General features: G+C 72.8%; 53 protein-coding genes and 3 pseudogenes (1 of these 56 running past the window's edge). 21 read left to right on the top strand and 35 right to left on the bottom strand.

The genetic code is table 11. The features are described 5' to 3' along the window. The 4 genes and pseudogenes from ORI94_RS10630 to ORI94_RS10615 all read right to left on the bottom strand — a co-directional run. Nucleotides 1-1,221 carry the 5' portion of an alpha/beta hydrolase gene (locus ORI94_RS10630; protein ID WP_266074205.1) on the bottom strand. The gene continues 357 nt to the left of window position 1, outside the view, so the window shows 1,221 of its 1,578 coding nt (coding positions 1-1,221); it begins with the start codon at nt 1,219-1,221; its stop codon lies beyond the left edge, outside the window. Between the two features lie 313 nt (nt 1,222-1,534). Beyond that, nucleotides 1,535-2,010, bottom strand: a pseudogene (locus ORI94_RS10625) (nucleoside deaminase); the annotation flags it as partial. 253 nt (nt 2,011-2,263) lie between these two features. Next, nucleotides 2,264-2,527 (bottom strand): GlsB/YeaQ/YmgE family stress response membrane protein, encoded by a 264-nt coding sequence (locus ORI94_RS10620; RefSeq protein ID WP_266074204.1) that lies wholly within the window; start codon nt 2,525-2,527, stop codon nt 2,264-2,266. Nucleotides 2,528-2,778: 251 nt separating this feature from the next. Beyond that, nucleotides 2,779-3,219 (bottom strand): SPW repeat protein, encoded by a 441-nt coding sequence (locus ORI94_RS10615; protein WP_266074203.1) that lies wholly within the window; start codon nt 3,217-3,219, stop codon nt 2,779-2,781. A 370-nt stretch (nt 3,220-3,589) separates the two neighbouring features. On the opposite strand from ORI94_RS10615, the gene ORI94_RS10610 reads away from it, so the two are divergent. Both ORI94_RS10610 and ORI94_RS10605 read left to right on the top strand, forming a co-directional pair. Further along, nucleotides 3,590-4,498 (top strand): glycoside hydrolase family 19 protein, encoded by a 909-nt coding sequence (locus tag ORI94_RS10610; protein WP_266074202.1) that lies wholly within the window; start codon nt 3,590-3,592, stop codon nt 4,496-4,498. A gap of 129 nt (nt 4,499-4,627) precedes the next feature. Continuing rightward, nucleotides 4,628-6,007: a PI-PLC domain-containing protein gene (locus ORI94_RS10605; protein ID WP_266074201.1), complete on the top strand. Its 1,380-nt coding sequence runs from the start codon at nt 4,628-4,630 to the stop codon at nt 6,005-6,007. A 48-nt stretch (nt 6,008-6,055) separates the two neighbouring features. On the opposite strand, the gene ORI94_RS10600 is transcribed toward ORI94_RS10605, so the two are convergent. Next, nucleotides 6,056-6,466, bottom strand: coding sequence for a pyridoxamine 5'-phosphate oxidase family protein (locus tag ORI94_RS10600; RefSeq protein ID WP_323056035.1), 411 nt, complete (start codon nt 6,464-6,466; stop codon nt 6,056-6,058). A 213-nt stretch (nt 6,467-6,679) separates the two neighbouring features. On the opposite strand from ORI94_RS10600, the gene ORI94_RS10595 reads away from it, so the two are divergent. Together ORI94_RS10595 and ORI94_RS10590 are read left to right on the top strand one after the other, a co-directional pair. After that, on the top strand, nt 6,680-7,072 hold the full coding sequence (locus tag ORI94_RS10595; protein WP_266074200.1) for a VOC family protein: 393 nt from the start codon (nt 6,680-6,682) through the stop codon (nt 7,070-7,072). A 58-nt stretch (nt 7,073-7,130) separates the two neighbouring features. Then, nucleotides 7,131-8,207 (top strand): adenosine deaminase, encoded by a 1,077-nt coding sequence (locus ORI94_RS10590; protein ID WP_266074199.1) that lies wholly within the window; start codon nt 7,131-7,133, stop codon nt 8,205-8,207. Here ORI94_RS10590 and ORI94_RS10585 read toward each other — a convergent pair. After that, on the bottom strand, nt 8,189-8,704 hold the full coding sequence (locus ORI94_RS10585) for a mycothiol transferase (protein WP_266074198.1): 516 nt from the start codon (nt 8,702-8,704) through the stop codon (nt 8,189-8,191). The two genes, ORI94_RS10590 and ORI94_RS10585, sit on opposite strands and share 19 nt — an antisense overlap. A 63-nt stretch (nt 8,705-8,767) precedes the next feature. Next, the gene (locus ORI94_RS10580) at nt 8,768-9,652 is read right to left on the bottom strand and encodes a LysR substrate-binding domain-containing protein (protein WP_266074196.1); all 885 of its coding nucleotides are present in this window, start codon (nt 9,650-9,652) and stop codon (nt 8,768-8,770) included. Nucleotides 9,653-9,810: 158 nt separating this feature from the next. Between ORI94_RS10580 and mgrA the strand changes: the two genes are divergently transcribed. Both mgrA and ORI94_RS10570 read left to right on the top strand, forming a co-directional pair. Then, nucleotides 9,811-10,803 carry an L-glyceraldehyde 3-phosphate reductase gene (mgrA, locus tag ORI94_RS10575; protein ID WP_266074195.1) on the top strand — a complete coding sequence of 331 codons (993 nt, stop codon included), beginning with the start codon at nt 9,811-9,813 and terminating at the stop codon, nt 10,801-10,803. A gap of 319 nt (nt 10,804-11,122) precedes the next feature. Continuing rightward, complete coding sequence (locus ORI94_RS10570; protein ID WP_042172389.1) at nt 11,123-11,533, top strand: hypothetical protein; 411 nt, start codon at nt 11,123-11,125, stop codon at nt 11,531-11,533. A 31-nt stretch (nt 11,534-11,564) separates the two neighbouring features. Here ORI94_RS10570 and ORI94_RS10565 read toward each other — a convergent pair whose 3' ends face one another. The 3 genes from ORI94_RS10565 to ORI94_RS10555 all read right to left on the bottom strand — a co-directional run bounded on the left by ORI94_RS10565 (nt 11,565) and on the right by ORI94_RS10555 (nt 14,345). Beyond that, nucleotides 11,565-12,830 (bottom strand): streptophobe family protein, encoded by a 1,266-nt coding sequence (locus ORI94_RS10565; RefSeq protein ID WP_266074194.1) that lies wholly within the window; start codon nt 12,828-12,830, stop codon nt 11,565-11,567. A gap of 502 nt (nt 12,831-13,332) precedes the next feature. Beyond that, complete coding sequence (locus ORI94_RS10560; RefSeq protein WP_416237804.1) at nt 13,333-13,761, bottom strand: PRC-barrel domain-containing protein; 429 nt, start codon at nt 13,759-13,761, stop codon at nt 13,333-13,335. Beyond that, nucleotides 13,761-14,345 (bottom strand): PRC-barrel domain-containing protein, encoded by a 585-nt coding sequence (locus tag ORI94_RS10555; protein WP_266074190.1) that lies wholly within the window; start codon nt 14,343-14,345, stop codon nt 13,761-13,763. The genes ORI94_RS10560 and ORI94_RS10555 overlap by 1 nt, the downstream gene beginning before the upstream one ends. A 181-nt stretch (nt 14,346-14,526) precedes the next feature. Here ORI94_RS10555 and ORI94_RS10550 point away from each other — a divergent pair, with 181 nt between their 5' ends. After that, nucleotides 14,527-14,982, top strand: a complete 456-nt coding sequence (locus tag ORI94_RS10550) for an ATP-binding protein (protein WP_266074189.1) — start codon at nt 14,527-14,529, stop codon at nt 14,980-14,982. 199 nt (nt 14,983-15,181) lie between these two features. Here ORI94_RS10550 and ORI94_RS10545 read toward each other — a convergent pair whose 3' ends face one another. Then, complete coding sequence (locus ORI94_RS10545) at nt 15,182-16,069, bottom strand: RNA polymerase sigma factor SigF (protein WP_042172377.1); 888 nt, start codon at nt 16,067-16,069, stop codon at nt 15,182-15,184. Nucleotides 16,070-16,254: 185 nt separating this feature from the next. On the opposite strand from ORI94_RS10545, the gene ORI94_RS10540 reads away from it, so the two are divergent. Further along, nucleotides 16,255-16,680: a helix-turn-helix transcriptional regulator gene (locus tag ORI94_RS10540; protein WP_323056034.1), complete on the top strand. Its 426-nt coding sequence runs from the start codon at nt 16,255-16,257 to the stop codon at nt 16,678-16,680. Between the two features lie 24 nt (nt 16,681-16,704). On the opposite strand, the pseudogene ORI94_RS10535 reads toward ORI94_RS10540, so the two are convergent. Then, nucleotides 16,705-17,226: pseudogene (locus tag ORI94_RS10535) on the bottom strand (ClpP family protease); the annotation flags it as partial. A 159-nt stretch (nt 17,227-17,385) separates the two neighbouring features. On the opposite strand from ORI94_RS10535, the gene ORI94_RS10530 reads away from it, so the two are divergent. After that, entirely contained in the window at nt 17,386-17,868 is a 483-nt protein-coding gene (locus ORI94_RS10530) for a VOC family protein (RefSeq protein WP_266074188.1), read from the top strand. A gap of 111 nt (nt 17,869-17,979) precedes the next feature. Here the strand turns inward: ORI94_RS10530 and ORI94_RS10525 are convergent, their stop codons facing one another. Beyond that, on the bottom strand, nt 17,980-18,954 hold the full coding sequence (locus ORI94_RS10525; RefSeq protein WP_266074187.1) for an SGNH/GDSL hydrolase family protein: 975 nt from the start codon (nt 18,952-18,954) through the stop codon (nt 17,980-17,982). Between the two features lie 186 nt (nt 18,955-19,140). Here ORI94_RS10525 and ORI94_RS10520 point away from each other — a divergent pair, with 186 nt between their 5' ends. The 3 genes from ORI94_RS10520 (at nt 19,141) to ORI94_RS10510 (ending at nt 21,676) form a co-directional block, all read left to right on the top strand. Continuing rightward, the gene (locus ORI94_RS10520) at nt 19,141-19,851 is read left to right on the top strand and encodes a ribonuclease H family protein (protein WP_266074186.1); all 711 of its coding nucleotides are present in this window, start codon (nt 19,141-19,143) and stop codon (nt 19,849-19,851) included. A gap of 179 nt (nt 19,852-20,030) precedes the next feature. Next, nucleotides 20,031-21,014, top strand: a complete 984-nt coding sequence (locus ORI94_RS10515; RefSeq protein WP_266074185.1) for an aldo/keto reductase — start codon at nt 20,031-20,033, stop codon at nt 21,012-21,014. A gap of 236 nt (nt 21,015-21,250) precedes the next feature. Further along, the gene (locus tag ORI94_RS10510; protein ID WP_416237803.1) at nt 21,251-21,676 is read left to right on the top strand and encodes a DUF6328 family protein; all 426 of its coding nucleotides are present in this window, start codon (nt 21,251-21,253) and stop codon (nt 21,674-21,676) included. 10 nt (nt 21,677-21,686) lie between these two features. Here the strand turns inward: ORI94_RS10510 and ORI94_RS10505 are convergent, their stop codons facing one another. Further along, on the bottom strand, nt 21,687-22,112 hold the full coding sequence (locus tag ORI94_RS10505) for an SsgA family sporulation/cell division regulator (RefSeq protein WP_266074183.1): 426 nt from the start codon (nt 22,110-22,112) through the stop codon (nt 21,687-21,689). 174 nt (nt 22,113-22,286) lie between these two features. Between ORI94_RS10505 and ORI94_RS10500 the strand changes: the two genes are divergently transcribed. Further along, the gene (locus ORI94_RS10500) at nt 22,287-23,792 is read left to right on the top strand and encodes a serine hydrolase domain-containing protein (protein ID WP_266074182.1); all 1,506 of its coding nucleotides are present in this window, start codon (nt 22,287-22,289) and stop codon (nt 23,790-23,792) included. Here ORI94_RS10500 and ORI94_RS10495 read toward each other — a convergent pair. The 3 genes from ORI94_RS10495 to ORI94_RS10485 all read right to left on the bottom strand — a co-directional run bounded on the left by ORI94_RS10495 (nt 23,739) and on the right by ORI94_RS10485 (nt 27,415). Then, nucleotides 23,739-25,415 carry a serine/threonine-protein kinase gene (locus tag ORI94_RS10495; protein ID WP_266074181.1) on the bottom strand — a complete coding sequence of 559 codons (1,677 nt, stop codon included), beginning with the start codon at nt 25,413-25,415 and terminating at the stop codon, nt 23,739-23,741. The two genes, ORI94_RS10500 and ORI94_RS10495, sit on opposite strands and share 54 nt — an antisense overlap. Before the next feature lie 225 nt (nt 25,416-25,640). Continuing rightward, nucleotides 25,641-26,600, bottom strand: coding sequence for a threonine/serine dehydratase (locus ORI94_RS10490; RefSeq protein WP_266074180.1), 960 nt, complete (start codon nt 26,598-26,600; stop codon nt 25,641-25,643). A 137-nt stretch (nt 26,601-26,737) separates the two neighbouring features. Then, complete coding sequence (locus ORI94_RS10485) at nt 26,738-27,415, bottom strand: AIM24 family protein (protein ID WP_042172360.1); 678 nt, start codon at nt 27,413-27,415, stop codon at nt 26,738-26,740. Nucleotides 27,416-27,884: 469 nt separating this feature from the next. Between ORI94_RS10485 and ORI94_RS10480 the strand changes: the two genes are divergently transcribed. Further along, complete coding sequence (locus ORI94_RS10480; RefSeq protein WP_266074178.1) at nt 27,885-28,757, top strand: universal stress protein; 873 nt, start codon at nt 27,885-27,887, stop codon at nt 28,755-28,757. A gap of 57 nt (nt 28,758-28,814) precedes the next feature. Here the strand turns inward: ORI94_RS10480 and ORI94_RS10475 are convergent, their stop codons facing one another. Continuing rightward, a complete protein-coding gene (locus tag ORI94_RS10475) occupies nt 28,815-30,050 on the bottom strand; it encodes a DUF4032 domain-containing protein (RefSeq protein WP_266074177.1) in 1,236 nt (411 codons plus the stop codon). A gap of 1,058 nt (nt 30,051-31,108) precedes the next feature. Between ORI94_RS10475 and ORI94_RS10465 the strand changes: the two genes are divergently transcribed. Beyond that, the gene (locus tag ORI94_RS10465; RefSeq protein ID WP_266074176.1) at nt 31,109-31,750 is read left to right on the top strand and encodes a TetR/AcrR family transcriptional regulator; all 642 of its coding nucleotides are present in this window, start codon (nt 31,109-31,111) and stop codon (nt 31,748-31,750) included. A gap of 16 nt (nt 31,751-31,766) precedes the next feature. Next, a complete protein-coding gene (locus ORI94_RS10460) occupies nt 31,767-33,440 on the top strand; it encodes an FAD-binding dehydrogenase (protein ID WP_266074175.1) in 1,674 nt (557 codons plus the stop codon). A 28-nt stretch (nt 33,441-33,468) separates the two neighbouring features. Here ORI94_RS10460 and ORI94_RS10455 read toward each other — a convergent pair. From ORI94_RS10455 to ORI94_RS10445, 3 genes and pseudogenes are all read right to left on the bottom strand, one after another. Next, nucleotides 33,469-33,818: pseudogene (locus tag ORI94_RS10455) on the bottom strand (DUF488 domain-containing protein). Nucleotides 33,819-33,922: 104 nt separating this feature from the next. Further along, complete coding sequence (locus ORI94_RS10450; RefSeq protein WP_266074174.1) at nt 33,923-34,168, bottom strand: WhiB family transcriptional regulator; 246 nt, start codon at nt 34,166-34,168, stop codon at nt 33,923-33,925. Between the two features lie 152 nt (nt 34,169-34,320). Further along, the gene (locus ORI94_RS10445; protein ID WP_266074173.1) at nt 34,321-35,217 is read right to left on the bottom strand and encodes a LysR family transcriptional regulator ArgP; all 897 of its coding nucleotides are present in this window, start codon (nt 35,215-35,217) and stop codon (nt 34,321-34,323) included. Nucleotides 35,218-35,287: 70 nt separating this feature from the next. Here ORI94_RS10445 and ORI94_RS10440 point away from each other — a divergent pair, with 70 nt between their 5' ends. Further along, nucleotides 35,288-35,905, top strand: coding sequence for a LysE/ArgO family amino acid transporter (locus tag ORI94_RS10440; RefSeq protein ID WP_266074172.1), 618 nt, complete (start codon nt 35,288-35,290; stop codon nt 35,903-35,905). Between the two features lie 13 nt (nt 35,906-35,918). Here the strand turns inward: ORI94_RS10440 and ORI94_RS10435 are convergent, their stop codons facing one another. Further along, nucleotides 35,919-36,374 (bottom strand): cyclic nucleotide-binding domain-containing protein, encoded by a 456-nt coding sequence (locus ORI94_RS10435; protein ID WP_266074171.1) that lies wholly within the window; start codon nt 36,372-36,374, stop codon nt 35,919-35,921. A gap of 355 nt (nt 36,375-36,729) precedes the next feature. On the opposite strand from ORI94_RS10435, the gene ORI94_RS10430 reads away from it, so the two are divergent. The 3 genes from ORI94_RS10430 (at nt 36,730) to ORI94_RS10420 (ending at nt 38,713) form a co-directional block, all read left to right on the top strand. After that, nucleotides 36,730-37,203 carry an ATP-binding protein gene (locus tag ORI94_RS10430; protein WP_416237797.1) on the top strand — a complete coding sequence of 158 codons (474 nt, stop codon included), beginning with the start codon at nt 36,730-36,732 and terminating at the stop codon, nt 37,201-37,203. 206 nt (nt 37,204-37,409) lie between these two features. Beyond that, nucleotides 37,410-38,285: a SigB/SigF/SigG family RNA polymerase sigma factor gene (locus ORI94_RS10425; RefSeq protein ID WP_266074170.1), complete on the top strand. Its 876-nt coding sequence runs from the start codon at nt 37,410-37,412 to the stop codon at nt 38,283-38,285. Next, nucleotides 38,282-38,713, top strand: coding sequence for a hypothetical protein (locus tag ORI94_RS10420; RefSeq protein ID WP_042172336.1), 432 nt, complete (start codon nt 38,282-38,284; stop codon nt 38,711-38,713). Before ORI94_RS10425 ends, ORI94_RS10420 begins: the two co-directional genes overlap by 4 nt. A gap of 125 nt (nt 38,714-38,838) precedes the next feature. On the opposite strand, the gene ORI94_RS10415 is transcribed toward ORI94_RS10420, so the two are convergent. The 8 genes from ORI94_RS10415 to ORI94_RS10380 all read right to left on the bottom strand — a co-directional run bounded on the left by ORI94_RS10415 (nt 38,839) and on the right by ORI94_RS10380 (nt 48,114). Beyond that, complete coding sequence (locus tag ORI94_RS10415; RefSeq protein ID WP_266074373.1) at nt 38,839-41,028, bottom strand: FUSC family protein; 2,190 nt, start codon at nt 41,026-41,028, stop codon at nt 38,839-38,841. A 213-nt stretch (nt 41,029-41,241) separates the two neighbouring features. Continuing rightward, a complete protein-coding gene (locus tag ORI94_RS10410) occupies nt 41,242-42,618 on the bottom strand; it encodes an NAD(P)/FAD-dependent oxidoreductase (RefSeq protein WP_266074169.1) in 1,377 nt (458 codons plus the stop codon). A 266-nt stretch (nt 42,619-42,884) separates the two neighbouring features. Further along, nucleotides 42,885-44,678: a PP2C family protein-serine/threonine phosphatase gene (locus tag ORI94_RS10405; protein WP_266074168.1), complete on the bottom strand. Its 1,794-nt coding sequence runs from the start codon at nt 44,676-44,678 to the stop codon at nt 42,885-42,887. Beyond that, a complete protein-coding gene (locus ORI94_RS10400) occupies nt 44,675-45,742 on the bottom strand; it encodes a SpoIIE family protein phosphatase (protein ID WP_266074167.1) in 1,068 nt (355 codons plus the stop codon). Before ORI94_RS10400 ends, ORI94_RS10405 begins: the two co-directional genes overlap by 4 nt. After that, nucleotides 45,742-46,182, bottom strand: coding sequence for an anti-sigma regulatory factor (locus ORI94_RS10395; RefSeq protein WP_266074166.1), 441 nt, complete (start codon nt 46,180-46,182; stop codon nt 45,742-45,744). The genes ORI94_RS10400 and ORI94_RS10395 overlap by 1 nt, the downstream gene beginning before the upstream one ends. Further along, on the bottom strand, nt 46,182-46,601 hold the full coding sequence (locus ORI94_RS10390) for an STAS domain-containing protein (protein WP_266074165.1): 420 nt from the start codon (nt 46,599-46,601) through the stop codon (nt 46,182-46,184). Before ORI94_RS10390 ends, ORI94_RS10395 begins: the two co-directional genes overlap by 1 nt. Beyond that, entirely contained in the window at nt 46,598-47,497 is a 900-nt protein-coding gene (locus ORI94_RS10385; RefSeq protein WP_266074164.1) for an STAS domain-containing protein, read from the bottom strand. Before ORI94_RS10385 ends, ORI94_RS10390 begins: the two co-directional genes overlap by 4 nt. Nucleotides 47,498-47,739: 242 nt before the next feature. Next, complete coding sequence (locus ORI94_RS10380) at nt 47,740-48,114, bottom strand: STAS domain-containing protein (RefSeq protein ID WP_266074163.1); 375 nt, start codon at nt 48,112-48,114, stop codon at nt 47,740-47,742. A gap of 266 nt (nt 48,115-48,380) precedes the next feature. On the opposite strand from ORI94_RS10380, the gene ORI94_RS10375 reads away from it, so the two are divergent. Continuing rightward, the gene (locus ORI94_RS10375) at nt 48,381-48,785 is read left to right on the top strand and encodes a PRC-barrel domain-containing protein (protein ID WP_266074162.1); all 405 of its coding nucleotides are present in this window, start codon (nt 48,381-48,383) and stop codon (nt 48,783-48,785) included. 91 nt (nt 48,786-48,876) lie between these two features. Here the strand turns inward: ORI94_RS10375 and ORI94_RS10370 are convergent, their stop codons facing one another. The 5 genes from ORI94_RS10370 to ORI94_RS10350 all read right to left on the bottom strand — a co-directional run. Next, a complete protein-coding gene (locus ORI94_RS10370; protein WP_266074161.1) occupies nt 48,877-49,311 on the bottom strand; it encodes an ATP-binding protein in 435 nt (144 codons plus the stop codon). Nucleotides 49,312-49,462: 151 nt separating this feature from the next. Further along, a complete protein-coding gene (locus ORI94_RS10365) occupies nt 49,463-51,367 on the bottom strand; it encodes an AMP-dependent synthetase/ligase (protein WP_266074160.1) in 1,905 nt (634 codons plus the stop codon). 291 nt (nt 51,368-51,658) lie between these two features. Then, entirely contained in the window at nt 51,659-53,884 is a 2,226-nt protein-coding gene (gene glgB / locus ORI94_RS10360) for a 1,4-alpha-glucan branching enzyme (RefSeq protein ID WP_266074159.1), read from the bottom strand. A gap of 4 nt (nt 53,885-53,888) precedes the next feature. Continuing rightward, entirely contained in the window at nt 53,889-55,247 is a 1,359-nt protein-coding gene (locus tag ORI94_RS10355) for a maltokinase N-terminal cap-like domain-containing protein (protein ID WP_266074158.1), read from the bottom strand. 28 nt (nt 55,248-55,275) lie between these two features. Next, the coding region (locus ORI94_RS10350) for an alpha-glucosidase C-terminal domain-containing protein (protein WP_266074157.1) at nt 55,276-55,565 on the bottom strand (290 nt) is incomplete at its 5' end.

Raw genomic sequence — 55,565 nt, 5'->3', positions numbered from 1 at the left:
CAGCCGGGCGAGGTCCCGGGTCACCTGCTCGGCGGCCGGACGGTCGGGATCGTCCGCACAGTTCACCGCCATCAACGCGGCCGGCAGGTTGTCCAGGGGCACATCCTCCTCGTCGACGAGCGGATCGTCGGCGCGGTGCGGCAGGGGGAACGTCACTCCGCCGGTGGCGAAGGCCTCCACCCCGCGTGTGTCCCCGCCCTCCATCAGCTCCGCGAGCGCCCGCTGCAGCAAGGGCCACAGTTCCTTGCTGTAGAGGCCCTGGCCCAGGGCGACCGCGAGGTCCTGGCCGGTGAACTCGTGGCCGAAGTCCGTCGGTACGGGATCCTCGTCGAGCGAGTCGACCAGTTTCACGACCAACTCCCTTGCCTCGCGCGGATCCTGGCCGAACGGGCAGGCGATGTCCTCGGTGCACCAGGTCAGGAAGTGCTCGAGCGCGGTCTGCTGGCCCCGTACGCTCGCCAGTCCCTGTTCCGCCAGCGGATCGGTCAGCGTGTCCACCCCGTCCAGCACGAACCGGCCCACCTTCCCGGGGAACCGGGCCGCGTACACCGCGGCCAGCCGGGTCCCGTAGGAGAAGCCCAGGTAGTTGAGCTTCTTGTCGCCGAGCACCTGCCGCAGGACGTCCAGGTCGCGTGCGACGTTCACGGTACCGATGTGCGGCAGGACCGGGCCCGAGTGCTCGGTGCACTCGGCGGCCACCTCGCGCAGCTGGGCCAGCGTTTTCCGCGGATCGGACATGTCGTCGCCGCCCGTGGCCTCCAGTGCCCGACCAGTGGCCTCCGTGCCGCAGCTGACCGGTGAGGAGCGGCCGACACCGCGCGGGTCGAAGGACACCACGTCGTACTCGTCGGTGAGGCCCATGAACTCCTCGCCGCCGTGGGCGAGTCCGAGCACGCCCGAACCGCCCGGCCCGCCGAAGTTCAGTACCACCGAGCCGCGGGGCCCACCCGTGCCGCGGTAACGCGCGAGGGCCAGGTCCAGGGCGCCCCTGCCCGGGTCGGCGTAGTCGACCGGGACGGTGATCTTCCCGCACTGCAGGTCCTCGGGCAGGTCCGTGCCCTCGCACGCCGACCACGCGATCTTCTGGTCGTAGAACCGCTCGAGGCCCCGGTCCTCGTCGGCGGCGGCCGCCGGGAGCCCCGCACCCAGCAGGGCCAGCCCGACCGCCCCGATGACCGCGCAGCGTCGGATGGGAAGTCTCATGGAGAGCTTGACCGGCATCGATGCCTCCAGGGGCGCCCCACAGCGGACCGGGAACCGGCGCCCTCGATCACGATACGGGGGGCTCGTCGGCCCCGCCTCTCGGCCGGGGGCGTCGGCTCGGGCACCCTCGCCGAAACGGGCACGGGCCGGCCACTTCCGGTCCTCACCGGCGGGACGGTCCTCTTCCTCGGCGGAGTCACCCTGTACCGCCGCTCCCGCCCGGGGACGGGTGCACAGGCCCAAGGCCTGAGGTTCGCGGCCCGGGGCTCCGGGGCTGCGGCCGGTGGGACACCGCCCGTCGGCGGCAACACCCCGTGCCCGGTCGGCCGCCCGCGCGGTGGAACCCGTGGTGCAGTTCCCGCGCAGCCTCCGTCAGCCCGGGGACGGGGCCGTCCACGCTCAGGCCGGGAGCGATCTCCTTCCCGGGCAGTGTCCGCACCGGCGGCGCGGGCACGCCCAGCCCGGCGGGCCAAAACCCCAGCCGGGCGGAGGAGGCGACGTACGCGGTCCGGCCGAGGCCCGCCCAGGCGTGTGCGGCGGCGCCCATCGGGCAGTGTTCGCCGGAGGTGCACACGGTGGCGGAGGACCGCTCCCCGGGTGTCGTCCGAGCCGCCGCCCAGCGCGCCAGTTCGAACTCGGGGTGCCGGGTGCGGTCCCCGGAGGCCATCCGGTCGCGGTCCTCGGCGAGGACGGTGCCATCGCCTGCCACCAGGACCGAACCGAACGGCTCGTCCCGGCCTCCAGCGCCTCGCCGGCCAGCTCCACGCAGCGGCGCGGACAGGGCAGTTCAGTGTCCTTCACCACCACGGCGCGGCCTCTCCCGCGGGGGCAGGTCCACGGCCCCCCACGCACGGGCACCGCGCGGACGCGATGCCGTTCCGTTGCCCGGCGCGGGCGGGCACCCCGGCCCTCGCACGCCTGTTCCCGGGGAGATGCGAACGGGTCCGGTGGCCGCACCCTCGTGGTGCCTCCCACCGGACCCGTCGCGGGCCCGTGGTCCGTCGTTCGTCCGTGCCTGTCCGTGTCCGTGCGTGCCAGACGGTGCCGACGGCCCTCGGCGTCAGCGGCGGGCCTTCACCCGGTCCAGCGCGGCCACACCGAAGGCGGCGAGACCGATCTGGACGAGCCACTCGACCCAGTCGACCCCCTTGGTGTCGGCCACGCCGAACGCCGTGGCGATCGCCGAGCCGATGAGCGCGGCGATGACGCCGACGACGATCGTCCACAGAACGCCGATGCGCTGGCGGCCTGGGACCACGAGTCGGCCCAGGACGCCGATGACTATGCCGATGACGATGGCACTGATGATGCCGTCGATCTCCATCTCGCCCCTCCTTCCGGGAACCTCCGCTGCACAGCTTGTGCCCACAGCCGGCGGAGGCAGTCCCCCGGCGCCCGGGCCGGGGCAGGGGAAGGCCGGACCGCGGTGGACGCGGTCCGGCCCGGGCCTGGCGGCCTCCTTCCCGGGACGCCCCGCGGGGCTCCCGGTCCTGTCGTCCGGATCATGCCGGGTTCGCGGTCTCGGGCCGCCGGACCCCGCTCCCTGGTCCGGCGGCCCGAGGCGGACGAAGACCCTCAGGTCCCGGAGGTGCTCCTGGACGCCGTGACGGCGCACATGATGCCGAGCGCCAGGGTCAGGGCGCCGATGACGATGTTGTTCCAGATGACGCCTGCGTCCGGATTGGTCCCGACGATCCACGGCGAGACGATCATCCACACGCCGAGGGCGCACATGGCTCCGCTGAGGCCGTACATGCGCGCCGGCGCGGCGGTGAAGCCGAGGGCGAGCACACCGATCGCGATGCCGACGATCAGGTTGTGGGGCACGAGCGCGGGCTGGCTCGTCGTGTAGTGGAGTATCCAGGGGGACACCGCGCAGTAGAGGCCGAGCAGGAACACCGGTCCGTCCACCAGGACCACATCACGACCGCCGAGCATGCGGTCGTACCGTGCCTGCATTTCCGGAGCATCGGGGTGGCTCGAGATGTCACCACGGGGATGCGAGACGTTGGCCATGAGTCGTCTCCTTCGACTGACAGGTCTCACCGCTTCTGGGTGGTATGCGGCAAGCGCCACGTAGGGTCATTCTGCGCTTATTTTCCCTGTATGTGTAGAGGTTGAGGTCTGTGGCGGCCGTGCGCGCCCTCCGGTTGGCGCGTGCGACGCGCGTGGCGGGTCCGGCGGGCCTTCCGGGCGGAGGCGGCAGGTCGGTTCGTCCGGCCGGTCTGCACCCTTGACTGGTACAGACCAATGCGGTTGAGTGTGCCCGACACCCCCCACCACGGCCGCCCCACCCCGTGGCCGGCTCCGCCGGTGCGTGCGGCGAGACCCCGCTCGGGCATGTCATCGCCCGGGAGCGGCCGTGTCCCGCAAAGGAGTCGATCCCTTGACGAGACGCCGCATCCCCTCCGTCCTGGCAGCCGTCGTCCTCGCCGCCGGCGCACCCGTGCTGCTCCCCGCCGCGACCGCTTCGGCCGCCCCCGCCGCGGCGGCCGCCGCGTGCTCCAGCTATCCGAACTGGGTGGCCGGGCAGTGGTACAACGCCGGTGACATCGTCCGCTACACCGACGGCCGGGCCTACGTCGCCGAGCACGGCAACCCGGGCTACGACCCCATCATCAGCACCTGGTACTGGGAGCCGTACTCCTGCGACAACGGCCCCGGAACGCCGGTCGGCAACTTCGTCGTGACCGAGGCGCAGTTCAACCGGATGTTCCCGGACAGGAACCCCTTCTACACCTACAGCGGTCTCACCGCCGCCCTGAGCGCCTACCCCGGCTTCGCCAACACGGGTGGCGACACGGTGAAGAAGCAGGAGGCCGCCGCCTTCCTCGCCAACGTCGGCCACGAAACCGGCGGTCTGGTCCACGTGGTGGAACAGAACACCGCCAACTACCCGCACTACTGCGACTGGAACCAGCCCTACGGCTGCCCGGCCGGCCAGGCCGCCTACTACGGTCGCGGGCCGATCCAGCTGAGCTGGAACTTCAACTACAAGGCCGCGGGTGACGCGTTGGGCCTCGACCTGCTGGGCAACCCCTGGCTGGTGCAGAACGACTCCTCCGTGGCCTGGAAGACGGCGCTGTGGTACTGGAACACCCAGACCGGCCCCGGCTCCATGACCCCGCACAACGCCATGGTCAACCAGGCCGGCTTCGGCCAGACGATCCGCAGTATCAACGGCTCCCTGGAGTGCGACGGCCGCAACCCCGCGCAGGTGCAGAGCAGGGTGACCAGGTACCAGCAGTTCACCCAGATCCTCGGGACGTCACCCGGCGGCAATCTCCACTGCTGACGCGGGACGGGCGGACATGATGTCATGCCCCTGACCATCTGTGACCCGGCCGCGTGCCGTCCGTGTTCCCCGTGTTCCCCGCGTACGTGGACGGCACGCGGCCGCCCTCCGGACCGAAGGGCACCCGTCATGCGCACCCCCCGCGTCCTGCTCGCCGCGACCGTCACGACGACCGCGCTGGTCGCGGCGGTCGTGGCGCCCACCCCCGCCGCCGGGGCCGACGCGGTACCCGCGCCCGGCACCTTCTACGTGCAGAGCGCCGCCACCGGACTGAACGCCGCCGGCACCGCCGGAGCCGTCGAACAGCACCGGCCCCGGGGCGACGAGGACCACCAGCAGTGGAACCTGAGGGCGAACGGCGCCACCCACCTCCTGGAGGGCGCGGACACCCCGGGGACCTGTCTCGGCCGCACCGGCGACCAGGCCGGGACCGTTCCCTGTGCCGGCGCCGACGCGGCCTGGGTCATCGCCCCCGCCGCCGGCGACCGTTTCACGCTCGCCGCCCCCGGCACCGGTCGGCACCTCGCGGTCGCCCCCAGGCCCTCCGGCGCCAGCCATCCCGCCCGACTCGCCGTCACCGGAGGCTTCTCGGACCTCGCCCACTGGTATCTCACCCCGGTCTCTCCCGTCACCCGGCCCATGCCGCCCCGGAGCAGCCGCACCCTGGACCAGGTCACCTTCCTGACCTCGCACAACGCCTACGCCAACGGAGTCGACGGCGGCTTCGCCCCGCCCTTCGTCAACCTCTTCCCCCACCAGACACGTGGCATCGAACGCCAACTCGCCGACGGTGTACGCGGATTCATGCTGGACATCCACCAGACCCCGGACGGCGCGATACTCTGCCACAACAGCTGCGCCCTGGTCGGCAGGCCCGTCGCGCTTTGGGTCGACCTCCAGCGCATGGTCGACTTCCTCGAGGCCCATCCCGACCAGATCGTCACCGTGTTCCTGGAGGACTACGTCGACCCGGGTGTGCTGCGTGCAGAACTCGCCCGCGTCAACGGCCTGTCGGACGTGCTCTACCGGCCGGACCGCACCGGCGTGCGGGAGAACGGCTGGCCGACGACGGCGGACCTGACCGCCACCGGAAAGCGCCTGCTGATCTTCAGCGACCACAGCCGCCCCGCCGACCGGACCGCCGGGCTGACCCGGGACAGCTTCGGCGTCATGTACCAGCGCGAGTGGACCGTCGAGAACCACTGGTCCATGGGCTCGGGCGTCGGAGCCTCCGACTGGTCCTGTTACAGCCGTTGGTACGACGCCGGTACCAACCTCCCGCTCACCCGCACCGAGCCGGGGTTCCGTCCCCTCTTCGTCATGAACCACTTCCGGGACGCCCCGGTCGCCGGCACGGCCGGCACGGACAACAGCAAACTCGCCGACCGCGCCCGCAGGTTCTGCCAGCCCGCTGCCCGCAAGAAGCCCAACTTCCTCGCCGTGGACCGCTACGACCTCGGCAACCCGGCGGCCGCCGTCGACGCCCTCAACACGTACACGTATCCGTGACCCGGCGCGGAACAAGGAGGGGGCGTCGCGGCGCCGTCGCGACACCCCCTACGCCCGCCGGACCCCGTTGCGCATGAGGTGCCGTTCCGGCAGTTCGTGTTCCCCGCGCCAGGCCTGCACCGCCCGGGGGCGCACCCGGAAGAACGCGTAGCCGGCCCGGTCCGCACGCGGATCCCATCCGGTCCTCTCCCGGAACGCCTCCGCCGCCACCGGCGGCACCTCCCGTGCGTCGTACGTCTCCACCACGCCGTCGATCAGGACGACGTCCCGCGTGTCGCCGAACGCCAGCCGGGTCCGGCCGCCCTCCCGCAGGTTGCGGCCGGTGGGGTTGGCCGGCCGGGTTGCCGGCCGGACGGACTCGCCGTCCCGGACGAACCACAGCGGCACCAGGCAGGGCAGCCCCTCGGAGCCCCGATGCCACCCAGATGTCCGTCTCCCGCTCCAGGCGGTCCAGGACATCGCTTCTGCGCTGCTTGCGCCTCCGCTGCGGTGGCTCGGTGCTCCTCATGCGCGGACGGTGGCCGAGCGGCCTGCCCGGACACCTCGGGCCGCCGTCGTAGGTCCTCGGGCCCGGGGCCGGTGGCGTTGCCGGGAGCGGGGCTGGCGCACATCGAAGTTTTACGTATAACCTCTGTCGATCGATCCCACCCACCGCTTTTTGGAGAGGTCCCGATGAGACGTGTCGCCCTGGTCACCCTGGTCGTCGACGACTACGACGAGGCGATCCGCTTCTACACCGAGGCCCTCGGATTCCACCTGGCCGAGGACACCCCCCGGCCCGACGGCTCCCGCTGGGTCGTCGTCGAACCGGATGTGGGGACCACCGGCACCGGCCTGCTGCTCGCCCGTGCCAAGGGCGACGACCAGCGCGCCCGGACCGGTGACCAGACCGGTGGGCGCGTCGGTTTCTTCCTGTACACCGACGACTTCGCCCGCGACCACGCCCGGATGACGGCCTCGGGCGTGACCTTCCTGGAAAGGCCGCGCCACGAGCCGTACGGCACGGTCGCCGTCTTCCAGGACCTCTACGGCAACCGCTGGGACCTGCTCCAGCCCGCCGGCTGACCCCGCACTCCGGGACCGACTCCACCACCGACACCGAACCGCCGAGGAACGTCCGCCCATGACCGCGCCCCGCATCACCCCCGACACCGACACCCTCCGCCGGCTGCCCAAGGCCGTGCTGCACGACCACCTCGACGGAGGGCTGCGTCCCGCCACCGTGGTGGAACTCGCGGACACGATCGGCCACACCCTGCCCACCACCGACCCGGACGAGCTCGCCGCCTGGTACGTCGAGGCCGCCGGCTCCGGCGACCTGGTGCGCTACATAGCCACCTTCGAGCACACCCTCGCCGTCATGCAGACCCGTGAGGGCCTGCTGCGCACCGCCGAGGAGTACGTGCTCGACCTCGCCGCCGACGGTGTCGTCTACGGCGAGGTCCGCTACGCCCCCGAGCTGATGACGAAGGGCGGACTGACCCTGTCCGAGGTGGTCGAGGCCGTGCAGGAGGGCCTCGCGGCCGGCATGGCCGGGGCCGCCGCCGCGGGGACGCCGGTGCGGGTCGGGACGCTGCTGTGCGGCATGCGGATGTTCGACCGGACGCGGGAGGTCGCCGACATGGTGGTGGCGTTCCGGGACGCCGGGGTCGTCGGATTCGACATCGCCGGTGCCGAGGACGGCTTCCCCGCCGCCGATCACCTGGACGCCTTCGAGCACCTGCGCCGCGAGAGCGTGCCCTTCACCATCCACGCCGGCGAGGCCCACGGCCTGCCCAGCATCCACCAGGCCGTCCAGCTGTGCGGCGCCCAGCGCATCGGTCACGGCGTGCGGATCACCGAGGACATCGTCGACGGCAAGCTCGGACGGCTCGCGGGCTGGGTCCGCGACCGCCGGATCGCACTCGAGATGTGCCCCACCTCCAACCTCCAGACCGGCGCCGCCGGTTCGATCGCCACGCACCCCGTCACCGCGCTGAAGGACCTCGGCTTCCGGGTCACCCTCAACACCGACAACCGGCTCGTCTCCGGCACCACCATGACCCGTGAGATGTCCCTGCTGGTGGAACAGGCGGGCTGGACCGTCGAAGACCTACGGGCCGTCACGGTCAACGCCGTCAAGAGCGCGTTCCTCCCGTTCGACGAGCGCAACGCCCTGCTCAGGGACGTGGTCCTGCCCGGTTACGACTCCGTGCGCTGAAGAAGGCCCCGTACGTAGGCGGCCTGTCCGGCGTGCTGGAGATCGTCGGACAGGACGCTGACCAGGCGCACCCCCAGGCTCACCGGCGGATCCCAGCGCTCGTCCACGATGCGCGCCAGGCCCCTGGCGTCCAGTGCGCGCAGGGCGTCCAGCGTCTGCTCGTGCACCGCGTCGTAGTAGCCGGTGAGCAGGACGCCCGAGTCGACCCGTACCCCGGCGACCTGCTCCGGGGTGTGGCCGTACCCGGTGTCGTGGCGGGGCAGACCGAGCGCGAACCGCTCCTCGAAGCCCTGGGTGAGCCACACCTGGTCGAGTCCGAAGGCGTCCGCGACATGGTCGTCCTGGATCCGGGCGAGGTGCCAGACGAGCCAGGCGATGGAGTTGGCGCCCGGGGCCGGAGGGGTGTTCAGGGCGTCGGGACCGAGTCCGGTCACGGCGGCGTGGACCTCTTCGCGGATACGGCCGTAGCCGTCGATGAGGATGTCCTTGACAGGCATGGGACCACCCTCGCGCATCCCGCCTCCGTACGCGCGCCGCCCTCGGGCCCACACGGTCGTTCCCTATGCCTCCCCGCTGTCCAGCAGAGCCATCAGCGCCCGCGCCGCCGGGCTGGTGGCCTCTTCCGCCGGGACCAGCACCACGCTCTCGTACACGGACTCACCGGTGTCCTTCAGCGGCAGCGCGGTCAGTGCCGCGCGTTTGTGCCGGAAGTGCTGGGGGACGACGGCGATGCCGAGGTTCTCGTCGACCAGGTCCAGCAGGCTGTGCACGTCGTTCACCTCCAGTGCGACCGTGCGCCGTACGCCCGCGGCGGCGAACGCGGTGTCGGTGGCGCGGCGCGGGCCCCAGTCGGGATGGAAGTCCACGAAGACCTCACCGCCCAGGTCGTGCGGGGTCAGCGGGGCCCCGGCCCGCGCCAGCCGGTGATCGGGATGGCAGAGCACGGTCATCGGCTCACTGGTGAGCGCCACCGACCGCAACTGGTCGGGGTCCGCGTGGGTCCGGTAGACGAAGGCCAGATCGAGGCGGCCCGCCGCGACCTCCTCCGCCAGCGCCGCCGAGCCCCACTGCCGCAGCCGGATCTCCACGTCCGGATGACGCCGCCGGAAATCGGCCAGCAGATCCGCCAGATCCACCCCCGCGATGCACTGCTCGGCGCCCAGGGCGAGCGTGCCCCGCAACACCCCCTGCACCGCGGCCACCGCCTCGTGCGCCGCCCGTACCTGTGCCAGGATCCGCTCGGCCTCCCCCAGCAGCGCCCGCCCGGCCTCCGTGAGCGTCACCCGCCGGGTGGTCCGTACGAACAGCGGTGTCTGCAGCTCGCGCTCCAGGGAGCGGATCGACGCCGACAGACCCGACTGGGAGACCAGCAGCCGCTCCGCCGCCCGGGTGAAGTGCTGGTCCTCGGCGACGGCGACGAAGTGCTGGAGGTGACGCAGTTCCATGATTGAGAAGCGTATCCGCTGAATTCCATCGGATTCTTCTGTTGGACCGCTGCACGTGGACCGCGACAGAGTGGAACCCCGGCCCTGGCTCCGGTTCCGGGGCCACGGAACCGGACACCCGTGTCACCCGCCTGTGCGTCAACCTCTCTGGAGTCGCGTTGTACACCCCGTACCCCGACCGTTACGCGGACCTGCCCTACCGGCGCACCGGACGCAGCGGCCTGAAGCTCCCCGCGCTCTCGCTCGGTCTGTGGCACAACTTCGGGCCCGACCGCCCCGCCGAGACCCAGCGCGCCATCCTGCGCCGCGCCTTCGACCTCGGCATCACCCACTTCGACCTCGCCAACAACTACGGCCCGCCCCCCGGCGCCGCCGAGTCCTCCCTCGGCGAGGCCCTGCGCGCGGATTTCGCGCCGTACCGGGACGAGCTGGTGATCTCCACCAAGGCCGGCTACCTGATGTGGCCCGGCCCGTACGGCGAATGGGGCTCGCGCAAGTACCTGCTCTCCTCGCTGGACCAGAGCCTCGACCGGATGGGCCTCGACCACGTCGACATCTTCTACTCGCACCGCTTCGACCCCGACACTCCGCTGGAGGAGACGATGGGGGCCCTGCACTCGGCGGTCCAGCAGGGCAAGGCGCTGTACGTCGGCGTGTCCAACTACTCCGCGGAGCAGACCCGCGAGGCCGCCCGCATCCTCGGCGAGCTGGGCACCCCGCTGCTGATCCACCAGCCCCGCTACTCGATGCTCGACCGGCGCCCGGAGGACGAGGGTCTGCTGGACGCCCTGGACGAGCTCCAGGTCGGCTCCATCGCCTACTCCCCGCTGGAGCAGGGGTTGCTGACCGCCCGCTACCTCGACGGCATTCCCGAGGACTCCCGCGCCGCGAGCGACAGCCCGTTCCTGAACACCGACGCCGTCACCGGTGAGCTGGTGGAACGACTGCGCACGCTGAACGGGATCGCCGCATCCCGCGGCCAGAGCCTCGCGCAGATGGCGCTCGCCTGGGTGCTGCGCGGCACGCGCGTGACCTCGGCCCTGGTCGGGGCGAGCAGCCCGCAGCAGCTGGAGGACAGCGTGGCGGCCACCCGCAACCTCGAATTCGACGCGGAGGAACTGGCCCGCATCGACGCCGTCGTCAAGCAGTAGGGCCGTGCCCGGCCGGACTCCTCCCGGCCGCGCCGTCACGACATGACGGCGCGGCCGGCACCGTGCCGGGCCCACTTCTCGGCATGCCGCGCGCACGGGCTGCCGCGCCGTGCACCCGCAGACACACCGTTCCGGCCAACGGAAGGGGCGAATATGCCAGGAGAGTGGCCGGAAAGGCGTGGTGACAGTGATCCAGCGGTGAACATACTCGACAACGAGAGCGCTTCACCCCGCGCTACGGCGCCCTCACGCACAGCACGCGACCCGCCGGAGAGCAGGCCCGGTCGGCCGACGGGCAACGCAACCGGGGGAGGGAATCGTGCACGACGAGTTCCTGTGTCACGTCACGGCGTACGGGGTCTGCGACGGCCGCCGCATCGGTGTACCCCTCGGCACGTACCGCGCCCCCACCCTGGCCCTCGCCCTGTGGTGGCTGCGCGACCGCGCCTCCTGGATCGCCGAGCGGCTCGACCCGCGGCCCGAGGCCGAGCACTTACCCCCGGGCGCGCTCGTCCCCGTCGCCGACGGCGTGCCCGACGTACCCGCCGTGCTGCGTTCCTGGTGCGGCGACGTCGCCCGACAGGAGGAGATGGCCGAGGCTCTGGCGGCCGGCCGGATGGTGCGCCTCGCCACCGGCGACGACACCACCGAGTACGAACTCCTGGCCGAATCCGTGGATGCCCTGCGGATGCAGCGCGCGGCCCCGGTGCTGGGCGTCCCCGTCGCCTGACCGCCCCGTCCTGCCCCGCCGCCCGCCCCGGTCAGCCGTCCGGCCGGCCCCGGCGGCATGTCCTTCGGGCCGGCAGCGCGCCCGCGAAACCGGCCGTCAGACCCCACAGGAGGGCCGGCCCCAGCGCGGCCGGCAGGCGTGGTTCCAGCAGGACCTGGCCGGAGAGCCCCGTGCCCAGGTCGCCGATGCCGAGCACGGACAGGCCGAACCGGGCGGAGATCCGGCCGACCAGGCAGATCATCAGCACCGTCAGCGCGAGTGCCGCCGCCAGGCGCACGGCGTGCTGCCAGGCCCGGACCCCGGCAGGTGACCGGGCCGCCATCACGAACGCCACGGCCAGCAGCAGAACCGCGTCGACCACCGGCAGCCACCACACCCTGCCGTCGTGCTCGGCGAGCGTGCTCAGGTTCAGCGCCGAGACGTCCCCGGTGCGCAGTACCTCGTCGAGGGCGTGCGGCATGGGCAACCCGAAGGGGCCTTCCACCCTGCCGTCCCAGGTGGCGCCCAGCCCGAGGGTCAGCGCGAGCCAGGCCGCATTGGGCAGGCCGAGCAGGAGTACGGCGAGCGTCTCCGCCGGGCGCCCCCGCGTCACCGCGACCACCAGTGCGATCGCGACACCGATGACGACGAAGGCGAGCAGCAGGTGCAGCATCGCGTGCGCCGCGGGCCGTGCCGCCGTCTGGAACCGGAGCAGCCGGCCCGGCAGCGGAGCGCCGCGCGACACCAGCAGGGCCAGGACCAGGACACCCGCCACCCAGAGCAGGCCGATGAGCACGGTCAGCGGCACGTCGGCGGCGAAGCCGACCTCGGGGGTGACACCGAACAGATCGGCGAGATCGCCCAGGGTGCCCTCCTCGAGGGAGATCTCGGACGTGTGCCGGGCGGCGAGGGCCAGCCCGAGCAGGGCGATCACCCAGAGGGTGACGATCCTCGCGGCCCACTCGGCCAGTTCCGGCGCCCCGGTGACGGTCCGGTGGCGCAACGGGCGCAGAAAGGACCGGCCGATGAACAGGGCGCCGGTGAGGGTGACGGACAGCGGCATGACGGTCAGGCCGCCCTCCGTGCCGGCCAGGTCCCCCGCGTCGCCGGACAGGTGGACCGACCCGCCGACGGCCGTGACGACGGTCGCCGCGAGCACCTTGGGGAACGAGCCGTCCGGAAGATCCGCGGCACCGGCCGCCCACAGTCCGAGCGCGGCCACGACGCCCATGGCGATCAGCCCGCCCAGCACCGTGACGAGGGCCTGCGCCCAGCCGTGTCGTGCGATCGCCAGGCCGTCGAGGGTGCGTGAACTCACCCCTGCACGCTAAGCAGCCCCCGTACGGGACGCCTGCCGGGAGGTCCGTCCGCGTCGGCTTGCGACGGGTGCGTCACCGGAGCACACCATCAGCCCACAACGGAAGAATCGTCATGTCGGCATCGGCCTGACGGTCGTCTCCTGCAGCCGTGCCGGGAAGAAGGGCTCGTGAGCGTCGAACCGCCGTCCTCCGGCCGGGCCCCCACCGGACCTCCGGCCGGGCCCCTGCCGGACCCTTGTCACCGTCGCCCGACACCTCCCCGTAGCCCACCCGCCCCGGCTCCGGGTCGGCCACGGGCGGGGACGAGCCGTCGGCGAGCCGCCGTCGAGCGGACTTGGGGACAGCGGTCCGACGACCGGCGAGCCGCCTCCGTCCGGCCCTCCGGCGCCGCCGCCGGTCGAGTCCGGGGCACCACGAACGACGCGCCGGACGACACCCACCGGGGACCTCACCGCGACGCCACCAGCGGTGCTGCCCGGGGCATGACCCAGGACACCGGCCCTATCCGCGCGCTGCCCTGCGTCCTCGTACCACCAGAGCGTGGTCGCCCAGCCCCAGCAGCCGCTCGGCCGGCAGCTCGCCGACCGTCGTCAGGACCGCTTCGATGCGGGCGGTGAGCGGATCGAACGCCGCGTCGAGCACGGTGCCGCGCTCCTCGCCGTCCTCGGTGAGCACCCTGCGGCCGATCAGCTCATGATGCGGAGGGGCCGCGTCCGGTGCGCGGGACGGGACCACGATCAGCATGTCCGGACCGACGGCGTCCAGCGCGCCCCAGGCCGGCGCGATCTCCCTGCGCAGCCGTCCACGCCGTACCCGTACATGTGTGACGGTGCCGGACACCACGTCGACCGTCAGGGTCCGTACGACACCGAGCCTGAGCCCCTCGCCCGGGGCGAGCACCGGCAGCCCTCTCACCCGGGAGAACAGCATCACGGCCGTACGCCCGTCCGCCGGGCGTGGAACGTGCCCGTCCGGGCCACGAAGTCCGGCAGGTCGTCGGTGACGCAGGTGGTGGCGTGCGCGGGGACGACCAGTGACCGGCCGGAGACGGACACCGCCCCACCGCGCGGCACGTACACCAGGTACCGCCGGTGCCTCGGACCCGGCACCAGATCCCGGTGCGCGGCGAGCCGGAAGGCGACGATCCGGCCGCTGGTGCCTCCCTCGACCAGGACGTCGCGCACCGTGCCGAGCACGTCGCCCTCGTCGGTGAGGACCTGCGCGCCCAGCAGCCGCCCGCGCAGGGCGTCGCGGCGGGCCACCGACAGGGGCAGGTGGCACAGCGCCTCCGCGTCGCGGACCATGACCGCGTGATGGCCGAGGGAGTGCACCGCCGGCCAGGGCAGGTCCCGGGGCAGCGGGCCCGACAGCAGGGTCCGGCCGGTGAGGGTGAAGCCCGTGATGCACCCGGCCACGGGGTCCAGGAGGGTCTCCTTGACGTGGGCGACGGCGTCGCCGCCCAGCGTCACCACGGGCAGCGTCGTCAGGGACCGCACCGCCAACGGCTCGCTCATCGGTCACCCTTCCCGCCGCCGTCGTCGTTCCCGCCCGGCTCCGAACCCGGCTTCGGGCCCGCCGGAACCGGGTTCCCGCCCTGTGGCACGTCGAACACCGATCAGGGGACTGATGAGCCGGACTCGGGGTACGTGCATCAGTGCAGATCGTCCGGCAGCCCGGCTTCCCAGAGAGAACCGCATGACCAATCACCTGGACGGGGCAGTGATACCGACTGGTTTCGATGTACCCGTGGAACCGCTACGGCGGACAGCGCACTTCACCGGCGAGCCGGGATGCATCGCCGAGGCACGTGCCTTCACCACGCTGTTCCTCGAACAGCTCAGGAGCGAGTGGTGCGCCACGATCGGCGAGCGGGCCGACGGCGCGGCGCTCCTGGTCGTGAGCGAACTGGTCACCAACGCCGACCGGCACAGCAACGGCCCGTACATCCTGGAGCTGGAGGGTACGGACGAGGCGGTCACGGTCACCGTCTACGACAGCAGCGGCACACTGCCCCGCGTCTACCCCCGTGACCCGGAACGCATCGGCTGCCACGGCCTGGAGATCGTGCAGGCTCTCGCGCGCGACGTTCTCGTCGAGCGGATACCGGTCGGAAAGCGGGTCCGCGCCGTGCTGAGTCTCGGTGCCGGCTGAGCGGTACCAGCGGCCGGAGCACATCTTCGAAAGCGCACCACCGGAAGGTCTGCACACACCGGACACGACACGACGGAAGCGGGGGGGGGGGGCCGGCGGGGGGGGGGCCCCGCCCGCCGCCGCCCCCCCCCCCCCCCCCCCCCCCCGGCCCGGGGGGCCCCCCCCCCGGGCCCCCCCCCCCGCTTCCGTCGTCCTCCCGTCAGGCGCAGCCCAGCTCGCCCAGCATGCCCTCACGCAGACGACCGATGATCCGCTTGATCAGCCGGGAGACGTGCATCTGCGAGCACCCGAGCCGTTCACCGATCTCCGCCTGGGTGGCCTCCTCCACGAACCGCATCCGGATGATCTCGCGGTCGCGGTCGCTGAGCTCGGCCATGAGCGGAGCGAGCGCGTGGAAGTCCTCGACGAGCTGCAACCCCTCCTCCTCCACACCGATGAAGTCGGCCAGCACGGACTCGCCGTTCTCGGGGCCGTCACCGGTGAGGGCGGCGTCCAGCGACGACGAGTTGTAGCCGTTCGCGGCGAGTCGGCCCTCGTTGACCTGTTCCTCGGTGATGTTCATCAGTGTGGCGAGCTCGGCGACCGTGGGCTCGCGGTCCAGCCGGCTGGCGAGCTCCTCGCGGGCCTTGGCGAGTTCCACCCGCAGCTCCTGGAGCCGGCGCGGCACATGGACCGCCCAGGTGGTGTCACGGAAGAACCGCTTGATCTCGCCGACGATGTACGGCAGCGCGAAGGAGGTGAACTCGACCTCGCGCGACAGCTCGAAACGGTCGATCGCCTTGATCAGACCGATCATGCCGGTCTGGACGATGTCCTCCATGTCGTCGCCGCGGCCGCGGAACCGTCCGGCCGCGAACCGCACCAGCGACATGTTCATCTCGATGAGGGTGTTGCGCGCGTACTGGTACTCGTGCGTGCCCTCCTCGAGCTCCGCCAGGCGACGGAAGAACTGGCGGGAGAGCTCCTTGGCGTCGCGCGGAGCGACGGCCAGGGGGTCGGCGACCCCGGGCAGGCTTCCGTCGCCCGTCCCGGCCTTGGCGTTCTTCTCGACGACCTGCGCCTGCGACCGGATCACGACGGTCTCCATTGCCTCTCCCCACGAAAGTTCGACGAACATGCCCTTGGGTCCTTCGGAGGTGCGGCTACCCAGCTGCAGCCCGAACACTCCCCACGACTTTCGGAAACCTTCGCGGTGACGCACGGTGCCCCCTCTTCACTCAGGGCGGAACGCCACTTCCTTCCCCCGGACGCCAGGATTCCTACGCTGGAGGGGTGAGCAACCAAGTGCCCCTCGACGTCCGTGTCATCCCTCCGCGGCCCGCGTGGGCGCGCCATGCGCCCACGCGGCGCGCCGCCGCTCCGCCGGCCCCCGTTCCCGTCGCTCCCCCTCCCAAAGAGCCGCTGTGGCGTGACCTGGTCGGCGACGTGCTGCGCCGGGAGCGGCTCGCCCAGGAGCGGACGCTGAAGGACGTCGCCGACACGGCCCGGATCTCCATGCCGTATCTGTCGGAGGTGGAGCGGGGCCGCAAGGAGGCCTCGTCGGAGGTTCTCGCGGCCGCCGCCCAGGCCCTCGGCCTGGGCTTGGGCGACCTGCTGTCGCGGGCCCGGGACGAACTCGTCCGCGTCGCCGGCCGGCGGGCTCCCCTGAGCCGGGGCACGCCCCGCGCCTCGTACGACGGACTGTGCCTGGCCGCCTGACGCGACCGTGCCGCGGCCGGCGCCTCACCCGCCCGCCAGGTGCCGGCTCAGTACCTCGTCGGCCAGGCCGTACGCCACGGTCTCCCGCGCGGTGAACACCTTGTCGCGGTCCATGTCCGCTCGCGGCGTCGCCACGTCGTGGTGCGTGTGCCGGGAGAGTACCTCCTCCACCTGGGCACGGATGCGCAGCATCTCCTTGGCCCGGAGCGACGGATCAAAGACCGTGCCCCGGTGCCCGCCCGCGGCGGGTTGCCCGAGGAGCACCCGCGCGTGCTCCAGGACGAACCGGCGCCTCGTGTCACCGCCGGCCAGCAGCACGGCCGCCGTGGACGCCGCCTGCCCGACGCAGTACGTCGGGATCGGCGCCTGGACGAACACCGTCGTGTCGTAGATCGCCATGAGCGAGGTGTACGAGCCGCCCGGGGAGTTGATGCAGACCGCGATCCCGCTCTCCGGAGCCGACGACTCCAGACGGAGAAGCTGCGCGATGACGACGTTTGCGACCCCGTCGTCGATCCCGGTGCCGGGGAAGATGATCCGCTCGGACGGACCTGCGGTGGTTTCTCTGCCCGCGGCAGGTCCGCCGCGGGCAGAGGCCCTCTGCCCGGCACCGTGGCCCGGCGACGGCTCCGCCGTCGCCGATGAGTTCCGGGGGCCGGACCGGTCGACACCGATGACCGCGTTCCACGCCCCTGGGAGGTATCCATGACCACCGACGGATTCACCACGTGTCTCTGGTACGACGGCCGGGCCGAGGAAGCCGCGGACTTCTACGTGTCCGTGTTCAAGGACTCCGGCGTCGGCCGCACCCTCCGGTACACCGAGGCAGGCCCCGGACCCGAGGGCTCCGTTCTCACCGTGGACTTCACGGCCAACGGCCAGCGGTTCGTCGCGCTGAACGGCGGACCCGAGTTCAGGTTCACCGAGGCGATCTCCCTGCAGATCGAATGCGCCGACCAGGGCGAGGTCGACTTCTACTGGGACAAGCTCGTCGAGGGAGGCGGCGAGCACGGGCCCTGCGGCTGGCTCAAGGACCGGTTCGGCGTGTCCTGGCAGGTCGTTCCCACCCGGCTGACCGAGCTGATCGCCGACCCCGACCCCCGGAAGGCGGCCCGCGCGATGAAGGCCATGAGGGCGATGGGCAAGCTCGACATCGCCGCCCTGGAGAATGCCTGCGCGGGCGGGTGACCAGGAGGGCGCGGCAGGCGGGGCGGTGGGAGGGCCCCGCCCCGCCACGCTGCCCGGGCCCTTTGCCCGCTGTGTGCCGACGCCCCGCGCGCCGACCGTCCGCCCGTCCCGTCAGCGGGCGCGGGCGTGCTCCCCGATCACCCGGGTGATCTCCCGTGCCATCCGCAGGACGCCGGGCGAGCGGACAGGGCAGGGCTTCGGTGTCGATGTCGTGGGTGCCAGACAGAAGTGCAGGTAGTCGTCGTCCCGGTGCAGGGCCGTCCGGTCACGGTCCCGCTGGGTGCAGTACTCGGGGTGGGTCCGCTCGTAGGCGGTGCAGGGCAGGTACTGCGACCAGGTGTGGCGCGCCCCCGCCGGACTCACCGCCTTGCCCGCGTCCGCCAGGAGGCCGCCGTCGGCGGCGGCCCGCTTCTCGTAGAGCCCGTTCACCCGGCGGATTCGGTCGGGGGTGATCGGGTCGGGGCCCTGCAACACCCAGACGATGCGCGGCGGCCGGGCCGCGCCGGCCGCGGTGATCTGCCGGGTGAGGTGCCGTGCGTCGGCCGCGTACCGCTCGAGGTACCGCTCGTGGGAGGAGTCGTAGGTCACCCCGTCCATGCAGGGGGTGTAACCCCAGGCGTTGCCCCAGAACTGCAGCACCACGTAGTCCGGGCGCAGCGAACGCACCAGCGCCGCCGCCTTGTCCGCCGCCGGGACCAGGGAGCGCTCGGCCGTACCCTCCAGGTAGTCGCACAGGGTGGTGCCCGAGTAGGGCGCACTCGTGTAGCGCGCGCGTAACTCCCCGCGCAGCTCCCGCCCGAGGACCTCCTGGTTCTCCATCGCGAGCGAGTCGCCGAGGTACAGCACGGTGGGTGACCCCCCGGCGGCTTTGGCGCCGGACGAGGACGTGGCACCGGGGGAGGAGCCCTCGGTGGAAGCCCTGCCGGAGGAGGCCGCGTCCGGGGAGGCCGCAGCACGCTGGTGCGTGGTGGCCGATGCCCCGGGGGCGGCCGGCGGTGGTGCGGCGGTCGGCTCGGACGAGGGATCCCCGCACGCACCGAGCAGCACGGCGGCCAGCACCACCCCCACGACCCACGGCTTGCGCATACGTGACTCCCACCCCGCCCGGCCGGAACGGCACCCAGGCAAGCACAGCCCGGCCCGGAGGGGAAGACGCGTTTCGGGACGGGCCGTTCACCGGGCCCCGGCCGGTTCGGCGCGCGGACCCGGGCGCGGATGACGAGCGTGGGGCGAGGACCGACCACGCGGCCGGCCGGCCCGCACGGCCATGGCATGATCGGGTGCATGCGTGAACGTGTTGTGGCCGCGTGCGACGGGGCTTCCAAGGGCAACCCCGGACCCGCCGCCTGGGCCTGGGTGATCGCCGACGCCTCCGAGACCCCGGTCCGCTGGCAGGCGGGCGCGCTCGGCAGGGCCACCAACAACGTCGCCGAACTCACCGCGCTGGAGCGACTGCTGGCGGCCACCGACCCCGATGTGCCGCTCGAGGTCCGGATGGACTCCCAGTACGCGATGAAGGCCGTCACCACCTGGCTGCCCGGCTGGAAACGCAACGGCTGGCGGACGGCGGCCGGCAAACCGGTCGCCAACCGGGAACTGGTCGTCGGCATCGACGGACTCCTGCAGGGCCGCTCGGTCGAGTTCCGCTACGTCCCCGCCCACCAGGCCGACGGCGACCGCCTCAACGACTTCGCCGACCGCGCCGCCAGCCAGGCGGCCGTCGTCCAGCAGGACGCGGGCAGCGACGCGGGTTCGCCCGAGCCGCCGCCCTCCCCGGACACCCCGCCGGCCGCTGCCGCCAAGCGCAGGTCCTCCGGGGCGAGGACGTCGTCCCGGCCGCGCGAAGGCTCCTCGAACCGCACGATCAAGGCGAAGTTCCCGGGCCGCTGCCTGTGCGGCCGGTCCTACGCGGCCGGCGAGCCCATCGCCAAGAACGACAGTGGCTGGGGCCACCCCGAGTGCCGCACGGCCGAGAGCGCCTGAGCACGGCGCACGGGCGACGTCCCGTGCGCCGCTTCCGTGCCCGGGTGACCGAACGCCTCACCGGTCCCGAGGTGTGCCCGCGTGCCGAACCGGCCGTCGGCGCCCGCCGCGCAGGCCCGGCTCACCCCCCGGGGCCACAGATGCCGCGCCCGGCCAGGACGGATGGCAGACTGACGCCCATGGACGAGCGCATATTCGACAGGTCGGGTCAGCACGCCTCCGTGATCGGTCTCGGCACCTGGCAACTCGGGGCGGACTGGGGGGACGTCGACGACAAGCAGGCCCTCACGGTTCTGGAGGCCGCCGCCGAGTCGGGGGTCACCTTCTTCGACACCGCCGATGTGTACGGGGACGGACGCAGCGAGCAGACCATCGCGTCGTTCCTGAGCGGACGGCCCGACCTGCACGTACTGGTCGCCACCAAGATGGGCCGCCGGGTCGACCAGATCCCGGAGAGCTACGTCCTGGACAACTTCCGCGCGTGGAACGACCGCTCGCGCCGCAACCTCGGCGTCGACCGCGTCGACCTGGTGCAGTTGCACTGCCCGCCGACCCCCGTGTACTCCACCGACGAGGTCTTCGACGCCCTCGACACCCTGGTCGCCGAGGAGCGGATCGCCGCGTACGGGGTCAGCGTGGAGACCTGCGCGGAGGCGCTGACCGCGATCGCCCGGCCGAACGTGGCGAGCGTGCAGATCATCCTCAACCCGTTCCGCATGAAGCCCCTGCGCGAGGTGCTCCCGGCGGCCCGCGCGGCGGGCGTCGGCGTCATCGCCCGCGTCCCGCTCGCCTCCGGCCTGCTGTCCGGCAGGTACACCAAGGACACCGTCTTCCCCGAGAACGACCACCGCACCTTCAACCGGCACGGTGAGTCCTTCGACCAGGGCGAGACGTTCTCCGGCGTCGACTACACGACCGGTGTGGAGGCCGCCGCCGAGTTCGCCGCGCTCGCCCCCGAGGGGTACACCCCGGCCCAGCTCGCCCTGCGCTGGATCGTCGGGCAGCCCGGAGTCACCACCGTCATCCCCGGCGCCCGCTCGCCCGAGCAGGCCCGTGCCAACGCGCACGCCGCCCGGCTTCCGGAGCTGTCCGAGCAGACGCTCGCCGCGATCGACGACCTGTACGAGCGGCGGATCAAGGAGCAGGTGGAAGGCCGCTGGTGAGGCACCGCCCGGCAGCCCGGCGGTGAAGGGCCGGGCGGACGCCTGCCGGTGACGGAACCGGTGGAAGCCCGCTCATGCGTGACGGCCGGGCGGTAGGAGCCCCGGACGGTGGGCACCCGAGGACGAGACGCACCGAGGCCGTTCCTCACCTCAGGAGGCGCACCGTGCCACACCCGCAGCAGGGCGAGGGCGGCCGCAGAGGCCGCAACGAGACCGAGGAGGAGCGCGCGGACCGGATGTGGCAGGAACTCATCCAGGAAGTCCGTGTCGCGCAGATGGGCGTCCAGATCCTCTTCGGATTCCTGCTGACCGTCGTGTTCACCTCGAAGTACGCCGAGCTGTCCGACGCCGACCAGAAGCTCTACATCGTCACGGTCGTCCTCGGGGCCTGCGCCACCGGTGCGCTCATCGGGCCCGTCTCCCTGCACCGGCTCGTGTCCGGGCGGCGGGTCAAACCGCAGGCGGTGCGATGGGCGTCCCGGCTGACCATGCTCGGCCTTCTCCTGCTGCTCGCGACCACCACCGCCTCCCTGCTGCTCATCCTGCGCGTCGCCACCGACGACGGCTTCGTCCCGTACCTGGTCGCCGGAGTGGTCGCCTGGTACCTGCTGTGCTGGTTCGCCCTCCCGATGTGGACCCGGCACCGGCACACGGCACCGTGACCGACGTCGTTCAGTGGCCCGTGAGGACCTCTGTGAGGAAGTCGTCGAGGCGGGTCTCCTCGCTGCCGGGCGGGACCGAGCGGAAGGTGTCGCACAGGAAGTCCCCGACCGTGCCGGCCCACGCGAACACCACCGCGTGGTGCCGGCTGCCGTCGGCGTGGGTCTCACCGAGGAACTCCATCCGCAGCTCCCGCTCCACCCCTCTCGACTCCGGGCGCAGCCGTACGTCACCGGTCCCGACCGGGCGGGTGAGGCCGTCGGCGAGCATCCCGCGGTCGAGCCGCCAGCGCGCCAGGATCCGGCCGTCGTGACTGAAGGCGAGCGTGACGGCGAACGGGTCGGCGGGGTCGTAGCTCAGGTGCGTGAGCACGGGAAAACGGTCCGTGACACCCGCCTGGAGCTCCATCACCAAGGTCTTGTGCACTGTCGCGTTCACGGGAGGCCTCCTGGTCGTACCGGCACAGGGACCTCTCCTACCCCGAAGAGGCGGGACATGCGCGGACCCTTCGGAAACTGATCCGCACCACCGTGCCGGCCCGCCGCTCGGCCGTCCCCGCCGCTGACCGCCCGAGGGTGCATCGAGTCCGGGCGGCAGGGCATGATCGACCCCATGACTGCTCACCCGCTGCCCACCGGCACCCCCGCGGAACTGGGCGTCGACGCCTCCGGTGTCCACGCCTTCCTCGACGCCCTCGGCGACGCTCCGGACATCGAGCCGCACAGCCTGATGATCCTGCGCCACGGCCGGCAGGCCGCCACCGGCTGGTGGGCGCCGTACACCCCCGAGCGGCCGCACCTGCTCTACTCGCTCAGCAAGAGCTTCACCGCCACCGCCGCCGCCCTCGCAGAGGCCGAGGGGCTGATCGACTTCGACGCCCCGGTGCTCTCGTACTTCCCGGAACTCGAAGCGGACATCACCGACCCGCGCAGCCGGTCGATGCTGGTCCGGCACGTCGCGTCGATGGCGAGCGGTCACGAGGCCGACACCGTCGACGTGGCCTACGCGACCGACCCCGCCGAGCCGGTACGCGGATTTCTGCTCCAGCCGCCCGAGCACGACCCCGGCACGGTCTTCGCGTACAACCAGCTCTGCACGTACACGCTCGCCGCGATCGTGCAGCGGGAGACGGGACAGCGGCTGACCGACTGGCTGCGGCCCCGCCTGCTGGACCCGCTCGGTATCGGCGAGACCCTGTGGCAACGCGACCGCACCGGCCGTGAGCTGGGCTTCAGCGGGCTGCACGCCACCACCGACGCGATCGCCCGGCTCGGCCTGCTGTACCTCGGCGACGGGGTGTGGGACGGCAAGCGGCTGCTGCCCGAGGGCTGGGTCGCCAGGGCCACGCGTGCGCACATACCGACCGCCGGGGCCATGGGGGAGACCGGCCGGCAGGACTGGGACCGGGGCTACGGGTTCCAGTTCTGGATGTCCCGGCACGGGTTCCGGGGCGACGGGGCGTACGGCCAGTTCTGCCTCGTGCTGCCCGAGTACGACGCCGTGATCGCCACGACGGCGGCGACCGAGCAGATGCAGCAGTACCTGAACCTGGTCTGGCGGCATCTCGTGCCGGCCTTCCGCCCCGGCCCGCTCACCGGACGGGACGCCGAGGACCGGGCTCTCGGCGAGCGCCTCGCCCGGCTCGCCCTGCCACCGGCAGCGGGGAGCCCGGTGCCGCCGGAGGGGGCGCGGGACCGGGCCACCGCGCGCCTCGCCCCGTACGGCGGGGTCTGCGCGGACCAGCCGACGCTGACCGCCGCCGAGCTGGCAAAGGACGCCGGGGACCGCTGGACGCTGAGCCTCGTGGACGACGGCCACCGCCTCGACCTGCCGCTCGGCGGCACGGGGTGGGCGGTCCAGGACCAGCCCGGACCGCTCGCGGTGAGCGGCGGCTGGGCCGACGACAACACCCTCGCCGTGGAGGTGGCGTTCCTGGAGACCCCGCACCGCCTCCGGGTCACGTGCTCCCTCGCGGACCGGACCTTCACGGCCCACTGGCGCACCCGCCCGCTGAGCCGGCCGCCCGCGCCCCTGCGCCGGCTGTGCGCGCCGCGCGGCTCGGTCTCAGGCTCCGGCTCGGCCGGAGGACGGCCGGAAGGTCCGCAGGAACGTCCGTAGCGCCTCCCGGTTCGCGGGGTCCTCCCAGTCGGCGGCCGGGGTCGTCCAGCGCAGCGAGAAGCCGCGTCCGCCGCCCAGCAGGAACCCGCGGCCGAAGGTGCGTACCCGCAGGCCCTCACCCGTCGAGAGCCACTCCATGTCGGCGGCCTCGCGCCCCTGGTACGTGGTCGCGCGGATCGTGCCGATCCGCTGGTAGCCGGCCGTCCGTTCCAGGGGAGGCTCCACGTCGTCCCGCCACACGGCCACCGGGTCGGCCCCCACCCGCTCGCTGTAGGTGACCGCGAGGGTGCGGGCGCCGTCGTCCGTGCCGAAGGTGATGCGGTAGGCGAGGTCGGATACGCGGGAGGTGTCCACGCGCTCGAAGTCCTCGGGAAGCGCGACGGAGAACCCCTCCGGCGCCCGCAGGAGGCGATAACCGGGCGGGAGGTCGCCCCTCCCCGGGGGAGCCGGGGTGGTCGGGGCCGGCGGGGGAGTCGCGGTGGCGGACGGCGCGGGCGTCCTTCGGCCGCCGGGGTCACCGGACGCCCCGGGCGCCCGGGGCACGGCCGACGGGGCGGGCGGAGCGGCGGCGGAGGCGGGCGGCGCGCTCGGCGTGCCGCCGGCGGACTCGGAACCGGTGCCGGGCAGCCCCTGGGCGGCCGCGGTGAGCACGGCGACCGCTACGGTGACCACGGCCAGAGTGGTACCGAGGACCGTCGTCCGTCTGTTCCCGCCGCGGCCGGGGTCTCCGAGAAGGGTGGGGTGCGCGCGGCGCAGCCGAGGGCGGTCCGGCACGGCGTCGGGGGCGGAGCCGGGGTTCTCCGCGAGAACACGGCCGAGCGCCTCGCGGACCACCTGCCGGGTCAGCCGTTCCACCGGGTCCTTGCGCAGCAGCCCCTGGACGACCTGGGTGAGCGGTCCCGCGCGCAGGGGCGTGCGCAACGGCAGCCGGTCCACCCCCCTCAGCGTGGCCTCCGGCCGCCCCCGGTCACGGAAGGGCGGGCGTCCCTCGACCATCGTGTGGAGGAGCGCGCCCAGCGCCCACAGGTCCGCCCCGGGCCCGGTGTCTTCGCCGCGGGCCTGCTCCGGCGCCGCGTACGACGGCGCCGTGAGCCGCCGGGCCGGGCCGGTGCCGGCCAGGCCGAACCCGGTGACCACGACCGGACCGGTCTCCCGCACGAACACCTGGCCGGGACCGAGTTCGCCGTGCATCACACCCGCGCTGTGCGCGGCGTCCAGCACGTCGAGCAGTTCCAGCCCGATGCGCGCGGCCCGGAGGAAGGGTAACGGGCCCTGCTCGGCCAGGAGTTCACCGAGAGGAATGCCGTCGACCCAGGCGGCGGCGGTCCACAGGAAACCGTTCTCGTCGACGGAGTCGAGGACGGCGGCGATCCGTCCGGGACACAGCCGCGCCACCGTTTCGGTCGTACGCAGGACACGGGAGGGAACGTGGGCGCGGAAGGGGGCGTGGCGCCCGTCCTCGCCCGGATTCCCGGGCAGCGCGACCTGTGCGACCAGGCAGGGGCGGCCCGTCGTGAGGTCGTCGGCGTACCAGCTGACGTGGTGGGTCCCGCGGTGGATGATCTCGACCAGCCGGAACCGCCCGGCGACCGGCCGGTGTGTGGAGACGTGCGTCCTGCCCATGGCCATCCCTCGTCGACGCCGCTGCTTCCCGCCTTTCCCAGTGGTACGCGGGACCGCACGGCCTCCGTTCAAGGGGCGGCGCCCGAATCCAGGCTCCGGCGCATTACTGTCCTTCGGTCAGACCCCGGGTTTACCCAGGAGCCCGGCCTCGATCCCGATTCCGCGTCGGGGCAGGGAGCGGACAGGACGTCACGACCGGGTGTCACGACGGCCCGGCCGGAAGGCTCACCGCAGCCCGAAGCGGGACGCCCAGGCGATCATGTCGCCGGTGGTCGCGTTGCCCCCGCACACCACCAGCCCGATCCTTGCCCTCTCACCGACCCGCTCCAGCACTCTTCGCGCGGCGGGCAGCAGAGCCCCCGCGGCCGGCTCCGTCCACACCTTGGCATGGACCGCCAGGTCGAGCGAACCCCGCACGGCCTCCCGGTCGGGCACCACCAGTACCTCGGTGACCAGCGCCGACACATGCTCGTACGTCAACTGCGACACCGTCGGGGCGCTGAGCGTGGAGACGATCGACGACAGTCCGACCGGCACCGGTTTGCCCGCCGCGAGCGCTTCGGACATCGCCTGGGCGCCCTCGGTCTCCACACCCCAGATCCGGACCCCGGGCCGCCGGGCCCGCAGTGCCGCGGCCACACCGGAGATCAGCCCGCCGCCCCCGATGCTCACCAGGACGTCGGTGAGGTCACCGGCGTCGTCGGCGAACTCCAGTCCCACCGTTCCCTGGCCGGCGACCACCACCGGGTCGTCGAAGGGGTGGACGAGGGTCAGTCCTTCCTGCTGGAGCCGTGCCATCAGCGCGAACGCGCCGTCCATGTCGTCGGTCAGCCGTACCGACGCGCCCGCGCTCTCCGCGACCTCCACGGCCCGGGCGGGCGCCGACCGCGGCATCACCACCGTGGCCTTGACGTCGAGGGCGGCGGCCATGACGGCGACGGCGATCCCGTGGTTGCCGCCGCTCACCGCCACGGCCCCGGCGGCCCGCTCCGCCTCGCTCAACGACAACAGCTTCGCCACCGCGCCGCGGGCCTTGAACGAGCCGGTGCGCTGCAACAGTTCCAGCTTCGCCGTGACCGGGGCGCCCAGCAGTGCCGACAGCCCGGGGCTCGGTACCGTCGGCGTCCGTACCACGTGTCCGGCGATCCGCCCGGCCGCGGCCTCGATCTCCGGCATCCCGATCACCACAACCACCCTCCCTGGCACGGGGGCATGATCCGTGCCGAGAGGAACCCTGACCCGGCCGGACCACCGGGGTCAACACGGTCGGCCCGGCGGGTCGTACACGCCGGAGGCCGGAGCGGGGGCCCGGGGGACGGCCCTCAGTGCTGCTGTGCCTTCACCGGCGTGGCCTCACTGGGCCGCACGATGACGTACCCCTCACCCTGCAGCACCAGTTGCACCGCCTCGCCCGAGCCGCCGCGCAGCATCGAACCGAGCGACTGCGAACGGTGCAGGGTGGTCGACAGGCCCGCCGTCCAGCCCACGATCGCGTCCGTGTCGACGTGGACCGGGTACTGCGGGGACACCGGGAGGACCAGTGGGTCGCCCTCGCACACCAGGCCCAGCAGGCCGTGCCCCGTGAAGACACTGTTGAACAGGCCGCCACCGGTGATGCCGGCACCCTTCACGGTCGCGATGCGGTACGACAGCGTGGAGTCGAAGCACAGGACGTTGCGGCCGTTGACGGTGAACTCGTCGCCGGGATCGACCTGGACGATGAAACAGTTCTGTGCCTCGTGCGCGAACCAGGCCTCGCCCTGCCCCCGCACCGCCATCAGCGGCAGCCCCTCGCCGGTCACCGCGCGCTTGAGCATGCCGCCCACGCCCTGACCCTTGCGCTCGAACTGGAGCCCGCCGCGGTAGGCGATCATCGCGCCCTGCCGGGCGTGCATCTCGCCGTTGACCACGTAGCGGATGCATTTGGCGTTCTCGACCGTCATGCCCGGGGCCGAGGCGGGCTGCACCATGTGCCGGCTGGAAAACAGATCACCCTTCATGTGGGCATCCTCACCCGGAAGGGCTCCCTCCGCCAAGATCCGGCCAGTCCCCAAGCACCGAAGAGCTGGATCCGGTACGTACCGGCGGGGCCGCCGCCCGCCTGCTGCCCTTTGTGCCGGACGGCAGGGCCGGCATCCGTCCCCGGTGGGCGCCGGGGACGGAGGGGCGGGCGGCCTTCGCCGCCCGGTCGTCGGGCCGGACATGTGGACGGAGCCGGTTCTTCACGGTCCGCTCGTCCGGCACCGGCACCGGCACGAAGACCGGTCCTGCCGGCCGGCCCCGGTCCGACCGGACCGCGCACTCCTCGGGCGAGTCGCCCCGCACCACCCGGCCGGGGCCTCGGCCCACCAGCGTCCCGGCGCCACCGGATCCGCCGCGTCCACCCCTACCTGCTCCCAGGTCGAAGCCATGAAGGCGGGTTAGGGAAGACTGGACCGTGCGTAGTGGACACGACACAGGAGGAACCGCATGACACGCCCGATCACGGCAGGGGTCGACGGAACCGGGGAGAGCCTCGCCGGACTGGCCTGGGCGGCGAGGGAAGCGGTCCGCCGGGGGCGGCCGTTGCGGGTGGTGCACGCCTGGCGTTTCCAGACGCACGAGACGGTCGACGCAGGCGATGCCGCCACCCAGGAGCGCTGGGTGCGCGACGCGGTGACCGAGTCGGTCCGCCAGGTCACCGAACGGCACTCCGCCCTCGCGGTGACCACCGACGTCCCGGAAGGGGATGCAGTCGAGGCTCTGACCGGGGCCGCCGCGGACGCCGAGATGCTGGTGCTCGGCTCCCGCGGGCACGGGCGGATCATGGGCTTCTTGGTCGGCTCGGTCGGTCAGCAGGTGATCGTCGAGGCCCGGCGGCCGGTGGTGTTCGTACGGGCCGGGGACACGACGTCCGGCGAGGTCGCCGGGCGGGAGATCGTCGTCGGCCAGCAGGGTGATCCGGAGGACAGCGCGGCCGCGCTGGAATTCGCCTTCGAGGCCGCCGCCGCGCGGGGGGCCGCCCTGCGGGCCGTACGGGCCTGGACCCTGCCGCCGATGTTCGCCTACAGCCCGGACACGCTGCGGCTCATGGACGAGGCGGGGGGCCTGGAGCCGTACGAGCAGAAGTCCCTGTCGGACGCCCTCGCGCCACTGCGCGAGCGCTACCCGCAGGTGCGCGTCGTCGAGCACGTGGAGATGGGCAGCGCCGGGCAGGTGCTGCTGTCGGTGTCCGGCACGGCCCAGCTGCTGGTCGTCGGCCGTCGCGCACGCCGCAGCGCCGTCGGTGCCCGGACCGGCTCGGTCGCCCACGGCGTCCTGCACCACGCGGACTGCCCGGTGGCGGTGGTCCCGCACGGCTGACCCGGCCGCACCGGTCCTTGCCGGCCGCCGCCCGCCCGGTTCGGTCGCCCGCCCGGCTCAGTCGGTCGTCGGCCGCAGTGTCTCCCGGGCCTTGGGCAGGATGTTCCTGATGTAGTCCTCGACCGCGGTGTCGAGACCGATGTCGTGCTGGGCCCGCTCGGACAGGTACCAGCGGTGCTCGAGGAGTTCGTGGTAGATCTCGGCCGCGTCCATCGGACCGCGGAGTCCGGGTGGCACGGCACGCACGGTCGGGCGGAAGACCTCCCGCACCCAGCGGTGGGCGAGCACCTCCGGGCGGGCGCCGGGCAGGCCGCCGTCGGGGGTGTAGTCGTCCTGGGTGGCCATCCAGCTCTCCAGGTCGTTCAGCAGCCGCCTGGCCTGGTTCTCCTCGGCGTCCAGCCCGGTCAGGCGCAGCAGCTGGCGCTGGTGGTGCCCGGCGTCGACGACCTTCGGCACGAAGGTGACCGTGTCGCCGTTGGAGGCGTGCTCGATCTGCATCTCGGCCACGTCGAAACCCAGCTCGTTCAGTCGGCGGATCCGGCGCTCGATGTAGTGGTACTTGCCCGCCGGGTAGACGGAGGTGCGGGTCAGCTCGCGCCAGAGGTCCTCGTAGCGGGCGCAGATCTCGGTGCCGAACTCGACGGGGTCCACGGACGGGTGCAGCGCCCCGGAGGCCTCCAGGTCGAGCAGCTCGCCGCTGATGTTCACGCGGGCGAGATCAAGGTCGTACGCGCGCTGGCCGGGGCTCAGCTCCGGGTGCAGCTCACCGGTCTCGGCGTCCACCAGATAGGCGGCGTAGGCGCCCGCGTCCCGCCGGAACAACGTGTTCGACAGCGAGCAGTCGCCCCACGCGAACCCGGCGAGATGCAGCCGCACCAGGAGTACGGCGAGCGCGTCCATCAACCGGTGCATGGTCGCCGGGCGCAGCGTCGTCTCGAACATCGACCGGTACGGCATCGACCCGCCGAGATGCCGGGTGATCAGCACGCTCTCCAGCGGCTCCCCGTCCGTGCCCGCGCGGCCGGTGACCACGGCGAGCGGGTCCACCGCGGGGATGCCGATCCGGTCGAGGTCGCGCAGCAGCTCGTACTCGCGCAGCGCGGGCCGCCGGGCGAGTTCCTTGACGGCGATCACCTCGTCACCGGCGCGGGCGTAGCGCACCACGTGCCGGGAGATGCCGCGCGGCAGCGGTACCAGGTACCGCTCGGGCCACTCCTGGAGCGGCAGCTGCCAGGGCAGTTCCAGCAGGAGCGCGGGGTGCTCCGGGTTGGTCGCGCTGATCTGCAGGGCCATGGCTCGGGTGTCCTCGTTTCCTGGGCGGCCGTCTTCGGTGTGATTGTCGCACTGGCGGTCGTCCGCCCAGCCTGTGGTACGCGTTCGCGGGCCGGCTCCGCCGCGTCCTCCGGGCCCCCGGGTGCGCGGAGCCGTGTCCGGGCAGCGTCAGGTCGCCCTCCGGCTCTGCCAGGATGTCCAGCGGTTCGACGGCGGCGGCCCGCTCGTGGTGGAACACGGGGGACAGCAGGTGCGGTCCGTCGGTCCGGGGGGCCGGGTGGGTGCTCACCAGGCGTCGCCGGACACCACTGCCCCGATGTCCGGGAGAGGGAGACGCGGTGCCCGTCGGTGCGGCAGGGGTGTGCACGGGAGCCGGCCGGCCGGGCAGGTCCAGCGGAGCGGGCCGCGGGAACGGCTCGGGCGCGGCGACCGGCACGTGCGCCGTGCCGCCGGAGCGCACCACGTGCAGTGCCCAGGGCGGCCCACCCGGCCGCCGGCTGTTGCGCAGCACCTGCCCGACGGTCACCTGGTGCGGGAAGTCCCGGCGGGCGTGGGGGACTTCGGCCTCGTGCGGGTGCACGGGCGTGCCGTAGGCGGCCCGCAGGTACTCGGCGGAGCCCAAGTGGTCCGTGGGGGCGCGGGCGATGAGGACGGCCGCGACCGACCCCGGCGGACCGCCCGCCTCCGCGAGGGAGGCGGGGAGCCGTCCGCGGCCGCCCGGGTACCCGGTGTCGGCCCGTGTGACGGCGTTCCCCTCCTGGAGGATCACCCAGTTGGTGTCCGAACCGTGCACCAGGTGGGTGCCGTCGGCCACCCGCCGTACCTCTGCGCGCACGGTCGCCCGGTCCGTCGTCCCGGTCGGAGGCCGCCCGGGAGGCAGGTCGGGACGGCGTCGGTGGGGCGGTTCCGTTCGTGTCGCAGCCGGTACGGGCCGGGAACGCGGTGCGCATCCCGTATCGGGTGGTGAAGGCCCCGGGGAAGCCGGGAGGTTCCCGGAGTCCGGGAAGTTCCTGTCCCCGAGGTCTATGGATACATTCGCGTACCGGATACGTTCGTGTATCGAACGGGGGGGTGGCGGGATGGCCGTGGACGGCAGCACCGGGCGAGTGACCGGACGCCGCCTCCGCACGCGCGCCAACCTGCTCCGGGCGGCGTTCGCCGTGTTCGCGGCCAAGGGCTTCGGGCACGCCTCGATCGAGGAGATCTGCGAGGCCGCCGGATACAGCAGGGGAGCCTTCTACTCGAACTTCGCCACCCTGGACGAACTGTTCTTCGCCCTGTACGCGGAGCGCGCCGAACTCATCGCCGAGCAGGTCTTTGGAGCCCTCGCCGGCGGCGGACCCGACCTCGACGTGCCCGACGCCGTGGACCGCGTCACCGAGGTGCTGCTGCTCGACCGGGACTGGCTGCTGGTGAAGACCGACTTCCTGGTGCGTGCCGCCCGCGACCCGGAGGTTTCCCGCACCCTGCTGGAACACCGTGCCAGGCTGCGCCGCGCCATCGCGGACCACCTGGGCCGGGCCCGCGGCCGCACCGAACTGCCCGCCGTCCTCGGCACCGCCGACGGCGCCGCGCACGCCGTGGTCGCCGCGTACGACGGAGTCACCACCCAACTGCTGCTGGACGGGGACGTCGAGCACGCACGCGCCTGGCTCGAGCAACTACTGACCGCGCTGCTCACCGACGGCAGCGCCGAACCGGCCGCGCACCGGCGCGGATGAGGAAGGGACGGTCGTCATGGACGCCGACGTCATCGTCGTCGGAGCGGGTCTCGCGGGCCTGGTCGCGGCCCACGAACTGACCAGCCGGGGCCGCAGGGTCGCCCTCGTCGACCAGGAGAACGCCGCCAACCTCGGCGGGCAGGCCTTCTGGTCCTTCGGCGGGTTGTTCCTCGTAGGCTCTCCGGAGCAGCGGCGCCTCGGCGTCAAGGACTCCTTCGACCTCGCCTGGAGCGACTGGCGGGGCAGCGCCGGATTCGACCGGCTCGAGGACGAGGACGCCTGGGCGGTGCGCTGGGCGCGGGCCTACGTCGAGTGGGCGGCGGGGGAGAAGCGGTCCTGGCTGACCGGGCACGGCATCTCGTTCCTGCCCACCGTCGGCTGGGCCGAACGCGGAGACCTCCGCGCGGACGGGCACGGCAACAGTGTGCCCCGCTTCCACATCGCCTGGGGCACCGGTACCGGTGTCGTCGAACCCTTCGTCCGCCACGCCCGGCAGGCCTCGCGCGACGGACTGCTCACCTTCCACCACCGGCACCGGGTCGACGAACTGGTGGTCCGGGACGGCACCGCGAGCGGAGTGCGGGGCGCCGTCCTGGCCCCGGACGGCGCCCCGCGCGGCGTCGCCTCCAACCGCGAGGCGGTCGGTGACTTCGAACTCACCGCCCAGGCCGTGATCGTCACCAGTGGTGGTATAGGCGCCGACCACGACATCGTGCGCCGTCACTGGCCCGAGCGGCTCGGCACCCCGCCCCGCGAGATGGTCACCGGGGTCCCCGCCCACGTGGACGGGCGGATGCTCGGCATCAGCGAGCGGGCGGGCGCGCGCCTGGTCAACCGGGACCGGATGTGGCACTACACCGAGGGCGTGCGGAACTGGGACCCGGTCTGGCAGGGCCACGGCATCCGCATCCTGCCCGGACCGTCCTCGATGTGGTTCGACGCGCTCGGCCGCCGGCTGCCCGAGCCCTGCCTCCCCGGGTACGACACCCTGGGTACGCTCAAGCACCTGCGCACCACCGATGACATCGCCGGGTACGACCACTCCTGGTTCATCCTCACCCAGAAGATCATCGAAAAGGAGTTCGCACTGTCGGGCTCCGAGCAGAACCCCGACATCACCGCCAAGGACCGGGCCGGTTTCTTGCGCGAACGCGTGCTGGGCAAGGGCGCCCCCGGCCCGGTCGACGCCTTCCTGCGCGAGGGCGCGGACTTCGTGTCCGCCCCGACCCTGGAGCAGCTCGTCGACCGGATGAACGCCCTCACCGACGAGCCGCTCCTCGACGCGGCCGCCGTCCGGCGCCAGATCGAGGCCCGCGACCGCCAGCTCGGCCACACCTTCAGCAAGGACGCCCAGGTGCAGGGCATCCGCAACGCCCGCCGCTACATCGGCGACCGCCTCGCCCGCGTGGCCGCCCCGCACCGTATCCTCGACCTCGCGGCCGGCCCCTTGATCGGCGTCAAGCTGCACGTCCTCACCCGCAAGACCCTCGGCGGTATCCAGACCGACCTCGAATCCCGCGCGCTGGACGGCGAGGGCAGGCCCGTCGAAGGGCTGTACGCGGCGGGTGAGGTGGCGGGATTCGGCGGCGGAGGCCTCCACGGCTACAACGCCCTGGAGGGAACCTTCCTCGGTGGCTGCCTCTTCTCGGGGCGCGCGGCAGGCCGGGCGGCGGCCCGGCAGACGGCGTAGCCGGCAGGCGCCGGAGGTGACGGCCGGGTCAGCGGCCGAGGAGGCGGGCCGGCACCTCGGCGTGACCGGTCTTCGGCTCCCTGGCCGCGGTCGGCAGCGTCACGTCGCCCTGTGCGGCCGGCTCCCTTACGTGTTCGAGGAGTTCGGCCGCCTCGGGAGTGGTGAGCTCCTTCTCGTAGCGCCCGCGCAACTCCTCGTACGGCCGCTCACCCGCGTGGTACCAGCGGCGCAGGCCGTGGACGGGGTCAGCCCCTCGGGCCACTCGTCCACGCGGGCCAGGTCCTTCGCCAGACCACGCGGCCACAGCCGGTCGACCAGCACACGGTTCCCGTCGTCCGGCTCGGGCGGTTCGTGGACACGGCGCCCACGCACGCTCATGACCGGTCCCTTCCCCCGCTCTCCCGTGAGCCCAACGCCGCCCACCGGGCCGGGCACGGCGGGCAGCGGAACGGCGGGGAGACAGGGCACGGAACAGGGCTGCCTCAGGCGCGTCGCGCCTTCAGGCGCCGCTTCAGCGCGCTCCGCTCCGTCTCGCTGGTGCCGCCCCACACCCCGAGGGACTGCCCCGACTCCATCGCCCAGTCGAGGCACTGCTGCTGGACGGGGCAGTGTCGGCACACCGCCTTCGCCTGCTCCGTCTGGAGGAGGGCCGGGCCGGAGGTCCCGATCGGGAAGAAGAGGTCGGGATCCTCGTCCCGGCAGGCCGCGCGGGTCCGCCAGTCATCCATGGAAAACCACCTGTGATCCGGAGTGGGTACGCATCCTTCGGATGCCTGCTCCGTCACGGGTCACCTGTCGGCGCCGGATGAAACAGCGTCGCCGGTGTCGTGCGTCATCGCGGCCACGCCCGGCCGGCCGACGGCGGACGGGTGACGCCCCCTCAACTCCGCAGCGCTGTGGCCGCAGTTGCCGCCACCGACTCGGCCAACGCCGTCAGGGCCGGGGAGTCCAGTTTCCACTGCTGCCAGTACAGGGGCGTGTCGGCCGTGAGGTCCGGGGCGAAGACGGTGAGCCGACCGGACCGCAGCAGGGGGTCGGCCTGCTTCTCGGGGACCATGCCCCAGCCCAGGCCCACGGCCACCGCCTCGACGAACCCCTCCGAGGTCGGCACGAGGTGCCGGCTCGTGCTCGCCCCCGTGCGGCCACGGGTGAGCCGGCGCACGAAGGCGTCCTGGAAGTCGTCCCGCCGGTCGAAGGTCACCACCGGTGCCCGCGGGAGCGTCTCCTCCAGCGGCCCGGCGAGATACCGCGCGGCGAACTCCGGTTCGGCTGCGGGGAGATAGCGCATCCGTCCCAGCAGCCGTACGGAGCAGCCCGGCACCGCGTCCGGCGACGAGGTCACCGCAGCCATCACCGCGCCCTCGCGGAGCAGCGCGGCGGTGTGGGCCTCGTCCTCGCGGCGCAGCTCGAAGCAGAGACGCAGCTCGTCCGGGATGCGGGTGAGGGCCTCGAGGAACCAGGTCGCCAGGGAGTCCGCGTTCACCGCCACCGACACCCGGGTCGGCTCCCCGGCCGAGCTCACTCCCAGCTCCGCGTACGCGTCCCGCGCCAGCTGTGCCACCTGGCGGGCCAGCCGCACCAGCACCTCGCCCGACCCGGTCGGCCGCACCGGCCGGGTCCGCAGCAGCAGTACCCGCCCCGTGCGCTGCTCCAGCGCCTTCACCCGCTGGCTGACCGCGGAGGGCGTCACATGCAGGGCCGCGGCCGCCGCGTCGAAGGTGCCCTCGTCCACCACGGCGAGCAGGGTCCTCACCTGGTCCAGGGGCAGATCGTCCATCACATCGGCTAAGGGTACGTAAGAATCATTAGCTGTACTGCACCAGGGAGCGGCCTCTAACGTCCTCGGCATGACCAGCACCCTGACCACCGCCGCCGCCGGATTCGGCACCGGGCTCTCGCTGATCGTCGCCATCGGTGCCCAGAACGCCTTCGTCCTGCGCCAGGGGGTCCGCCGCGAGGCGGTGCTCGCCGTCGTGGGCATCTGCGCGGTGTCGGACGCGCTGCTCATCGCCCTGGGCGTCGGCGGGGTCGGTGCGCTGGTCGTGGCATGGCCCGGTGCGCTGACCGCGGTCGGCTGGATCGGCGGCGTGTTCCTGCTCGGCTACGGTGCCCTGGCCGCGCGCCGGGCGCTCCGACCGGACGGGGCCGGGCTGAGGGCGGAGGGCGAGGCCGTGACCTCACGCCGCCGTGCCGTGCTCACCTGCCTGGCGATGACCTGGCTCAACCCGCACGTCTACCTCGACACCGTGTTCCTGCTGGGTTCCGTCGCCGCCGACCACGGGCCGCTGCGCTGGACCTTCGGGCTCGGCGCGGTGCTGGCCAGCCTCTGCTGGTTCGCCGTCCTCGGCTTCGGGGCCCGGCTGCTGAGCCGCTTCCTGGCCCGGCCCACCGCCTGGCGGGCCCTGGACGGCCTGGTCGCGGCCACCATGATCGTCCTCGGCTGCACGCTCATCGCCGGAGGCTGAGGCACGGGCGGCCCTACAGAACCCCGCGTGTGCGCGTGACCTGCCGGCCCATCAGCCGGACCCGCGTCGCCTCCAGCCGGTGCGCGAGGATCTCGGCGACACAGCGCACCAGTGTCAGCCCGAGCGCCGGATCCTCCTCACACAGCCGCAGGACGGCCGCCGCGTCGAACTCGTAGGCGCGGACCTGGCTGAAGGCCTCGGCTCCGAAGTCCCACTCGTGGGGCGGGAAAAGCCACGACCAGCCCAGCAGGTCGCCCGCGCCGAGCGTGGCGACCGTGACCCGCTGGAGCTCGTTCACCCGCTGATCCAGCGACACCGCCCCGGAGCGGACGACCCAGAAGCGGTCGGCGGTGGTCCCGGCCTCGAAGATCCGGGTGTCCTCGGGGAACGACACCTCCCGTGCGAGCGCCATCAGGCGCTCCCGCTGCGGCGGGGGCAGGGCGGTCAGGAGTTTGATCGCTTTGGTCATGGGACAGGGCTCCTCGCCGGGCAATCGCTACGGGACCTTCGTCCATTGGAGCCGCTGCCGCCGTGCGGGGCACCTCGGCGGTCACGGGCACCGTGTTCCGGGGCATGAAAAAGCCCTGGCCGGACGGGGGAAACCAGCCAGGGCGGTCAAGAGGTGGCCGGGGAGGACGTTCGTCGGCTCCGGCGCCACGTGTGTATGAACGATAAACCATTACTTCGGGCCCGCATCACGGTAAGCGGGGCACGTGACCTGTTTCACTCCGGCGTGCACTTCGGAACGGCCCGGGAGGTTTGTCCGTGCCATGAGGGGTCAGCCGGAGGGGGGTGACCCTTTTCATCGAACAGGGAGCCGAACAATGTGCGAGGAGCGCATCACCTCAGGCGACCGGGGGCGACCCGACGTAGACCCGCCCCGCAGGGAACCGCCCGGCGCTGTCCGGACCGCCCCCCGGCGCCCCTACCGGCCGGCGCAGGTGAGGGAGGCCGTGCAGCGGGCAGTGGGTGAACGCTGTCGCTCCACGCGCACTCCGTGCGACGCCGCCGCCCTGGCGGACGCCCTGCTCGTCGCCTCCGAACTCACCACGAACGCGATCCTGCACGGCGGCGGCGTCACCGACGTCCGGGTCGACGTCGCCGGACCCGGTGTGGAGGTGTCGGTGAGCGATCGCAGTCCGGAACTGCCCGTCGCGCGGGTGGCGGACGGCCCACGGGGACGCCTCGCGCCCGGGGGGCGCGGCTGGCCCATCGTCTGCCTCCTGTCCCGCGACATCCGCGTGCGGGACCTGCCCACGGGCGGCAAATGCATCACCGCCCTGGTCCCCCTCACCTGAGCAGCGACCGAACCTTTTTCGCTGATTTGTGCCGTAAAGCGGAGTTTGCGCCACCGGTCACCGGGCAGATGGAGGATCGTGCTTCGGACCGGAGGCGCGCCAGCGGGAGAGGTGCCACTGCTGTGGCACTCGCACCGGACGTCCCCCCACAGTCGCCGTCCCACGGCAGACCGCCCATGACACCAACTGCTCGGGAGCGAAACCGCATGCTCATCGACTCGTCCACCGACCGCCCCGACACCCCCGCCCCCACGACCGCCACCCCCGACGCGGCCACCTCCACGGCCGCGGGCGGTCGCAGGCGCCACGACGACGCCCCCGAGACCACCGCCCTGTTCAGTCGGCTGACCTCCCTGGACGACGGCCCCGAGCGGGACGCCGTCCGCGACGAGCTCGTCACCGCGTGGCTGCCCATGGCCCACCGCATCGCCGGCCGCTTCCGCGACCGCGGCGAATCCGTCGAGGACCTGCGTCAGGTGGCCGCTCTGGGCCTGGTGAAGGCGGTGGACCGCTTCGACCCGGACCGCGGAGCCTTCGAGAGCTACGCCGTCCCGACCATCACCGGCGAGGTCAAACGGCACTTCCGGGACCGGATGTGGGCCCTGCGCGTGCCCCGCCGGGTACAGGAACTGCGGAACAAGGTACGGATCGCCCGGCGTGACCTCACCCAGACGCCCGGCAGCCCCGAACCCACTCCGGCGGACCTCGCCCGGCACACGGGACTGACCGAGGAGGAGGTCGCAGCCGGACTGGAGGCGCTGGAGAGCTTCAGCACCCTGTCGCTGGACGCGGAGATGTCGCCCGACGACGACGGTTACAGCCTGGCCGACACCCTGGGCGCCTCGGACGCGTCCTACGACGTCGTGGTCGACCGGGAATCCGCGAAGGAGGGCCTGCGCCGCCTGCCGGAACGCGAGCGCACCATCCTGTACATGCGCTTCTTCGAGGACATGACGCAGAGCCGCATAGCCGACCAGCTGGGGATCTCCCAGATGCACGTGTCCCGGCTGATCAGCCGAAGCTGCGCCCGGGTGCGCGCCGACGCCATGGGCGGCCGCATGAGGGGAGCACGGAGCCGATGAGTGAATCCGAGATCCCGCCGGACGACGGCCGCCCCGTGGACGTCTACCTCGACCTCCTGAGCATCCGGATGGACACCGAGGACTACCGTCTGCTGCTGCGCGTGGTGGAGCCGGTGCTCCGGGCGATCGAGGAGCACCGGTTGTCCGGTCTCGACCTCGCTCTGGACGGCGGTGACGAGGAACTGCCCCAGGAGGTCCGCGACGAGGCCGCCCTCGTCATCGCCACGGCCGTCACCGGCCGCATGGACAACGAGGTGGTCGAGCTGGAGGTCGACGAGAGCGGACCGGTCAGGGTGGTCACCGACGCGACGACCGCCGCCGACCCGTCGCGCCTCGACGAGATCGCCGACTACATCAGGCAACGCCACCGGCAGAACGACGAACTACGCGGTATCGCCGAGGCCAGCGGCCTGCCCACCGACTTCTGAGCCCCGGCACCCACCGACTCCAAAACCCGGTGCTCACCGGCTTTTGGCCCCGCGCCCCGCCGCCCGGGACCAGCTGTCCACGGCTCTTCGGGCGTCCCCTCCCCCCGTCGTCCGAGCATGCGGCCTCACCGCGGGCCGTCACCCGTCAGCGGGACGTCCAGCGGACGGGCGAGACCCACCACCGCCTCGTCGAGCCGCTCCAGATGCCGCAGGACGCGGCCGGTGATCCGGCCGTAGCGCGACGCGCCGTCACCGTCGGAACCGCCCAGCAGCGAGGCGAAGCTCGGCCCCGTCTCGATCCCCGCCTTCGTGTCCTCGCCCGCGACCCGGGCCGCGATCGTCGAGATGTTGCGCACGGTGCGCGCCGTCGCACCGCGCAGCCGGGGGTCTGCCGCGATCGAGGGATGGGCCGGCAGCAGCTCGGCCGTCGCCGCCAGCGAGCGCGCATGGTACGCACACGTCTCCAGGAGCGCTACGACGTAGCGCGCGGTGTCGCGTCGGCCCCGCAGCGGAGTGACCGGATGGGTGAGCGGCTTGGTCGCGGCGCGCAGCTCGCCCAGCGCCTTGTCCAGCTCCCGCGCCCGGTCCAGCAGATCGGCGGCCGGCCCGCCGCTGAGCTGGTCGACGGCGGCCTCGGTGACCTCGGTGAGCCGCTCCAGCACGGTGCCCAGCAGCTCGTCCGTCCGCTGGTCCGTACGCACCGGCAGTACCAGGAACGCGGCGAACACCCCGCAGGCTGCGCCCAGCGCGGTCTCGGCCACGCGCAGCACCAGCACCTCCCAGCTGTAGGTGTGCAGCAGCGTGTACAGCAGCCCCACCATCGCGGTCACGAAGAACGACATCAGCGTGTACGAAAGGGGTGCCGTGTACGCCATCGCGAAGATCAGCACCAGTATCAGGGCGAACGCCGGCCAGGTGTGCCCGCCCACCAGCCACGCCAGCGCGATGCCGGCGACGACGCCGAGCAGTGTCCCCAGCAGCCGACGGTAGCCCTTGACCAGGATCTCGCCCGTCGACTCGGTGTTGATGAAGACGAGCCAGCAGGTCAGGACAGCCCAGTGCCAGCCCTGGGAGGACAGCAGCCCACCGCCGACGACGGCGAGCGACGAGCCCACGGCGACCTGGACGGCGGCCCGGGTGGTGGGCCGCCGCAGCCCTTTGTCCTCCTCCGCCGGTTCGTCCTGCTCACCGGCGTCGATCGCGGCGTCCTCGGCGTCCAGCTCCTCCCGGGAGCGGGCCGCCGAGGGGGTGTCGTCGGACTCGTCCTGCGGGCCGTCCAGAGCGATCCGCAGGCCCATCACCGCGCGGGACGCCTCGCCGATGGCCCGGAACACGTCCTGGAGGGCCGGGGGGCAGGCCGGGAGGTTCTCCTCGTCCCGGTAGGCGAGCAGCCGGTTGCGTACGTGGGCGATCGACGTCCCCTCCACCCCGGGCCCGGCGTGCAGCACCTGGGTGCGCAGGGAGAGCAGATCGCGGCGCAGTGCCGCGGTGGCCTCGTCCGGCGCGTCCGTCCGGCCGGCCTCCGGGGCGGGCGCGCCCGGCAGATGCAGGGTCAGCGTGGTGTCCGTGAGTTCCGCGCTGCGGGCGGTCAGCAGCAGCAGGCCGAGCCGCTCCGCGGCGAGCTCGGCGTCCGCGATCCGGCGCTGCACCAGCCGAGCCGACGACGCGTCGGGGGTGCCCCGTTCCAGCCGCGTCTGGATCATCAGGGCCGTCTCGTGCAGCCGTGCGGTGCCCGCGCGGACGTCCGCCAGGGCCTTGTCGACCTCGCCCCCCTCGGCGTCGAGCAGCGCCAGCTGCGCCGTCACGAGCTGCGCCAGCCGGGCCCGGAAGGCCTCGCGCAGACGTGCGAGAAGTCCGGCCGGGACCACGGGAACGACGGCGAACCGCATGACGGCACTGCAGCCGAACGCGACGGCCAGCGCCGCCCAGATCCCCGGCAGTCCGTCGGGGGACGCGCCGATGAACAGGGAGGCGAAGTAGACCTGGAAGCCGATCAGCCCGAGCGCGGTTCCGCGGTCGCCGAACCTGCGGGCGTACACCGCGCAGTAGATGAGGACGACGAAGAAGATGTCCCCGGCGGAGGCCCGCTCGCTCAGCACCGCGGCCAGCGACACGGACACGAGGGCCACGGGCAGACCCAGGGCGAGCGTGACGGCCTGCGCCCCACGCTGCTTCTCCCGGATGGCGAAGGTGGCGACCATCGCGGTCATGGCCCCCGCCACCAGCTGGGTGACACCCGCCCCCGTCAGGGCGAGCACGGCCAGCGTCAGCGCGAGGGAGCCCACCGTCCGCAGCCCGGCCGTCATCCGCAGCATCCCGGGGTCGGACGCCGCGAGGCGGTCCCGCAGCCGCGTCCGTGCCGAGCGCTCCGCCGCCGCCTTCACGCCGCCGCATCCTCCCCGTCGTTCGCGTTGATCAGGATGCAAGCATGACACGTGCCACCACGGACCCACCGGGTGGCTCCCACCGGCCGGAACACCCGGCCCGGCCGGCCCTCCGAAAAGGGCGGAGCCGCCGCGGAGGCCGGGTCACCGCACGGGCAGTCCCGCCTCCTCGACGTGCGCCCGCACCTGCTCCGGAGTCATATAGGCATCCGTGTACTCGAAGTCCCTCAGTTTGGCGGGCCGTCGGGCCTGGAAGCCGGTCCGCACGAAATCGTCTCCGGCGATCGAGTTCAGCAGCCAGTTGGTCATGACCCTCGTCTTGGCGACATTGGTGCGCAGCGCCGACCAGTGGTACCCGCGGGCCGCCACCTGGGCGGGCAGGCCCCGCAGCTCCACACCGAGCGGCCTGGAGACGGCGTCGGTACCGCCGAGGTCCACGACCAGTCCGAGGTCCCTGTGGTGGTAGGGCCGAAGCGGCCGGCCGGTCAGCGTCGCGATGACGTTGTCGGCGACCTGCCTGCCCTGGCGCAGGGCGTGCTGCGCGGTCGGTGGGCACACCGCGCCCTCCACACCCTTGGCGTGGTCGGGCACCGCCGCGGCGTCACCGAGGGCGAACACCCCGTCCGCGCCCGGCAGACACATGTCCGCGGTGACCGCGAGCCGCCCGCGGACGGTCTCGGCGCCGAGCGTGGCGACCAGCGGGCTGGCGACCACGCCGGCCGTCCAGATGAGGGTGCGGGTGGGGATCACCCGGCCGTCGGTGAAGGTGACCTCCTCCGGTCCCGCCTTCGCGACGGAGACGCCGAGCGAGATCTCGATGCCGCGCCGGGTGAGGATCTCCTGCGCGCTGCGCCCGAGTTTCTCGCCCAGTTCGGGCATGAGCTTCGGAGCGATGTCGATCAGGTGCCACTTGATCAGCCCCGGGTCCAACCGCGGGTAGCGCTTGACGGCCGCATGGGTCAGGCGCTGCAGACAGGCGGCGGTCTCGGTGCCCGCGTAGCCGCCGCCGACCACCACGAACTGCAGCCGCGAGGCACGCTCGGCCGGGTCGTCGCTCGCGTCGGCGAGATCGAGCTGGGCGATGACGTGGTCGCGGATGTAGGCGGCCTCGGCCAGCGTCTTCATGCCGAACGCGTGGTCCGTCAGCCCAGGGATGTCGAAGGTACGGGTGACACTGCCGGGGGCCAGCACGATGTAGTCGTAGGACTCGTCGAGGATCCGGCCGGTGATGCTGCGGATGACGCAGACCTTGGCCTTCGGATCCACGCCGATGGCCCCGCCCGGGATGATCCGGGTGCGGTACTTCGCGCTGCGGCGCAGCGACACGGCGACCGACTGCGGGGTCAGCACACCGGAGGCGACCTGGGGGAGCAGCGGCAGGTAGAGCTGGTAGGAAAGCGGCGTCACCAGGGTGATCCCGGCATCGCCGGGGGAGAGTTTCCGCTCCAGTCGGCGGACGCACTCCACTCCGGCGAAGCCTGCGCCCACCACCAGGATCCTGGGTCGTGTCACGGTGTCCATCCCTTTCTGCGGCTCCGCACGGTCCGCCTCGAGCACCCACGGGTCCGCTCGGACGTCGACGACCCTTCACCTGCCCCTGGATCGCCGCCTTGCACCTTCTTGATCGCAGAGTGCCGCGATCGCGGCACATCGCGGTTCACCGGGGCACGCCGTGTCCGGACGCGTACCCGCAACGCGCGCGTGTTCAGCACCACGATGCCCGCACCGGCGCCGGAGCGCACCGGGAGACCCGTGGCGAGCGGCGGGCGGTGGGAGCCGACGGGCGATCAGCGGTGCAGGTGGCAGAGCAGCAGACAGACGTCGTCGTCGCGTTCGGAGTCGCGCAGAAGAGGGTTCAGGAGGCGGTCCGCCGAGCCCTCCAGGTCCGTGTCGAGCTCCGCGGGGCCGAACGAGCCGAGCGCGTCCGCGAGCCGTCCGATGCCCGGATCGATGCCCTCGACCCGCCGCTCGACCAGCCCGTCCGTGTAGAGCGCCAGCGTCGATCCCGGTGCCACCTGCTCGGTGTGGTCGGCGATCTCCTGTTCCAGCGGGATGCCGAGCATCGCCCCCGGCTTGGCGTCCAGGGTGCGGACCCGCCCGTCGGGCAGCCGCAGCACCGGCGGCGGATGCCCCGCGGCGGCCCACGTGAGCGTGGCCTCGTCCGGGTGGAACCGGGCGATGACCGCCGTGGCGTACAGATGCGGCTGGAGCTGGTGCAGGAAGCCGTGCAGCCGGGTCAGCAGCCGGCCGGGGCTGCCGCCGTCGACGGCGTACGCGCGCAGCGCGGTGCGCAACTGGCTCATCATCACCGCCGCGTGCAGCCCGTGCCCGGTCACGTCGCCGACGACCGTGATCAGACTCCCGTCCGGCCGGTGGAAGGCGTCGTACCAGTCGCCGCCGATGTTCATGCCGTGGGTGGCCGGCAGGTACCGGGCGGCCAGGCTCATCCCCGGAGTCGTGGGCAGGTCGGTGAGCAGGGCGAGCTGCAGTGTCTCGGCGATGTCCCGGTTGTGCTCGAAGCGGCGGGCGTTGTCGATGGCGATGCCGGCCCGGCGCGCGAGCTCGAGCAGCATCACCGCGTCGTCCGGGTCCCAGCGCTCACCGGGCGACGACAGGGTGAGCACACCCAGCGGCGCCCGGCGCGTCAGCAGCGGCACGCACAGCAGCGGCCGGCCGGCGTCGAGCTTCGAGGGCGGCTGGTCGTCCACACCGCGCAGTCCGCCGGGCTGGTCGGCGGCGTACTGCGGCCGCCCGGTACGGGCCGCGCGCACCGCCGCGGCCGGGCGGGGCGGAGGCCGGTGCGGACCGTCGTCCTCGTCGAACAGCCATACGTCGACCCTGGCCGCGTACCGGGGCACCAGCAGTTCGGGCAGTCGGCGCAGGATCTCACCGTGGTTCAGAGAGGTGTTCAGCACCGCGCTGGCGTCCGCCAGGAAGGTCAGCCTGCGGCGGGCGTCCTCCGCCTCGTTGCGCGCCCGGCGCTCGGCGGCGAACGCCTCCCGCTGGGCGCGACCCGCCGCGTCCAGTTCGGCGTGCAGGGCCAGGACGCCCTGGTTCGTCTGGTGCAGCTCCTCCCGGTGGAAGGCGACCAGCGCCTCCTGCTCGGCGAGTCGGTCGAGCACCAGAGTGGTGTCCTCGTCGGCGCTCAGCAGCGCCTGGGACAGAACCGCCGGAACGTCGCCGGGCACCGTGTCGCTGTCGCTGTCGCTGTCGCTGTCGCTGTCGCTGCCGCTGTCGCTGTCGCTGTCGCTGTCGCTGTCGCTGTCGCTGTCGGCTCGCGGCCGGTGCACCGGCGAAAAGGGGATCGTCGTCTCCCACGGCGTCTGCCCGGGGACGGACGCGTCCGCCGGGGGCGCCAGGACGGCGTGCAGCGCATCGCCGCCGTCCTTTGCGCGGTGCACGTCGAGGGTGAGCCGCCAGGTGCCGCCCTCGGCGAGGCACTGCCGCAGCCGGACGCCGAGCGCGGCGGCCAGCCGGGCCCGCTCGACGGCCGGTACTCCGTGGCGGGCGGCGAGCCGCGCGAGGGCGGCACGCGCGCGTGCCGCCCCGGTCACGCTGCTGATCTGCCATGTGCTCGTCATGGATGGTCCGGTGGAGTGGAGGTCAGTACGGCCACCGCGGTGTCGTCCCGCACCGGACGGGCGGCGCTGCCCGCGTCGCGGATCGTCACGGCCGCCGTCACGGCCGGGTCGGCCGCCGGCGTACCCGGGTCCGACGGCGGGACCCAGCGGCTGGGCAGGCCGTCGGTGTGAAGGAACAGCACGCTCCCGGCGGACCACTCGAGATCGTCCTCGCGTACGGTGCCGGGCCGGTGGACCCCGACGATGCCGGGCCGTGAGAGCAGGGCCCGCCACCGGTCGCCCTCGCGCAGCCGGGCCCCGACGTTGCCGATCCCGGCGAACCGCAGCCGCCCGCTCCGGGCGTCGAGCTGGGCCACCGCGACGGCCGCGCCCCGGGTTGCGCCCAGCTCCTCATGCAGCAGGCGGAGCGTCTCGGCGGGGCCGAGATGGGGCCGGCCGCGCACCGCCTCCACCGCGGCGGTCGAGGCGCGTGCCGCTTCGAAGCCGTGGCCCAGACCGTCGGCCAGCATCAGGGTGTGCCGGTCCCCGGACCTGACCCACACCCAGGCGTCCCCCGAGTGGTCGGCCCCGGCGTAGGGGACGTTGACCCCACCCGCACGGATCACGGGCACCCCGGGACCGCCGTCACCGCCGGGTGCCGACGAGGAGCCTCTCCCGACGCGGGCCACCGCCACCGTGCCCCGGCCGAGGACGCTGTGCAGGCCGAAGTCGTCCGAGAGCCGCCGACAGGTGCCGAGGCCCGCGCCCAGTGAGCGGGTGGTGCTGAACCCGTCCCGCAGCGCGCCCGCCACATCGGCGATCCCGGGTCCGTGGTCGATCGCGGCGATCTGCACGGCCCGCACCGGGCTGCCCTCGCGCAGCACGGGCGGATCCACGACGTCGACGAGCACCTCACCGTCCCGCGCGTGCTTGAGCAGGTTGGTGGCCAGCTCCGTTGCCACCAGTGACACCGCCGCGGTGCCCCGCTGGTCGAGACCGGCCAGGGCCGCCGCCTCCTCGGCGGCGACCCGGACGTCCCGTACCCGGGTGGAGTCCCGCACCGGCACGTCCCAGACGCGCGGCATCAGGTCTCCTCCCGTGCGCGGGGCGGCCGGTTCACCCAGGAGGTCACCCGCACGACGGTCCCCGACCCCACCGTGCTCTCGACTTCGAAGTCGTGCACCAGGCGCCGTGCGCCGCCCAGCCCCATCCCCAGCCCGTCGCCGGAGGTGAAGCCGTCCCCGAGCGCTCGTTCGAGGTCGGGAATGCCCGGCCCGGAGTCGCTGAACGTCAGTCTCAGCCCGCTGCCGAACCCCGCGGTCACCGGGGAGGCGTCCATCTGCCCGCCCCCGCCGTGCACCAGGGTGTTGCGCGCCAGCTCGCTGGCCGCGGTGACCAGCTTCGTCTGGTCCACCAGGCCGAAGCCGAGCAGGGCGGCGGCCTGCCGCACATGCTGGCGCACCCACACCAGGTCCATGTCCGACCGGATGGGCAGGCAGGCCTCGGTCCCCGAGGCGGTGGGCATCACGCGCGCTCCCGGCGCGCACCGCCGGCACGCGTCGGCACGACGGGCTGCTCGAGCAGTGCCATCGCCGCCTGGGTGTCGAGCGCGGTACGCAGTCCCGGCAGCGTCAGCCCCAGCTCCACCAGGGTGATGGCGACCGCCGGCTGCATCCCGGCCACGACGGTCCGCGCGGCCAGCAGCGAGGACTGCGCCGCGATCTCGGCGAGCACCCGCCCCAGGAAGGAGTCGACGATCTCCACGCCGGAGATGTCGATCACCACCCCCGTGACCCCGCTGGCCGCGATGGTCTGCGACAGATCCTGCTGGAGCTGCTGGGCCGCGGTGTCGAGCAGGTCGCCCTGAAGAGTCACCAGAAGCACGTTGCCGAGTCTCAGTACCGGAACATGTCCCGCGACCGGGCGGGAGAACGCCTCGCTCACCGGCGGCCCGCACTTCCGACTGCCGTATGCACGACGTCGACCCCCAGCTCGTGCAGGCAGTAGCCCAGCGCGTCGGCGAGACTCGCCCGGGTGAGTACGGATCCGAGGTCGAGACCCAGGTGAACCATGGTCTGCGCGATCGCCGGTCGGATGCCGGAGACGACGCACTCCGCGCCCATCAACCGGGCAGCCGCGACCGTCTTCATCAGGTGCTGAGCCACCAGCGAGTCGACCGTCGGCACCCCGGTGATGTCGAGGATCGCGAACCGCGCGTGCTGGTCGACCACCGAGTTGAGCAGGGTCTCCATCACCACCTGGCTGCGGGCACTGTCGAGCGTCCCGATCAGCGGAACCGCGACGATCCCGTCCCACAGCTTGATGACCGGCGTCGCCACCTCCAGCAGCTGCAGGCGCTGCCGGTCCATCAGCGCCTGCCCCTCGCTCAGCGCGGTCTGCATGGACACCACCCGCAGGGTGCCCATGAGCGTGCTCAGCTCGGCCGTGCACGCCCGCAGCTCCTCGGCCGAGACCTGCTCCAGGTCCGCGACGAGCAGACTGTCGACCGGCGGCCACAGTGCGGCCAGTTCGTTCGACACCTGCGTGGCGGACAGTCCGGCACGGGTGCGGGCCGCGCTCATCCGCGCCAACTGCTCACGCACACCGGTGAACCCGGCGGCGTCCGAATCCTCGGCCCGCTGTGCGTCGGCGACCTGGGCCAGGGCGTCGACAACCGCCTTTCCGGCCTCGACCGCTTCATCGCGCGAGAGGGTGAAGACCGTACGGAACAGGGGTTCGTCCGCCCACCGCTGGGCGATCTGCTCACGCCTGCGCCGCAGGAAGTCCCTGACCTCGAGCGTCGGCGTTCCCAGCGGTCCGCCCGCTGCGCGCTCAGGCACCTGTTTCTCCTCGTTGTTGTTGTCCCACCCGGCCCGAGCCGGGCGCCGAAACCGTGTCGCGCCCCGGCCGGACGACTACTCTAACGACGCTCCGGGCCGGTGCGGCAGCCCTTGCCGGAGCCGAGGCCCCGCAGGCGGCGGGCACCACCGGCCGCGCGAGGATTGCGAGGAGGTCCGGCGTGCGGCCTGCCGGACCTCCTCGACCCGGCTCAGGGGCCGGGGCCTTGCGATGTCGGGCGGCGTTACGTCCTGTGCGCGCCGTCGACCCGCTCCAGTGCCTCCTCGGTGCTCTGGGACACCGGAACCGTGATGCTCACGCCGGTCAGGTCGAGAACGCGGCGCACCGCGGGCACAGGGGAGATGATGTGCACGCTTCCCGGCAGCTCCCGGACCTCCTGGTAGATGCGCAGGACGATGTTCATGCCTGACGAGTCCATGAAGGGGACCGCGGACAGGTCCAGCAGGAAGTGCCGGCGTCCGTGATGGAGCTGGTTGGCCAGGTGATGCTGGAACTCGGTCGCGGTGTCGGCGTCCAGATCGCCCTGCACTGTGAACAGGGCGACATCCTCCCGGACCACGGACACCTCCACGGACAACGGGTTCGGGGCCATGGACAACACATACCTCCCAATCGAGCCGACGGCCGGGTCCGGCCGCACGCGCAGCCGCCTACCCCGGGATCTCCGCTCCATGCCGGGATCTTCCGCACCGGTCCGGGAGGCGACGCCTTCACATCACGCCCGGCCCGGCGCGGGTTTTGTGACTTCGTCGGCCGAATGCGCCCGCTCCGGAAGGGTAGTTGGCTGCTGTGGAGGCGGGCGGGGACCGGAGAGCGGGCCCCGCCCGCTCCGGGATCGTCATCACAGTGGAGGCAAGGAGCAGCGTGCCCATGGACAGCATCTGGTCATACGCGCCGGAGCTGGGTCTTGCCCAGGGGCAGGATCCGGACCTCACGGGATACACCGTCGTCGCGAGCGACGGCAGCACCATCGGCCATGTGGACCGGCAGGCCGACCATCACACCATGCGGCACCTGGTCGTCGACACCGGCGTCTGGGTGTTCGGCCGGAGTCTCCTCGTACCCGTCGGCGTCGTCGCCACCGTCGACTCCGGCCAGCGCAGGATCACCGTGTCCTGCACCAGGTCCGAGGTGAAGGCCGCGCCCCGGTTCAGGACCGACAGCGAGACCATGGACCCGGGCTACCTCACGACGGTCGGCGACTACTACCGGGCGCTCACCCGGCCCGGGCCCCCGCCCGAGCGTGCTCCCGGCGCCCCGGCCGGATGACCGTCGCCCGGTGATCTCCGCACCGGACGCCGGCCGGCTCACCTCACGGAGCCCGGCCGGCCCGGCGCGGGAGTCACCGGCCGCCCGGCCGTCACCAGGGCAGGAACACATGGATGTCCTTGCCGCCCGCGGTGCCGACGACGCTGACCTGGTCGCACAGCGTGTGGATCAGATGCCAGCCGATCCCGCCCCCGCCGTGGCTCGGTCTGAAGGGCCGGGGCGTCGGCTCGGTCGTGCTCGTGTCGTGCATCACCACGTGCACCCCGTCGAACGTCCTGCGCAGCCGCAACCCGAACGGTCCCGGCGCGTACTGGACCGCGTTGGCCGCGAGTTCCGTGACCACCAGAAGGATGTCGTCCCAGTGCTCCGGGGCCGTCGGCGGGGAGACGCGGGCCAGTTCGAGGAGGAACTCCTCCGCCACCAGGCGTGCGTCGGTGACGTCGTGCAGCTCCCCGGGGAAGCCGGCGACGCGTTCCGTGATCTCCTCTGCGGCCACTGGCCTGTCCCTGTGCGGCTCGGATGCCATGGTGCCTTCCCTGCCCCGACTTCCACGGGCCAGTCGTTCATGTGTGGTCCGTTCCTTCGTTCTCCTGTGTCTGTGGGTTCCCGGGCAGCCGGGCCCTACGCGCCCGTATCTGCGGGTGAGCGAGGGGTGACGGGCAGGTCGCCCCGGGCGGTCAGCGGAAGACGTTCTCCGAGTCGTCCCAGACCGACGGCTCCTCCGGCACCGGCTCCCGATCCGGACGCGAACGGGAGCGGTACATCGCGTCGATCTCCAGCGCGTACCGCTGCACGATCTCGTCCCGGCGCAGCTTCATCGACGGCGTCAGCAGGCCGTTGGTCACGTCGAACGCCTCCGGCAGCACCCGGAACACCCGGATCGACTCCGGACGGGACACACTGCTGTTCGCCGCGGCGACCGCCCGCGCCACCTCCTCACGCAACGCGTTCTCCTCCCGGGCCTCCCGCGTCGCGGCGTCGCCCGGCAGTGACAGCGCCGCCCGCCAGTGAGCCAGGAAGTCCGGGTCCAGTGTGATCAGCGCCCCCACACAGGGCCGGTCGTCCCCCACCACGACGGCCTGGTGCACGAGCGGGTGCATCCGCAGCCGCTGTTCCAGGGCCGACGGCGCGACACTCTTGCCACTGCTGGTGATGATGATGTCCTTCTTGCGGCCGGTGATCGTCAGATAGCCCTCCGAGTCCACCCGGCCGATGTCCCCCGTGGCCAGCCAGCCGCCGGCCAGCGCGGTCAGGGTGGCGGCCTCGTCGCCCACGTACCCCTGGAACACCGACGGCCCGCGCACCAGGACCTCCCCGTCGTCGGCGACCCGGATCTCGCTGCCCGGCAGCGCCAGCCCGACGGTGCCGGACTTCTCCCGGCCGAGCGGCTGCATCGTCACACCGCCGCCGGTCTCGGTGAGCCCGTAACCGTCGTGGACGTAGATGCCGATGCCCTCGTAGAAGAGGGACAGCTCGCGACTGAGCGTCGAGCCGCCCGAGGTGGCCCTGCGTACCCGGCCGCCCAGTGCGGCCCGCAGCCTGCGGTACACCGTCCGTTCGTACAGGGCGTGCTGGAGCCGCAGGTCGAAGCCGGGCCCCGGGCCCCGGCCCAGCCGCTGCCGCTCCACGGCGGCGGCGAAGTCGCGCGCCGTGTCGGCGGCCCGCTCGAACAGGGCTCCGCGGCCCGCCTGCTGGGAGGCACGCAGGAAGTTCTTGTAGATCTTCTCCAGCAGGGAGGGGACCGCGTACAGATAGGTGGGGCGCAGGGTGCGCAGCGCCGAGGACAGGGCCTCCGAGCCGAGATCGGGCTCGTGCCCCATCAGCAGGCCGCCGCGTACGCACAGGCCCTGGATCATCAGTCCGTACACATGGGAGAACGGCAGGAAGGCGAGGACCACGGCCTGCTCACCCGGCTCCGCCGCCGTGTGGGCCCAGCCCTCCAGCAGGACGTCACACGGGGCGGCCAGGTTGCGGTGGCTCAGCGCGCACCCCCTCGCCTGCCCCGACGTACCGGACGTGTAGGCGACCACGGCCGTGGAGTCCGGCAGCACGATCCGGCGCAGTGAGTCCACCGTGGCCGGAGGTATGTACTCGCCGCGCGCCACCAGCTGCTCCAGCGCCCCCGAGTCCAGCTGCCAGACGTGCCGCAGCCGCGGCAGCGCGGCGCACACGGACCCGACGGTCATCACGCCCTGCTCGTCCTCGACCACCACGGCCACGCAGCCGGAGTCCCTGAGGATCCACTCCACCTGCTCCCGCGACGAGGTCGGATAGATGGGGACGACCTCCGCGCCCACGGTCCACAGCGCGTAGCACAGAACCGTCCATTCGTAACGGGTCCGCGCCATGATCGCCACCCGGTGGCCCGGGGACAGCCCGGAGGCGACCAGTCCTTTGGCCAGGTCGACGACCTGGTCGCGGAACTCCAGAGCGGTGACCTCCTCCCAGGACGCGGAGGCCGGGTCGGCGCGACGGGCGAGCATCGGCAGGTTCGGGCTCTCGGCCGCCGTCTCGAAGAGACTGTCCGCGAGGCCGCCCGTCAGGGGTGGGGCGGCCTGCGGAGCGAGAGCGAGGTCGCGCATGCACTGCTCCTGACATGTACGGGCTGTGACTCGGCCGACGAGCAGAGTCATCGGCGGTGCCTGAATCTAGCCGAGCCCGGGCGTTCCGGGGCCGGATCACCGGAACTGTGGCCGCACTGATGATCACAACGCCCCGGTGGCCCGACCCCGCCCCTACGCTCCGCCCGTGTTCCCCGCCCGTGCCTTCCCTTTCAGCGTTCTGCCCGTACGCGGCCCGTACACACCGTGCCCGGACCGGCCGGTCGCCGTCCGGGCGCGGCCACGGGGCGGAGGGCGGCGGACCGCCGGGCCTCACAGGTCGTGCGGCACCAGCCACACCGTCGCGAGGGGCGGAAGGGTGAGGCCGACACTGCCGTCCTCGGGCTTGACCGGGGCCGGGTTGGTGACGTCGCCGCCGCCGTACCGGGCGGCGTCCGTGTTGAGGACCTCCCGCCAGGCGATCACGTCGTCGGGCACACCGAGCCGGTAGTCGTGCCGGACGACGGGGGAGAAGTTCGAGACCGAGAGCAGCGGGGTGCCGTCCCGGCCGTACCGCAGGAACGCGACCACGTTGTCCTCGGCCGCGTCCACCGCCACCCAGCGGAACCCGTCCGGATCGGTGTCCCGCTGCCACAGCGCGTCCGTCTCCCGGTAGCGGGCGTTGAGATCGCGCACCAGGTCCCGCACACCGCGGTGGTCGCCCGCGGAGTGGTAGGAGTCGTCCAGCAGCCACCACTCCGGGCCCTGCTCCTGGGACCACTCCGCGCCCTGCGCGAACTCCTGCCCCATGAACAGCAACTGCTTGCCGGGGTGGGCCCACATGAAGCCGAGATAGGCCCGGGTGTTCGCCCGCCGCTGCCACCAGTCGCCGGGCATCTTCGAGACCAGTGACCGCTTGCCGTGCACGACCTCGTCGTGCGAGATCGGCAGCACGTAGTTCTCGCTGTACGCGTACACCATCGAGAACGTCATCCCGTGGTGGTGGTACCTGCGGTGCACCGGCTCGTGGCTCATGTACTCCAGCGAGTCGTGCATCCAGCCCATGTTCCACTTCAGCCCGAAGCCGAGGCCGCCGGTGTCGGTGGGCCGGGTCACCCCGCCCCACGCGGTCGACTCCTCCGCGATCGTCACCACACCCGGGCACCGCCGGTAGACGGTCGCGTTCATCTCCTGGAGGAACGCCATCGCCGCCAGGTCCTCCCGGCCACCGTGCACGTTGGGCTCCCACTGGCCGGAGTCCCGCGAATAGTCCAGGTAGAGCATCGAGGCCACGGCGTCCACGCGCAGCCCGTCGATGTGGAACTCCTCGCACCAGTACACGGCGTTGGCGACCAGGAAGTTGCGCACCTCGGTCCGGGCGAAGTCGAATGTGTACGTTCCCCAGTCCGGGTGCTCCGCCCGCCGGGAGTCCCCCGGCTCGTACAGTGGATCCCCGTCGAACCGGGCCAGCGCCCAGTCGTCCTTCGGGAAGTGCGCCGGCACCCAGTCCATGATCACGCCGATGCCGGCCCGGTGCAGGGCGTCGACCAGGTACCGGAAGTCGTCCGGGGTGCCGAGACGGGCCGTGGGCGCGTAGAAACCGGTGACCTGGTACCCCCAGGACGGGCCGTAGGGGTGCTCGGCGACCGGCATCAGCTCGACATGGGTGAAGCCGAGGTCCTGGACATAGGCCGGCAGCACCTCGGCGAGCTCGCGGTACGACAGGCCCGGCCGCCAGGAGGGCAGATGGACCTCGTACACCGAGAGCGGCGCCTCGTGCAGGGGCACGTGGGCGCGGCGCTTCATCCATGCGGCGTCGCCCCACGTGTAGTGCGAGGCCGTCACGACCGACGCGGTGTTCGGCGGTTCCTCCGCGAGGCGCGCCATCGGGTCGGCCTTGAGCATCCGACGGCCGTACCGGGAATGCACCTCGAACTTGTAGCGGGCGCCCTCTCCGATTCCCGGCAGGAACAGTTCCCACACGCCGGACGAGCCGAGCGAACGCATCGGGAACGCCGTGCCGTCCCAGCAGGTGAAGTCGCCGGCGACCCGGACGCCCCGCGCGTTCGGTGCCCACACGGTGAACCGGGTGCCCCGCACGCCCTGGTGGGTCATGGGGTGGGCGCCGAGCGCCGTCCACAGTTCCTCGTGGCGTCCCTCGCCGATCAGGTGCAGATCGAGTTCGCCGAGCGAGGGCGGCATCCGGTACGGATCGTGCACCTCGACGGCGTCCTCGTCCCCGTAGGCCACCGCCAGCGTGTACGCGGGGACCGCGTCCAGCGGCAGCACTCCGGAGAAGAGGCCGTCTCCCTCCGAGGCGAGCGGGGTGCGCCGGCCGCCGGTGACCACACTCACCGTGCGCGCGAACGGCCGCAGCGCCCGGAAGGCGATGCCGCCCGGCACCGGGTGCGCGCCGAGCAGCGCGTGCGGATCGTGGTGGGCGCCCGCCAGCAGGCGTCCCCGGTCCTCGGGTTCGAGGGCAGGGGCGGTCCTGGGCGTCTTCGGGGCGGACGGGACGGACCCGGCCGACTCGGGCAGCGGGGTGTCATGCAGGGCCACGGCTTCAGTCTCCTCTCACGGCGAGGCGCTCGATCGCCGCCATGGGTACGGGCAGCCAGTCGGGTCGGTGCCGGGCCTCGTACAGCACCTCGTACACGGCCCGGTCCGTCTCATAGGCGCGGAGCAGGCCGTGCTTCTTGCGCGGGTCCCAGCCGGCGCGGGCCGCGTAGCCCGCGCAGTAGGCCTCGCGACAGCGGCGCGCCCACTCCGGGCGCCAGGGACGGCGCTGGCGGGCGGCGTAATCGAACGAGCGCAGCATCCCGGCGATGTCCCGCAGGGGGGAGTGGGCGCTGCGCCGTTCGGAGAGCGGCCGGGACGGCTCGCCCTCGAAGTCGATGACGAACCAGTCCCGTCCGGCCCGCAGTACCTGCCCCAGGTGCAGGTCGCCGTGGATGCGCTGGGCGGGCGGCCCGGGATCACAGGTCGCGAGCGCGGCGAACGCCGCCTTCAGACCGGGCACGTACGGCTGGAGCACGCGTACGGAGTGCGCGGCGGACGTCAGACGCTCGGTCATCCCCTCCGACGTCAGCCCGCCCCGCCCGGGCCTGCCGACGGGGAACGCCGAGGCGAGCGCCAGGTGCACATCCGCCGTGGCCCGGCCGAGGGCGTGCGACTGCGCGGTGAAGTCGTCACCGGCGGCCAGCGCCTCCAGGGCCAGCGTCCAGCCGTCGGAGGCATCGCGCAGGAACGGCTGGAGTACACCGAGCGTCGCCTTGAACGGATGCGTGGTGCGCAGCCAGGCCACGGGAGCGGGCACCCGGTGACAGCCCTGCCGGGCCAGCGCGCCCGGCACCTCCAGATCCGGGTTGACACCGGGCTGGATCCGCCGGAAGAGCTTCAGGATGAACTCGTCGCCGTACACCAGGGAGGAGTTGGACTGTTCGGCGTCCAGCAGCCGCGGCACCAGTCCGGCCGGCACCCGCTGGGCCGCGTCGCCCTCGAACCGCAGCGGGCCCACCGCTCGGGGGTGCCGCAGCCGTTCCAGCAGCAACTGCGCCGACCGCGGGTCATGCAGCGCGTCGTAGACCGTACGCCCGGCCAGCGGCCCGTCCTGCACCCTGCCGATGACCGCCCGGCCCAGGCGCGGCGCCGGGTGCTCCCGTACGCCGAGGAGGAGCTGGTAGCAGTCACCGGCCCAGGGCGTGTTCCCGGGCGAGGGCACGCCGCCGTGGCCGGCGTGGACCAGCAGATGGAGACAACCCGGGAACAGCTCGGTCATCGACAGCACGTGGAGGTCGGTGACGGGTCGGTCCTTGCCGGCGAACCAGCGCTGCTCCGGCAACCACTCGCGCAGCAGCCCGGCGAACGACCGCGTGGGTTCGGCGGTCGCGCTTCGCGGGCACAGGAATGCGGTCTTCGTCATGTGGACGCCTCCTCTCGTCGGCGCACGGTCACAGTCGGCGGCCGGTGCGGGATGCGGTTCGGGCGAGCCGGAACCAGTAGAAGCCGTGGCCCCCGAGGGTCAGCAGATACGGCAGTTCGCCGATGGCGGGAAAGCGCACCCCGCCGAACAGCTCGACCGGATGGCGTCCCTCGAACTCACGCAGGTCGAGTTCGGTGGGCTGGGCGAAGCGGGAGAAGTTGTTGACGCAGAGCACCAGGTCGTCCTCGTACTCCCGGAGGAAGGCCAGGACGGCGGGGTTGGAGGAGGGGAGCTCGGTGTAGGTGCCGAGGCCGAAGG

It is taken from the genome of Streptomyces sp. NEAU-W12 (assembly GCF_026242095.1).
GTDB lineage: Bacteria > Actinomycetota > Actinomycetes > Streptomycetales > Streptomycetaceae > Streptomyces.
Note: the sequence above shows the minus strand (reverse complement) of the source record. Positions and strands in the feature narration are given on the sequence as shown.

Coding starts and splice junctions, on each gene's coding strand:
- ORI94_RS10510 (WP_416237803.1), top strand. CDS start 21,251: ATGTGGCAGGAACTCATCCAGGAAGTCCGTGTCGCGCAGATGGGCGTC.
- ORI94_RS10525 (WP_266074187.1), bottom strand. CDS start 18,954: ATGCGCAAGCCGTGGGTCGTGGGGGTGGTGCTGGCCGCCGTGCTGCTC.
- ORI94_RS10410 (WP_266074169.1), bottom strand. CDS start 42,618: ATGGACACCGTGACACGACCCAGGATCCTGGTGGTGGGCGCAGGCTTC.
- ORI94_RS10460 (WP_266074175.1), top strand. CDS start 31,767: ATGGACGCCGACGTCATCGTCGTCGGAGCGGGTCTCGCGGGCCTGGTC.
- ORI94_RS10550 (WP_266074189.1), top strand. CDS start 14,527: ATGACCAATCACCTGGACGGGGCAGTGATACCGACTGGTTTCGATGTA.
- ORI94_RS10485 (WP_042172360.1), bottom strand. CDS start 27,415: ATGAAGGGTGATCTGTTTTCCAGCCGGCACATGGTGCAGCCCGCCTCG.
- ORI94_RS10405 (WP_266074168.1), bottom strand. CDS start 44,678: ATGACGAGCACATGGCAGATCAGCAGCGTGACCGGGGCGGCACGCGCG.
- ORI94_RS10520 (WP_266074186.1), top strand. CDS start 19,141: ATGATCGGGTGCATGCGTGAACGTGTTGTGGCCGCGTGCGACGGGGCT.
- ORI94_RS10620 (WP_266074204.1), bottom strand. CDS start 2,527: ATGGAGATCGACGGCATCATCAGTGCCATCGTCATCGGCATAGTCATC.
- ORI94_RS10420 (WP_042172336.1), top strand. CDS start 38,282: ATGAGTGAATCCGAGATCCCGCCGGACGACGGCCGCCCCGTGGACGTC.
- ORI94_RS10595 (WP_266074200.1), top strand. CDS start 6,680: ATGAGACGTGTCGCCCTGGTCACCCTGGTCGTCGACGACTACGACGAG.
- ORI94_RS10480 (WP_266074178.1), top strand. CDS start 27,885: ATGACACGCCCGATCACGGCAGGGGTCGACGGAACCGGGGAGAGCCTC.
- ORI94_RS10370 (WP_266074161.1), bottom strand. CDS start 49,311: ATGGCATCCGAGCCGCACAGGGACAGGCCAGTGGCCGCAGAGGAGATC.
- ORI94_RS10435 (WP_266074171.1), bottom strand. CDS start 36,374: ATGACCAAAGCGATCAAACTCCTGACCGCCCTGCCCCCGCCGCAGCGG.
- ORI94_RS10395 (WP_266074166.1), bottom strand. CDS start 46,182: ATGCCCACCGCCTCGGGGACCGAGGCCTGCCTGCCCATCCGGTCGGAC.
- ORI94_RS10555 (WP_266074190.1), bottom strand. CDS start 14,345: ATGAGCGAGCCGTTGGCGGTGCGGTCCCTGACGACGCTGCCCGTGGTG.
- ORI94_RS10590 (WP_266074199.1), top strand. CDS start 7,131: ATGACCGCGCCCCGCATCACCCCCGACACCGACACCCTCCGCCGGCTG.
- ORI94_RS10425 (WP_266074170.1), top strand. CDS start 37,410: ATGCTCATCGACTCGTCCACCGACCGCCCCGACACCCCCGCCCCCACG.
- ORI94_RS10580 (WP_266074196.1), bottom strand. CDS start 9,652: ATGGAACTGCGTCACCTCCAGCACTTCGTCGCCGTCGCCGAGGACCAG.
- ORI94_RS10475 (WP_266074177.1), bottom strand. CDS start 30,050: ATGGCCCTGCAGATCAGCGCGACCAACCCGGAGCACCCCGCGCTCCTG.
- ORI94_RS10450 (WP_266074174.1), bottom strand. CDS start 34,168: ATGGATGACTGGCGGACCCGCGCGGCCTGCCGGGACGAGGATCCCGAC.
- ORI94_RS10465 (WP_266074176.1), top strand. CDS start 31,109: ATGGCCGTGGACGGCAGCACCGGGCGAGTGACCGGACGCCGCCTCCGC.
- ORI94_RS10600 (WP_323056035.1), bottom strand. CDS start 6,466: ATGTCCTGGACCGCCTGGAGCGGGAGACGGACATCTGGGTGGCATCGG.
- ORI94_RS10430 (WP_416237797.1), top strand. CDS start 36,730: ATGTGCGAGGAGCGCATCACCTCAGGCGACCGGGGGCGACCCGACGTA.
- ORI94_RS10615 (WP_266074203.1), bottom strand. CDS start 3,219: ATGGCCAACGTCTCGCATCCCCGTGGTGACATCTCGAGCCACCCCGAT.
- ORI94_RS10495 (WP_266074181.1), bottom strand. CDS start 25,415: ATGGGCAGGACGCACGTCTCCACACACCGGCCGGTCGCCGGGCGGTTC.
- ORI94_RS10560 (WP_416237804.1), bottom strand. CDS start 13,761: ATGCTGTTCTCCCGGGTGAGAGGGCTGCCGGTGCTCGCCCCGGGCGAG.
- ORI94_RS10585 (WP_266074198.1), bottom strand. CDS start 8,704: ATGCCTGTCAAGGACATCCTCATCGACGGCTACGGCCGTATCCGCGAA.
- ORI94_RS10415 (WP_266074373.1), bottom strand. CDS start 41,028: ATGCTGCGGATGACGGCCGGGCTGCGGACGGTGGGCTCCCTCGCGCTG.
- ORI94_RS10605 (WP_266074201.1), top strand. CDS start 4,628: ATGCGCACCCCCCGCGTCCTGCTCGCCGCGACCGTCACGACGACCGCG.
- ORI94_RS10500 (WP_266074182.1), top strand. CDS start 22,287: ATGACTGCTCACCCGCTGCCCACCGGCACCCCCGCGGAACTGGGCGTC.
- ORI94_RS10355 (WP_266074158.1), bottom strand. CDS start 55,247: ATGACGAAGACCGCATTCCTGTGCCCGCGAAGCGCGACCGCCGAACCC.
- ORI94_RS10545 (WP_042172377.1), bottom strand. CDS start 16,069: ATGGAGACCGTCGTGATCCGGTCGCAGGCGCAGGTCGTCGAGAAGAAC.
- ORI94_RS10515 (WP_266074185.1), top strand. CDS start 20,031: ATGGACGAGCGCATATTCGACAGGTCGGGTCAGCACGCCTCCGTGATC.
- ORI94_RS10440 (WP_266074172.1), top strand. CDS start 35,288: ATGACCAGCACCCTGACCACCGCCGCCGCCGGATTCGGCACCGGGCTC.
- ORI94_RS10365 (WP_266074160.1), bottom strand. CDS start 51,367: ATGCGCGACCTCGCTCTCGCTCCGCAGGCCGCCCCACCCCTGACGGGC.
- ORI94_RS10530 (WP_266074188.1), top strand. CDS start 17,386: ATGACCACCGACGGATTCACCACGTGTCTCTGGTACGACGGCCGGGCC.
- ORI94_RS10445 (WP_266074173.1), bottom strand. CDS start 35,217: ATGGACGATCTGCCCCTGGACCAGGTGAGGACCCTGCTCGCCGTGGTG.
- ORI94_RS10400 (WP_266074167.1), bottom strand. CDS start 45,742: ATGCCGCGCGTCTGGGACGTGCCGGTGCGGGACTCCACCCGGGTACGG.